Raw genomic sequence first — 52,803 nt, forward strand, 5'->3', positions numbered from 1 at the left:
CCTTGACGGGGCCAATCAGTTTTTCCAGATGCGGCTTGTCGCCGAGCTGGGTCGCGTGCGACACCACCTTGGCGCCGACGCGGTTGAGAAAGCCGAGGCCCTTGTTGCCGATGGCGACTGCCTTGGCATCATGGCCGGCGGCCTGCACTTCCTTGAGCTTGGCCGTCACGGCGCGCAGCACGTTGGTGTTCATGCCGCCGCACAGGCCCTTGTCGGTCGTCACCACGATGAACCCGGTGGCCTTGGCGTCGTTGGACTCCATGAACGCGTGGGTGTACTCGGGGTTGGCCTGACTCAGGTTGGCCGTGATGTTGCGGATCTTGTCGCTGTAAGGACGGGCCGCGCGCATCCGCTCCTGCGCCTTGCGCATCTTGGAGGCGGCCACCATTTCCATGGCCTTGGTGATCTTCTTGGTGTTTTCCACCGATTTGATCTTGCCGCGTATTTCCTTGCCTGCTGCCATATGGATTCCTAAGGGGTTCCTGAGGGTTGCTTAATTACTTGCTTGACGATGAGTCAGGCGAGATCAGGCAAACGACTTCTTGAACTCGGCCACGGCCGTGTTCAGTTCAGCCTCAGCGTCCTTGTCCATGGCCTTGTTGGCTTCGAGCTTGGCCATCAGGGCCGCGTTCTTGTCCTTGAGGTAGGCATGCAGGCCGTGCTCGAAAGCCAGGACCTTCTTGACTTCCACGTCATCCATGAAGCCCTTGTTCACGGCGAACAGCGTGGCCGCCATGTTGGAGATGGACAGAGGCGAGTACTGGGCCTGCTTGAGCAGTTCAGTCACGCGGGCGCCGCGGTCCAGCTGCTTGCGGGTGGCTTCGTCCAGGTCGGAAGCGAACTGCGCGAAGGCAGCCAGTTCACGGTACTGGGCCAGGTCGGTACGGATACCGCCGGACAGGTTCTTGATCAGCTTGGTCTGGGCTGCACCACCGACGCGCGACACCGAGATACCGGCGTTGATGGCGGGGCGGATACCGGCGTTGAACAGGCTGGTTTCCAGGAAGATCTGACCGTCAGTGATCGAGATCACGTTGGTCGGAACGAAAGCGGACACGTCGCCGGCCTGCGTTTCAATGATCGGCAGCGCGGTCAGCGAACCGGTCTTGCCTTTGACGGCACCCTTGGTGAAGTCTTCAACATACTTCTCGTTCACGCGGGCTGCGCGCTCGAGCAGGCGGCTGTGGAGATAGAACACGTCGCCGGGATAGGCTTCGCGGCCTGGCGGACGGCGCAGCAGCAGCGAAACCTGGCGGTAGGCCACGGCCTGCTTGGACAAATCGTCATACACGATCAGCGCGTCTTCACCGCGGTCGCGGAAGTATTCGCCCATGGTGCAACCGGAGTAGGCGCTGACGTACTGCATGGCGGCCGACTCGGAAGCGGAAGCCGCCACGACGATGGTGTATTCCATGGCACCGGCTTGTTCCAGCGAGCGCACCACGTTCTTGATCGAGGAAGCCTTCTGGCCGATCGCGACGTAGACGCAGGAAACGCCCTTGCCCTTCTGGTTGATGATGGCGTCGATGGCCACGGCGGTCTTGCCGGTCTGGCGGTCGCCGATGATCAGTTCGCGCTGGCCGCGGCCGACGGGCACCATGGAGTCGATGGACTTCAGGCCGGTCTGCAGGGGCTGGTCGACGGATTTACGGGCGATCACGCCGGGCGCGACCTTTTCGATCACGTCGGTGAGCTTGGCGTTGATCGGGCCCTTGCCGTCGATAGGCTGGCCCAGGGCGTTCACCACGCGGCCGAGCAGCTCGGGGCCGACAGGCACTTCCAGAATGCGGCCCGTGCACTTGACGGTGTCGCCTTCGGCGATGTGTTCGTATTCACCCAAAATCACGGAACCGACCGAGTCGCGCTCGAGGTTCAATGCCAGGCCGTAGGTGGGGGTGCCGTCGGCGGTTGCGGGGAATTCCAGCATTTCGCCCTGCATCACGTCGGACAGGCCGTGGATGCGGACGATACCGTCGGTGACGGACACCACGGTGCCCTGGTTGCGGATGTCGCTGCTGCCGGTCAGGCCTTCAATACGGCTCTTGATCAGTTCAGAAATTTCTGCGGGATTGAGTTGCATGACTCTTTCCTTCTTTCTATGTTTGTTGGCTTAAAACCTGCGGATGGCGCCTGGGCACCGGCTCAGGAGATCAGCGCCACTTTCATTTGCTCTAAACGGGCTTTGACCGAGGTGTCCAGCACCTCGTCACCCACCACGACTCGCACGCCCCCGATCAGGGCCGGCTCCAGCTCAACCTGGAGGTTGAGCTTCTTGCCAAAACGTTTTTCCAGCGTTGCCGACAGGCCGGCCAGCGCTGCGCCGTCGAGCGCGAAAGCGCTGTAGACGGTCGCATCGGACGAACCGCTCTGCGCATTTTTCAGGACACGGAACTGCGCGGCGATTTCCGGCAGGGCGCCGAGGCGGCCGTTCTCGATCACTGTGCGCAGGAAGTTTTTCGCGGCGTCCGGCAGCTTGGTTTTGGCAACGCCCGAAATCACGTCGAACGCCTGCGCCGAAGTGACGCCGGGGTTGCCGGCGAACTGCTGCAACTGCGCATTGGCAGCGATGGCGGCCAGCTCGTCGAGCCAGACGGCGGTGCCGCCCAGGTCGGAGCCGGAGGCCTTGAACAGCGCTTCAGCGTAGGGACGGGCAATGGTGGCTAGTTCTGCCATGTTGATGCTCGCTTAGAGTTCGGTCTTCAGGCGGCCCAGCAAGTCAGCATGCACACCGGCATTGACTTCCTTGCGCAGAATCTGCTCGGCGCCCTTGACGGCCAGCGCTGCCACCTGCTCGCGCAGGGCTTCGCGTGCCTTGACGGCTTGCTGCTCGGCTTCGACCTTGGCGGCGGCAATGATCTTGCTGCCTTCTTCGGTGGCCTTGGCCTTGGCCTCTTCGATCAGGGCCTGGCCCCGGCGCTCGGCTTCAGCCAGGCGCACGGCCGCTTCGTTGCGCGACTTGGCCAGCTCTTCTTCCACGCGCTTGTTGGCGACGGAGAGTTCGGATTTGGCTTTGTCGGCAGCAGCAAGGCCGTCAGCGATTTTTTGCGCGCGCGCGTCCAGGGCCGCCGCGATGGGTGGCCACACAAACTTCATCGTGAACCCGACCAAAATCAGGAACACGATCAGCTGGACAATTAGGGTACCGGTAATGCTCACTGCTCATCCTTTCCCTTGGGGCCCAGCCAAAAGCCGGCCCGAAGGAATGACATTCTTGGGACTTTGATCAATGCTTACTTGGGCAGGTTGGCGATTTGCGCCAGGAAGGGGTTGGCGGTGGCGAACCACAGCGCGATACCCGTGCCGATAATGAAAGCGGCGTCGATCAGACCGGCCAGCAGGAACATCTTGGTCTGCAGTTCGCCCATCAGCTCAGGCTGGCGTGCAGCTGCTTCGAGGTATTTGCTGCCCATGATGCCGATGCCGATACAAGCGCCGACTGCGCCCAGGCCAATGATGAGGCCGGCGGCCAGAGCGACAAAACTAATAACTTCCATGATGACTCCTTAGGACTTGGTTACGAGAGAAAAACAAAAACGAAAACGGGGGATAACTGAGTTGCTGCTTGACTAGTGGTGATCGTGCGCCTGGCCGATGTACACCAACGTCAACATCATGAACACGAAGGCTTGCAGCGTGATGATCAGGATGTGGAAAATCGCCCAGGCCGAGCCCGCGATGATGTGGCCGATGGCCAGGCCGATGCCGGTCGCCGAGAGCGACCAGGCACCGCCCATCAAGGCGATCAGCAGGAAAATCAGTTCGCCGGCATACATGTTGCCGAACAGTCGCATGCCATGGGAGACCGTCTTGGCGACGAACTCGATGACCTGCATCAGGAAGTTGAAGGGGTACAGCGCCCAGTGGTTGCCGAAGGGTGCGGTGAACAGTTCGTGAATCCAGCCGCCCACGCCCTTGATCTTGACGTTGTAGACCAGGCAGGTGATCAGCACGCCCATGGACAGGCCCATGGTGATGGAAAGGTCGGCGGTGGGCACCGAGCGCATGTAAGCGTGGTGCGCGTCATGGCCGGCAGCACCGTAGACCCAGGCCCACAGCACCGGCAGCAGGTCGACCGGCAGCAAGTCCATGGCGTTCAGCAGGAAAATCCAGACGAACACGGTCAGGGCCAGCGGCGCGACCAGCTTGCGGCTTTCGGCGTTGTGCACGATGCCCTTGGCTTGCGCGTCGACCATTTCAACGAGGATTTCAACCGCGGCCTGGAAACGGCCGGGAACGCCGGAGGTGGCCTTGCGGGCGGCTTTCCAGAGCAAGAAGCAGCCGATCACACCCAGCAAAATGGTGAAGATGGTGGAGTCGATATTGATGACGCTCAGATCGAACGGGCCAACAAGTTCCTTGTTGCGCCAGTGCGTCAGGTGGTGAACGATGTATTCACCAGCGGTTGGACCGCCATGTCCAGCAGCATTCTCAGCAGCCATTTATTGCTCGCCTCAAAGTTTATTTTTCCTGACCGCGAACAACAACGCGATCCAGGACGTTTTCATTGTCACCACCAAGCCGACCAGCATGGCCGGCCAACTCAGCATCGAAACCAGCCTTGGCGCGGCAAACAGCATTGCCACCGTCAAGGCGATCTTGACCATTTCCCACAAAAAGAATCCAGCCACCGCAGTGCCTGGATTCATAGACCACACTTTGCCGGTCAAACCGCGCGCAAAAAGCGCCGCCGGAATCACCACCGCCAGCGCCCCGTAGAGAGCCGACCAGCCGGCGGACCGCTGGCCTGTCAGGGCCCAGGCGGCACATGCCACCAGAACACCAACCGCCAACTGCCCCGCCAACACCGACCAGGGGGAAAGAAGCGGAACCGTTTCACGAAGCTTTTGGGCTTCTTCACGGGTCAGGGGCTTGAAAGCCTCCACATCCGCCTCAAACTCATTTGTAACTGCCCGGGAGACCGGGTTCGTTGCCGACTTCGCCGAATTTGTCATTTTCAAACCTACAAATTACGGGAAGGTTACAGGGGCCGTTATTAGCAAAGCCCTTGATTATACGTAGAAACCCCTGCACTCCCAGAAAAACCCCGGCTCGAGGTTGAATTAGGGGCCTTCCTCGCGTGCATCGGGGTAAACACCAAGCGGCTGGTTCACAATGGACCGACAACACGGCCCGACGGCCGGCGCCGCCCCACCCCACTGAAAGCCCCCTCATGCACGCCCTGATGAAATTCCTGCACCTCGCCGCCGCCATCGCCTGGCTGGGCGGGATTTCCTTCATGCTGTTCGCCCTGCGCCCCGCTGCCGCCGAGCAGCTCGCACCGCCGCAGCGCCTGCCCCTGATCGTGCAGGTCCTGCGGCGCTTTTTTGTGGGCGTGTGGGTTTCCATCGCGATCCTGCTGCTGACGGGCCTGGCCATGCTGCTGGCCGTCGGCATGAAAAGCGCGCCCACCGGCTGGCACCTGATGTTCGGCCTGGGCCTGTTGATGTTCGCGCTTTTCGGACACCTGTATTTCGGCCCTTTCCGCCGCCTCAAGCTGGCTGTCAGCGCCTCCGACTGGCCCGAGGGCGGACGCCGTGTCGGGCAGATCGCCACCCTGGCCATCGTCAACCTCGCACTGGGCGCGCTGGCCATCGCCGCCGTCATTTTTCTCGCGTGAAGAAGAAGCCGCGGCACAAACCCCGAAAACCCGCCGGCTGGCTGGAACGCCTGAAGGCGTCGGTGCCGACCCGCGAGGCGCTGGCCGCCCATCCCTGGCTCAGGCCGGTGGCGCACCGTGTGCTGGACCCACAGCTGTGGCGGCTGCAGCACGAAGCCGTGGCGCGCGGCGTGGCCATCGGCATCTTCTGGGCTTTTGCGCTTCCCTTCGCGCAAATCGTGGCGGCCGCGGCCCACAGCGTCTGGTGGCGCGCCAACATCCCGGTCGCGGCCGGCATCACCTTCATCACCAACCCTTTCACTGTGGGCTTCTGGCTCTGGCTGGCCTACCAGGTCGGCAGCCTGCTGCTCGATGCCCCGCCGCCGGTGCATATCTCCGAAGGCGTGGGCGTGGTCGCCTGGCTCGCCTCCTTCGGCGGGCCTGCCATACTGGGCATGGGCCTGTTCGCGGTGCTGGGTTCGACCGCCGGCTACCTGCTGGTCAAGCTGGCCTGGCGCCTGCGCGTCTGGTTCAAGCGCCGCCACCGCTAAACACCGGACAATCCGGCATTCACTTTTTCTCTTCTTCAACCTCACCATGACCACGCCTTCCCCCAGCCTTCCCGACACGCCCTGCTACCTCAACGGCGAATTCACTCCCCTGAAAGACGCCAAGATCAGCGTGATGGACCGCGGCTTCATCTTCGGCGATGGCGTGTACGAAGTGGTGCCGGCCTATGGCGGCCGGCTGTTCCGTTTCGAGCAGCACATGGCGCGCCTGGAGCGCAGCCTGGCCGAGTTGCGCATCCCCAACCCGATGACGCGCGGCGAATGGCAGGCCATGGCCCTGAAACTGATCGCGGCCCACGCGCAATCCACCGGTACGCCGGCCGAAAGCGGCAACCAGCTTGTCTACATCCAGCTCAGCCGCGGCGTCGCCATGCGCGACCACTCCATGCTGCCCGGCCTCACGCCCACCGTGTTCGCGGTGGCCAATGCCATGAAACTGCCCGGTGCGCAGCAGCGCGAGGCCGGTGTGGCCTGCGTGACGGCCAACGACTTCCGCTGGGAAAAAGCCCACATCAAAAGCACCAGCCTGCTGGGCGCGGTGTTCGCGCGCCAGATCAGCGTCGATGCCGGCGCGGTGGAAACCGTGATGTTCCGCGGCGAGCACCTGAGCGAAGCTTCTTCAAGCAACGTCTGGATCGTCAAGGACGGCAAGGTCATGGGCCCGCCCAAGGACAACCTGGTGCTTGAAGGCATACGTTTCGGCCTGATCGAGGAAATCTGCCGCGCCGCCGGCACCCCCTTCGAGCTGCGCCGCATCACGCGCGACGAAGTGCTGGCGGCCGATGAAATCCTGCTGTCTTCGGCCACCAAGGAAGTGCTGCCGGTCACCCTGCTTGATGGCCAGCCCGTGGGCCACGGCCTGGAAAAAGGCAGGCCCGGCCCCATCTATGCCAAGCTGTACGCCCAATACCAGCGTGCCAAACAGGCCTGAAAGGACCCCTTGCCATGACGACATCCCCCGATACGCCGAACAACCCGAAAATCATCGGAGTCCCCGGCTCCGAGCCTTCGCGCCAGGAGTCGCTGATTGAATACCCGTCGCAGTTCCCCATCAAGGTCATGGGCCACAAGATCGAAGGCCTGGTCGCCGCCATCACCTCGGTGGCGCACCAGTTCGACCCGGCCTTCGACGCCTCCACCATTGAATTGCGCGAAAGCAAGGGCGGCAACTACCTCGGCGTGACCATCACCGTCACGGCCACCAGCCGCGAGCAACTCGACGAGCTTTACCGCACGTTGTCGACGCATCCCATGGTCAAAGTGGTTCTCTAAACCCAACCAGCTGAACAAGACGGACAGCGCGGATGCAGGCCGAAACACGCCACCTGGGCCGGGTCGACTACCTGCCCACCTATGAAGCCATGCAAGCCTTCACGGCCGCCCGCCATCCGGTGGGCGCCGCTGAAGGGCTGCAGGACTCGTTGGCTGAACCCGACCAATTGTGGATCTGCGAGCACCCGCCGGTCTACACCCAGGGCCTGGCGGGCAAAAGCGACCACGTACTCGATCCCGGCGCCATCCCGGTGGTGCAGACCAACCGCGGCGGCCAGGTGACCTACCACGGCCCCGGCCAGGTCGTGGCCTACCCGCTCATCGACCTCAAGCGCGCCGGCTACTACGTCAAGGAATACGTCTACCGGATTGAAGAATCCGTCATCAAGACCCTGGCACATTTCGGTGTCACCGGGCACCGCGTGGCCGGCTCGCCCGGGATTTATGTGCGCCTGGACGACCCGGCCGCCCATGCCGCGCTGACCGGCCCGCTGAACCCGGCCGACCCTTTCCAGGGCCTGGGCAAGATCGCCGCGCTGGGCATCAAGGTCAGCCGGCATTGCACCTACCACGGCGTGGCGCTGAATGTCGCCATGGACCTGGAACCCTTCTCGCGCATCAACCCTTGCGGCTATGTGGGACTGCAAACCACAGACCTTTCTACAATCGGGGTATCGGCAAGCTGGCAGGAAGCCGCGGATGTGCTGGGCCGCAAGCTCGTCACCTACCTGGCGCCCTAAGGCGCAAAGCCACCTGCCGCCAACACGAAACACATTCATGAGCACACCCGACCCCCTCCAAACCACGGCCAACCCGGTGGTCCGTGAAGTCCAGGCCCTGGAAGGCTACAACCCGCTAGCCAAACAAAAGGCCGCGGCCAAGCTCTCGCGCATCCCCGTCAAGGTGGTGCAGGGCGAAATGCTCAAAAAGCCCGACTGGATACGCGTCAAGGCCGGCAGCCCGACCACGCGCTTTTACGAGATCAAGCAGATCCTGCGCGAGAACAAGCTCAACACCGTCTGCGAGGAGGCCAGCTGCCCCAACATCGGCGAATGCTTCGGCAAGGGCACGGCCACCTTCATGATCATGGGCGACAAGTGCACGCGCCGCTGCCCATTCTGCGACGTCGGCCACGGCCGCCCGGACCCGCTGGACGTTAACGAGCCGCTGAACCTGGCCAAAACCATCGCGGCCCTGAAATTGAAATACGTCGTGATCACCAGCGTGGACCGCGACGACCTGCGCGACGGCGGCAGCGGTCATTTTGTCGAATGCATCCAGAAGATCCGCGAACTCTCGCCCGCCACCACGATTGAAATCCTGGTGCCCGACTTCCGCGGCCGCGACGACCGCGCGCTCGAGATCCTGAAAGCCGCGCCGCCCGACGTGATGAACCACAACCTCGAAACCGCGCCGCGCCTCTATAAAGAAGCGCGCCCCGGCAGCGACTATGCCTTCAGCCTGAACCTGCTCAAGAAGTTCAAGGCCCTGCACCCCGATGTGCCGACCAAGAGCGGCATCATGGTGGGCCTGGGCGAGACCGACGAGGAAATCCTGCAGGTGATGCGCGATATGCGCGCTCACAACATTGACATGCTGACCATAGGCCAGTACCTCGCGCCCTCCACCAGCCATTTGCCGGTGCGCCGCTACGTGCACCCCGACACCTTCAAGATGTTCGAGGAAGAAGCCTACAAGATGGGCTTCACCCACGCCGCCGTCGGCGCCATGGTGCGCAGCAGCTACCACGCCGACCAGCAGGCCCATGCGGCCGGTGTCGCCGACAAGGCCGACGCGGCCATCGCCGCCCTCTGACCCACGGAACATGAACGCGCCGCAAGGCTCCCTGTCGCTGCGCCGCTACGGCGCCTCGCACGGCAGCCATGCGCATGGACACTTCCAGGTCCTGCTGGGCCTGGACGGTGTGCTCGAGCTGGAAGTGCAGGGGCGCGGGTGCCGCATCGCGGCCGGCCAAGGCTGCGTGATCGCGCCTGGCGAACACCATGATTTTGAATCGCGCGAAGGCAGCCGCTGCATCGTGCTGGATACCCCGCACGCCGTCTGGGCACGCTGCGCCAATGATCCGCTCAAAACGGCGCAAGCCCTGGCCCTTGGCAACTACCTTGCCTACGCCCTGGAGCAGCGCGGCAGCCTGGCGCAGCATTACGGCCCAGCCTTGCTGCTGGAGGCCTGGCAGCCGCAACCGGCATCGCCTTCACGCTACCAGCGCCCCATCAACTGGGAACGGCTCGCCGGCTGGACGCAACAGCGCCTGCATGAGCCGCTCAGCGTCGCGCAACTCGCCGCGCAGGTGTTCTTAAGCCCGACGCAATTCGCCGCGCGCTGCCGGCGCGAAACCGGCCTCAGCGTCATGCACTGGCTGCGCCGGCAACGCCTGGACCTGGCCCGGGAACTGCGCGGCCGCGGCATGAGCGTGGCCGACACCGCGCTGCACTGCGGCTACCACTCGCCCTCGGCGCTGACCGCCGCCCTCAGGCGGCAGTCACAGGCTCAATAGCGGTTGGGATTATTGGGCCGGCGGTCGTAGCGGTCGCTCACGCCGTCGCCGTCACGGTCATAGCGCGGGCCGCCGTAGCCAGGGCCGCCGCCGCGGTAATGCGGCCCATTGTCATAAGGCACGGGATAGGCCACGCAGCCCGACAAGGCCATAAAACCGATCACCGACAGCAAAAGAATGGAAAGCTTTTTCATGGGGTCTCCTCGAAGTGGGTCGAAGTGGAATGAGAGCCCTTATTTCAAGCCCGGCCCGTGCCCTCCAGGTGTCCGCCCCGCGCCTGGGAGGTGAAGCTGGTTACCGGATGTAGGCATTCGTGTAGGACACAAACCCCGTTAGGCCCCGTTTTTGCGACGGCAGACCGTGCTTGCGCGACGATGGCGGGCGCAGCGGCTTTTATGCTCACGCCATGCCTGCCAACCTCTATGCGCTGGGTGCCATCGCCCTCTGGGCCTTGCTGGCTTCGCTGGGCGTGTCACTCAAACATGTGCCGCCTTTTTTGCTCACCGGCGTCGCGCTGCTGATCGGCAGCGTGCTGGCCCTGCCCTTTGTCTTGCGAGACCGGACGCATTGGAAGATTCCCGCCACCACCCTGGCACTGGGCGTGTACGGCCTCTTCGGTTTTCACTTCCTGCTCTTCATCGCGCTGCGGCATGCGCCTGCGGTCGAGGCCAACCTCGTCAACTACCTGTGGCCGCTGTTCATGGTGGTGCTGGCGCCGCTGTTCCTGCGCGGCGTGCAGCTGCGCACGGTGCATGTGGCCGCGGCCCTGCTGGGTTTTGCCGGCGCGGTGATCGCCATCCTGGGAGCGTCCAACGGAGCGGCCACGGGCGGCTGGTCATGGGGTTACCTGCCGGCGCTGGGCTCGGCCTTGATCTGGGCCAGCTACTCGCTGCTGACAAAACGCGTCCCGGCTTTTCCCACCGCGGCCATTGGCCTGTTCGGCCTGGTGTCGGGCGGGCTCTCGCTGCTGTGCCACTGGACGCTGGAACCGGCGGCCGTGCTGTCCGCGCAGGACTGGCTGCTGCTGGCCGTGATGGGCCTGGGCCCGCTGGGCGCGGCATTTTTCCTCTGGGACAAGGCCCTCAAGCTCGGCGACGCACGGCAGATCGGCATCCTGAGCTACCTCACGCCGCTGGGCTCCACCGCGCTGCTGATGTTGGTCAGCGGCCGCGCGCTGAGCTGGAGCATAGGCTTGGCGGCCGTGATGATCATAGGCGCGGCGGTGCTGGGCACCCGCGCCCGTTAGGCCGCGCTCACACCTTCACGCGACGCGAACGCCCGGCTCCCCAGCGCCACAGCCAGCGCGACAGCAGCCAGAACCGCCGCGACCACGAAGGTGGTCCGCATGCCCGCGGCCACCGCCTCGGGGTTTGCCGCCGTGATGTCGCTGGCCGCCGAGGCGAATGCGAACACCGCGCCCATGACGGAAGCGCCGGTGACAAGCCCCAGGTTGCGCGACAAATTGAGCAGGCCGGACACAACGCCGCGCCGCTCCGGCGCGACGTCCACCATGACGGCCGTGTTGTTGGCGGCCTGGAACAGCTGGTAGCCGGGCGTCAGCACGGCGATGGCGGCAAGATAGCCCGCAAGGCCGAACAGCGCCGGCAGCACGGAAAGCGCGATGGCGCCCGCGACCACGGCAGCCAGCCCCACGACGACCATGGCGGGCGCGCCCAGGCGGTCGACCAGCCGGCCCGCCAGCACCCCGCTCAGCGCGGCGATCACCGGGCCCGCCGCCAGCACCAGCCCCACCAGCGCCGTGCCCAGCCCCAGCGCGCGCGACAGGTAGAAAGGCCCGACCACCAATGTCGCCATCATCACCGTCGAAACCAGCGCGTTCATCGCGAGGCTGGCGCTCAGCACCGGGTCGCGGAACATCGCCAAGCGGACCAGCGGCGATGCGACCCTGGCCTCGGCGAACACAAAGAGGCCGGCGCCCAGCGCGGCCGCTGACAGCAGCGCGATGTTGAGCGCCCCGAAATTGCCGCGCCCCAGGGTCACGGCCAGCGCATAAGCCGCCAGCGTCAGGGCCAGCAGCAGCGTGCCCACGGCGTCGAAACCGGCCCTGCCGAATTTATCGGCCTGGGCCGGGCGATCCGGCGGCAGGTGGCGGTAAGCGAGGAACAGCGCGAGCAGGCCCAGCGGCAGGTTGACCAAAAAGAGGGCCCGCCAGCCGAAGCCGGCGATCAGCACGCCGCCCATCGAGGGGCCCAGCGCGGTGCCCACCGCGGACATGGTGCCGAGCAGGCCCATGGCGCTGCCGGTTCTGGCTTTGGGCACCGTCTCGCCGACAAAAGCCATGGTCAGCGCCATCATGGCGGCGGCGCCCAGGCCCTGCGCCGCCCGTGCCGCGACCAGCAGCCAGAGCGTGGGCGCGACTGCGCACAGCACCGAAGCCGCCGTGAACAGGGCTATGCCGGCCAGCAGCAGGCGCCGCCGCCCGACGATGTCGCCCAGCCGCCCGGCGCCGACGATCAGGGTGGTGATGGCCAGCAGGTAGGCCAGCACGATCCACTGGACTTCCTGGAAAGAGGCGCTGAAGGCCTGCGCCAGGGTGGGCAGGCCGACATTGGCGATGCTGGTGCCCAGCGAGGACAGCAGCATGGACAGTGAAAGTCCGGACAGCGCCCAGCGTACTGAGGCTGGCATGGATGGCGGGGCGGCCTTATCGAATTTGGCAGGGATTGGCTTGGGCATGGACTGCGCTTTCTATTTCGTTGGCAACTCACGGAATGGAGTTACCCGAGGTCTCAAGCCTAAGTTTTTGCCTCACATAGCGGAAGACGCAGCATTTGCACTTTATTCGTGCATTAAACGCCATGTCACAGGCAAATGCGCTATGGTTCGGCCATGTCCACCCCCGATTTCAACCTGCTGGCCGTGCTCGACGTGCTGCTCGCCGAAGGCAGCGTGGCTGGCGCGGCCAGGCGCTTGCGGCTCAGCCCCTCGGCCATGAGCCGGGCGCTGGCCCGCCTGCGCGAGACCACCGGCGACCCGCTGCTGGTCCGGGCCGGGCGCGGCCTGGTGCCCACGCCCCGGGCGATCGAACTGCGTGAACAGGTCGGCCGGCTGGTTCAGGACGCGCAAGCGGTGCTGCGCCCCGCCGAAACACTGGATCTCACACGGCTGGTGCGCACCTTCACCCTGCGCACCCGCGAAGGGTTTGTCGAGAACTTCGGGCCGGCGCTGCTGGCCCGTGTCGGCCGCGACGCGCCCGGCGTGCGCCTGTGTTTTGTGCAGAAGCTCGACAAAGACAGCACGCCGCTGCGCGACGGCGCCGTCGACCTGGAAACCGGCGTGATCGGCAAGACCACGGCGCCGGAGCTGCGCGCGCAGGCCCTGTTCCGCGACCGTTTTATAGGCGCGGTGCGCCTGGGCCACCCGCTGGCTGAAGGCGACATCACGCCGGCCCGCTATGCGGCCGCCCGGCACATCGCCGTTTCGCGGCGCGGCCTGGGCGCGGAGCCGGTGGACGAAGCCCTGGCGCCGCTCGGGCTGCAAAGAGAGGTCGCCGCCATCGTCGGCGGTTTTTCGGCCGCGCTGGCCTTGGCCCGCGAATCCGACCTGGTCGCCAGCGTACCCGAGCGGCATACCGGCAAGCTGCGCGCCGGCATGCTGAGCTTTCCCCTGCCGGTCGCCACGCCGGAGATCACCGTGTCCCTGATGTGGCACCCGCGGCTGGATGCCGACCCGGCGCACCGTTGGCTGCGCGCCTGCGTGCGCGAGGTCTGCGCCGGGCAAGCGGCCTGAGCGCCGGGCGCTACGGCGAAGCGCCTCGCTTCAGCGCTCAGCCTTTCAACGCCACAGCACCTGCACGGCCAGCCCCGGCGCCGCGTTGCGCAGCTCCAGCTGCGTGCCGTGCGCCTGCGCCACCAGCCGGCACAGGTACATGCCCAGGCCCACACCGCCGGTGGCGCGCTGGCGCGCGCCGTCGGTGCGGAAAAAAGGCTCGGTCAGGTGCTCCAGTTGCGCCGGCTCCACGCCGGGGCCGAAGTCGCGCACTTCCAGCAGCACGCCGCCGCCCTCCGCCGCCCGCAGCGACACGCGCGGCGGGCTGGCCGCGCCGGCGCTGTAGCGCAGCGCGTTGTCCAGCAGGTTGCGCAGCAGCAGGCGCACGCGCATGCGGTCCAGCGCCAGCGGCGGCAGATCAGCCGCCAGGTCCAGTTCCACGGCCGCCGCCTGCGGCATGTCGGCCGCCACCTCGCGCGCCAGCGCGGCCAGGTCCACCGTCTCGCGCTGCAGGGCGGCGTGCGGGCTGGCCAGGCGCTCGCTTTCGAGCAGGTCGCTGATCAGGTCGCGCATCTCGCCGAGGTCGCGCAGCAGCGCCTCGCGCTCGCGCGGCGCGCTGCCCTCGCCCGCCATCGGCAGCAGCTCGGCATTGAGGCGCGCACGGGTCAGCGGCGAGCGCAGCTCGTGGCTCAGTGCCAGCAGCAGCCCGCGCTTGGCGTCCAGCATGGCCTTGATGTCGTGCGCCATGGTGTTGACGCGCGCGGCCAGGTCGCCGAGTTCGTCGCGCCGGCGCAGCGGGATGGGCGTGTCGAACACGCCGCGGCCGAAGCGCTCGGCCCCGGCGCGTATGTCGTCCAGCGGGCGCAGCAGGCGCCGCACATAGGCATAGGCGCCCACCAGCAGGCCCAGCAGCAGCGCCAGCGTGATCCAGCCGAACATCCCGTGCGAGGGAATGGTGCCGGGGCCGAAGATCACCTTGTGGCCGTCAGCCGTGCTGCGGCTGAGCCACTCGCCGGTACGGCCCTCGAAGCGATTGCGCTCGGGATGCGACTGCCAGTTCACCTGCGGCCCCTCGATGCGGATCGAGATCGGCAGCCGCGCCGCCAGCGCCTGCGCGCGGCCCAGGTCGGGCGGCGAACCCAGGTCGGCCACCAGCCTGTCCATGTAGTCGCTGACCAGCGGCCTGGCCGCGTCGCGCCAGCCGCTGGAAAACGCCCGCTGCATGCCGCTCATGAAGACCGCGCCCATGGCCAGCGCCAGCAGCAGGAACACCGTGATCAGCCGCAGCCGCAGCGAGTGCCCCCAGCGGTGGCGCCAGCGCTCGGGCCGGGATGGGCGGCAGCGCTTGGGCCGCCTCATGGCGCGCCCGCCTTGCCCACCGCCAGCGTGTAGCCGGCGTTGCGCAGCGTCTTGATGCAGTCCAGCGGCTCGAGTTTTTTGCGCAGCCGGCTCACCACGATGTCGACCGCGCGCGTGTAAAGCTCGGCCTCATGGCCGCGCAGGCGGTTCAGGATGTCGTCACGGTTGAACACCTTGCCCGGGTCGGCCGCCAACAGCGCCAGCAGTTCGAACTCGGTGCCGGTCAGCTCGACCTTCTCGCCCAGGCGCAGCACCTCGCGCGTTTCGGTATTGATCACCAGGCCCTCGAACACACGGCGCGGGCCGGCCGGCGCCACGGCGCGCTGGCGCCGCAGGATGGTCTGCACGCGCGCCACCAGCTCGCGCGGCTCAAAGGGCTTGGGCAGGTAGTCGTCGGCGCCCAGTTCCAGGCCGACCACGCGGTCCATCACGTCGCCGCGCGCCGTCAGCATGATGACCGGGATGTCGCTTTCCTTGCGAATCTCGCGGCACAACGCGAAGCCGTCCATCTCGGGCAGCATCACGTCCAGGATGGCCGCGTCGTACGTGCCGGCGCGCAGCTTGGCCAGGCCTTCGCCGGGGCGCAGCGCGCTGTCCAGCACGAAGTCGAAACGCGCGAAATAAGCGGCCAGCGGCGCGGCCAGGTGCTCGTCGTCGTCGATCAGGAGAATACGGGGCATGCGGCCATCATATGAAACTCGCGCGGCGCGCAAAGTACAGGCCCGCCAGCAGCAAGGTCACCAGGGCGAGGTGGAACACCAGGTCGGGCGCCGACTGCGGCCCTATGCCGATAAAGATGGTGAACAGGCCCACCAGCGTGCCGATCAGCGCAAAAGACTGCCCCAGCAGCGCCAGCTTGCGGGTGCGCCCAGGCATCACAAAACTGAGCCCCCAGGCCGCCAGCAGCACAGCGGCGATCACCGCCTCAGCGATGCGGGCCTGGCCGTGGGCATGGCCCCGCAGCAGCAGGCCGCTGTGCACCAGCGAGGCGGCCACCAGCAGGCCGGCCTCCAGCAACAGGAAGCCGCGCAGCATGCGCCAGGGGTGGGCCGTTTTCACCACGGGTCTTGTGGGCCCAGCCGGCCCAGATGGGTATGGCCAAAACCCGCGCTGTACTTGAGGCCGTAGCCGAGCAGGCGGTCAAAGCCGATGTGCGCGCACCAGACCAGCGCCGCCGCCAGCAACATCGGTGAAGCACCGAGCACGCCCACAGCCAGTAAACCGACGGCCCCTAAATAAGAATGCGCCGCGTTATAGGCCAACGCACCCCAGCGCGGCCCCGCGAGATAGGCCAGGAAGGACACATCGGGCAGCAGGAACAGCGCGGCGAACCAGCCCCATCCCGCGCCGAACTGGGCATAGGCCGCCACCGAAGCGGCCAGCACCACCAAGCCTTCGGCGCGCAGCAGCAGGCGCACGCCGCCGCTGGCGCTGCCGGTCCCGGCCACGGTGCTCACGCGCCGCACAGCCCGCGCCATGCGGGCGGGCGGGAAGAACAGCGCCTCAGCCATGGTGGCCCCAGCGGCGGCCGCGTTCCATGAAGTCGCGCACTTTCTGTTGCTGCTCGGGGCGCAGGTTGTCGAAGAAATCGGCTGCGGCGGCGATCACCTCGGGGCTGCCGGCCTGCAGGGCCGCGGTTTTTTCATCGATCAGTTTTTTCGCGCCCGCCTGGTCCAGCTTGTTGCCGGCGAACAGGCCGCGAACCGTGTCACGCGGCTCGGTGGCGCCGCGCAGGGCGGTGCGCTGGGCCTGCAGCTTGTCGGCCAGCACCGTGAGCTTCTGTTTTTGCGCGGCATCGAGGTCCAGCCGCGAGCCGATTTTTTCGACCATGCGGGCACGGGCTTCGGGCGAACCCATGTCGCCGTGCATGCCGCCGGGGCCGCGCTGCGCGCAGGCGCCCAGGCTGCCGATGATGAGCGCCCCGCCGAACAGGCCGAGCAGCGTTTTTTTGATGCGGTGTTTCATGAAGAGCCTTGCAGAGGTTGGAAGGTCTTCATGGTGCCCGCGCGGGACGCGAGGGTGTTTTCGCGCCGGTTGCGGGATGTTTCGCTTTGTTTCGACGGGGCGGACCCGTCTGCTCAGGATTGAAGCAAAGCGGCCGGGTCTTCGCTCGCCAAAACCTGTGCCGCCCAAGGCTGCAGCTTGGACGCATCGGCGCGCAGGATCTGCTGCTTGACCGCCAGGATCTGCGAGGGGTGCATGGAAAAGCTGCGCAGGCCCAGGCCCAGCAGCAGCCGCGTCATGCCCACGTCGCCGGCCATTTCGCCGCAGACGCTGACGCCCTTGCCCTGGGCATCGCATTCGGCGATGGTGTCGGCGATCAGGCGCAGCACCGCCGGGTGGCAGGGGTCGTAGAGGTGCGACACCGTCTCGTCGGCGCGGTCTATCGCCAGCGTGTACTGGATCAGGTCGTTGGTGCCTATCGACAGGAAGTCGAAGTACTTCAGGAAGAGCTTGAGCGTGAGCGCGGCCGCCGGGATCTCGATCATCGCGCCCAGCCGCACCGGGCCGTAGGGCGTGCCGCTGTTGTCGAGCATCGCGCGCGCATGGTCTATCAGCGACATGGTCTGGCGGATCTCGGTGGCATGCGCCAGCATGGGCACCAGCAGGTTGACCTGGCCGTGCGCCGCCGCGCGCAGGATGGCGCGCAGCTGCGTGAGGAACATCGGCGGGTCCGCCAGGCTCCAGCGTATGGCGCGCAGGCCCAGGGCCGGGTTCAGGTGGGTGTCCTGCGCCTTGGCGTGGCGGTCCAGCGGCTTGTCGGAGCCTATGTCCACCGTGCGTATGGTCACCGGCAGGCCGTGCATGCCTTCTATCGCCTTGCGGTAGGCCTGGTATTGCTCTTCCTCGTCGGGGAGCTTGCCGCTGCGCCCCATGAACAGGAACTCGCTGCGGAACAGCCCGACGCCGACCGCACCGGCCGTCACCGCGCCCACGGTGTCCTCGGGCATCTCGATGTTGGCCAGCAGCTCGATGCGCTGCCCGTCTATCGTCAGCGCGGGCGTGTTCTTCAGGCGGTTCAGGCGCTGGCGCTCGAGCTCGCCCTGGCGCTGCTTGAAGCCGTACTCGGCCAGGATGATGGGTGAAGGGTCGACGATCAGCACGCCGGCGTCGCCGTCGATGATGACCCAGTCGTCCTGCTTGATCAGCTGGCTGGCGCTGCGCGCGCCCACCACCGCCGGGATGTCCATGCTGCGCGCCACGATGGCCGTGTGCGAGGTCTTGCCGCCCACGTCGGTGGCGAAGCCGGCGAACAGGCTTTGCTTGAACTGCAGCATGTCGGCCGGCGAGATGTCGTGCGCCACCAGCACCAGCGGCACATCGGTGGTGTCGTCCAGCAGCAGGTCCTGCTGCGAAAGCTTGCGGCCCGCGCCCGCCTGGCCCGCCGGCTGCACCGGCGAGGCCACGCCCTTCATGTGGCGCAGGATGCGCTCGACCACCTGTTCGAGGTCGGCCTTGCGCTCGCGCAGGTACTCGTCCTCCATGTCATCGAACTGGCGCGCGATGATTTCGTACTGCGTGGTCAGCGCCCACTCGGCGTTGTAGTGGCGGTCGGTGATCCAGTGCTTGACGCCGCTGATCAGCTGCTCGTCCTGCAGCAGCATCAGGTGCACGTCCAGCAGCGCGGCGAGTTCGTGCGGTGCGTCCTTGGGCAGGTCCTGCTGCAGGCGCGTGATTTCCTCCATCACCGCATTGCGCGACACCCGCACCCGCGTGATCTCGTCGGCCGTCTTGGCATCGTCGACAAAATAGTGCGCCACGTCGGCGCGGCTGGACGCCACGAGCACGGCACGGCCTATCGCGATGCCGCGAGAAACAGCCAGGCCGTGGACGGAAAAGGTCACTCGCCTTCTCCAAATTTATCGGCGATGAGCGCAAGGATGGCATCCATCGCCGCCTGCTCGTCGTTGCCATGGGTCTCGACCTCCACCGTGCTGCCCAGGCCGGCGGCCAGCATCATCACGCCCATGATGCTCTTGGCATTGACGCGGCGCTCGCCCTTGCTCATGAAGACTTCGCAGCCGAAGCTACCGGCGAGTTTGGTGAGCTTGGCGGAGGCGCGGGCGTGCAGGCCCAGCTTATTGCTGATGGTCGTGCTGGTCTTGATCATGGTTTCGGCGTACCTGGTTCTGCGGTGCGGTGATGGCCACCTGCATCACGCCCTGTGTGGCCCCGATGAGGGCGCGCGCCACCAGGGCGTCGAGGGACTCGTGCCGGTAGGAGATGGTGCGCAGCAGCATGGGCAGGTTGATGCCGGTGATGAGTTTGGAATGAACGCCGTCGACGAGCTTTTGCGCCACGTTGCAGGGCGTGGCGCCGAACACGTCGGCCAGCACCAGCGCATGCGAGGTGCCCAGCTGCGCCAGCATGATGCGCGCCTGGGCCAGGGTTTCCTCGGGCGGCATGTTGGGCTGGACGTCCAGCGCGGCGACGCCGGGGGCGTTGTCGGGGAACACATGCAGCACGCACTGGCGCAGGGCGGAGGCCAGCGGGGCGTGGGCGATGATAAAAATGCCGTTCATGGGTTTGCGGGTTCCACTGAATTATCGGCGCGGACACTGAGGAAATACCCATATGAGGCGATACAACAACACAATAACACCGCCATGGCGGCCTGGAAACTCGCCACCTGCCCCAGGCCCAGGGCCGCGAACACGTCGATCAGCAGGCCTATGCCCCATTGCACCACGAACACGCCGGCAAAAATCATCAGGTTGTAGGCCGACAGCGCCCGGCCCGCCAGCGCGGGCTTGAATGCCATGCCCACCGCGGGCTGCGCAAGGCCCATCACGCTGCAGCCCATGCAGAACAAGGCCCAGCCCAGCCAGCCCGTGGACGTGCCGGCCGCGATATTGAAGGCCAGCACCGCGATGCTGACCGGCACGCCCCAGGTGATCAGCCGCGTCGCCGACCAGCCATGGCGCGACAGCCAGGGATTGACCATGCCCCAGCTCCAGAAGGTCACCAGCATGGTGGCATTGATAGAGAAGAGGCCGGTGGCGGCCTCAAGCGGCGTATAACCCGCGACCTTGACCATCCACGGGCCGGCCCACAAGGTCTGCACCGCGACCAGCCCGCCGTAGTTGAAAAAGGCCATGGGCGTCATCTTGCGGAAATAGCGGCTGCGCCAGATGGGCGCATACCCGGTCTCAGCCTCGGCTTCGGCCGGCGCCCCCGGCGCGCTGGAGCCGCTCAGCTTCCAGGTCGGCACCACCCAGGCAATGGCCACCATGCACAGCAAGATCATCGCCGCCAGGATCCAGAACAGCGGCCGCCAGCCCGTGACCGGCATCAGCCACTGCACCGGCAAGGTCGAGGCCAGCATGCCCAGCGAGCCCGTCATCAGCATCCAGGAATTGGCGCGCAGCACCGTGCCCGGCTCGAACCAGCGGCGGTAGCCCGTGAGCGGCGCCATCAGGCAGGCGCTCACGCCCATGCCCACCAGCACCCGCGCGGCCAGCAGCCAGGCAAAGCTGGTCGCCACTGAGAACGCCAGGCAGCCCAGCACCGCCAGGCTCAAAAAACTGAGGATCACGCGCTTGGGGCCGTGGCGGTCCAGCCAGGTGCCCAGCGGCAACTGCGTGGCGGCAAAGCCCAAGAAGTAGCCGCCCGCCAGCAGCCCCAGGTCGCGCGCATGCAGCGAAAAATCCTGTGTCAGCACCGGCGACAAGGTAGCCGTGATGGCCCGCACCAGCGCCGAGCAGAAGTAGGCCGCGGCAAAGGCCAGGAAGACGATGGCGCCGGTCCAGGCATCCAGCCGGCCGGGCTCGGACGCGGCGGATGATGCCTTGTGCGCGGCGGACATGGAGGTTTCGGCGGTCGTCATTCGACTCATTCGAATTTAAGGCTGGAGAAAAAGGTCTCGGCGACCTCGGGCGTGATGCGGTCGGCATACAGCACCACCTGGAAGGCCTGCGCGCCCTGGGCGAAGTAAGCCGCCTGCCCGCTCACCGCCGTGCCGTCGGCGCGTTGGCCCTGGGCCTTGACCAGGATGGCATCAGCCGCCCCGGGCAGCTTGAGCGGCGAGACCTGTGCCGGCCCGGCCTTCATATTCGCCAGCGTGAGGTTTTGCCACTGCGCGAGCACAGGCGCGGCCTGGGTCGCATCGCCCAACTGCGCCACTGCCACGGCAAAGGTGGCGCCGCCCGCATCACAGCCCAGCATGGACAGCGGCGTCGCCGGCCCGCCCAGGGGCACGGTTTTTTGCGCCTTGTCGGGCTTGCAAGGCAGCAGCAGCGCCAGGCGCGTGCCCTCGGGCCGCACTTCGCGCCAGTTCAGGGTGGGGCTGCAGGCCGTGAGCAGGGCCACGGCCGTCAAAAGGGCGACGGCCGGCCGCGGCAAGGGGCGCATAGCGGCCCCGGAAATCATAAGCATGCCTTGGACTTTACAGGGATTCCCGCCTGGAGGCGGCGTTTTGCACCGCTTTGGCGCGCAAAAAGCATCCGGCCTCGCACCAAGCTGGGCACCTTGCTTGCTCATGCCTGGCATATGCCCAGAACCCCTATCGAAGAAGTTCAGGACTTCGCGTGCCATGATGCGGGCCCGCCATCACGGCCGTCCGGACAGAGCCCTGGCTTGGTAAGCTTGGTCATGGTCAATTTCAAAACACACGCATTCATGGCGGCCATGCTGCTATGCGCTGCAAGCCCTGTCTGGGCGTTGGAGCTGCAGAACCAGAACTTTAGCGACGATGAAATTTTCTCGGCTGTCGTCAACCGGTTCAAGAAGCCGCTTCAACATCGGTTCAACCCTGCCGCTACGGGCGATCGAAAACCTTTGCTGGTGCTGGGCCCGGCACTGAAGTTCGGTAAAAAAATCCAATCCCAGACATTTACCCACCTGACGCAGCAGGAGCTGGTTGAGCAGCAACAGGCGGTTTTTATCCTGATAGAAAATTCAGGGCGGGATGCCGAGCGAAACACACTCTATGTGGACTACGACATTCCGAGCAATGCGTCTTATGGCGTGCTGAAGGTTTACCCCAAAAATGGCGTGCTGGTGGCGGAATCCCATGACAGCTACCGGTCATCCTCAGGTGCCAGAGCCACGTATGGCAAGTTGTACAAAGGTGTGGCTTGCCGGGACAACACCGAAATGGCCTATCGCTGGAATTACTACGGACGCAATGGCGCCGGCGGGCGTTGCCCTGAAGCGATGTTCACTGAATTCACGGACTAGCCAGGTCCTCCATCAACCGAGCCGCTTCGTGCCCGCACTTACACACCTTCCCGGCGCCAACCAGCCGGTCTGGCGCGACCGGCTGTCGCAACTGCTGGAATCCACCGGCGAAGGCATTTTCGGCATCGACATGGACGGCTGCTGCACCTTCATCAACCGGGCCGGCGCCGAGCAATTGGGCTATGAAGCGGAGCAGGTGCTGGGCCGCAACATGCACGAACTCGCGCACCACTCGCACGCCGGCGGCGCGCATTACCCCGAGCAGCTGTGCCCTATCTTCAATGCCTTCCGCAAGGCCCTGCCCTGCCGCATCGACAGCGAACTGTTCTGGCGCAAAAACGGCAGCGCCTTCGCGGTCGAGTATTCCTCCTACCCCATTGTCGAAGGCGGCGTGGTGCAGGGCGCGGTGGTCACCTTTGTCGACATTTCGGCGCGCCGCCAGGCTGAAGATGCCTTGCGCCAGGCCCATGCGGTGCTGGAGCAGCGCGTCAGCGAACGCACCCACGCGCTCTCCGAAGCGCTGCAGCACCTGCGCGAGCTCACGGCCTACACCCACAGCGTGCGCGAGGAGGAGCGCACCCGCATCGCGCGCGAGGTGCACGACGAGCTCGGCAGCCTGCTGGTGGCCCTCAAGATGGACGTGGGCTGGCTGGACAAACGCCTGGGTGAGCAGCAGCAGCGCGAACCCGAAGCGGCCCAGGCCATGCGCGACACCATGCGCCACAAATGCCAGAACATGGGCCGGCTGATCGAAAGCGCCGTCGACAACGTGGGCCGCATCATCACCGACCTGCGCCCCAGCATCCTGGACCACCAGGGACTCTGGGCCGCGCTCGACTGGCAGGCGCACGAGTTCGTGCAGTCGGCCGAACTGGCGCTGGACTGGCAGATGGACGTGGCCGGCGCCGCGCCCCTGCCCGAGCCGGGGTCCATCGCCATCTTCCGCATCTTCCAGGAAATGCTCAGCAACGTGGGCCGGCATGCCGCCGCCAGCGAAGTCACCATACACATCCACGCCGATGCGGCCGGCATCAGCATCGCGGTGCAGGACAACGGCCGCGGCGCCGAAGCTGCCGCCTTTGAAGCGGCCGATGCCTATGGCGTGATGGGCATGCGCGAGCGTGCGCGCCACCTGGGTGGCAGCCTGGAGATCAGCAGCGAGCCCGGCCGCGGCTCGCTGTTCCACCTGCGCATCGCACTGCCGGCCGAACCCGTGAGCACCCCATGAACACCCTCAAAATCCTGATCGGCGACGACCACCGCATCGTGCGCGAGGGCTTGAAGCAGGTGCTGGCTGACGCCCCTGAAATCGAGGTTGTGGCCGAGGCCGAAACCGGGCCCGACATCCTGCAGCGCGTGCAAGCCCTGGGCGGCGACAAGGGCCTGGACGCGGTGCTGCTGGACATCGCCCTGCCCGACCGCGACGGCCTGGACGTGCTGCAGGCCCTCAGGAAACAATGGCCGCGCCTGCCGGTGCTGATGCTCAGCACCTATCCCGAAAAACAATACGCCGTGCGCTGCATCAAGCTGGGCGCGGCCGGCTACCTGAACAAAAGCGCCAACCCCGACGACATGATCGCGGCGGTGCGCAAGGTGGCCGGCGGCGGTATTTATGTGTCGGCGATTGCCGCCGAGGCCCTGGCCAGCGCCATGGGCGGCAGCGCGGCCGGCAGCGGCAGCGGCAGCGGCGGCACCGAATCCCTGTCGCACCGCGAGCACCAGGTGTTCCGCCTGCTCACGGCCGGCAAGTCCGTGGGCGAAATTGGTGCGCAGCTGGGCCTGGCAACCAACACCGTGAGCACCTACCGCGCGCGCATCCTCGAAAAAACCGGCACTCGCAACGACGTGGAACTCGCGCTGTATGCCGAGCGCCACGCCAAAACGCCGAATTTGTAGGGCTGGCCCTACAGCGCTTAGGGCGGGGCCCGGCGATTTGCAGCGGCGATGCCGCAAACCGCGCCCACAGGCCCGCGCCTTGCATGGAAACCTGCATCTTTGCCAAAGGGGTTTGCCATGTCCAACCGTTTCGATGCCTATGATGCCGACCGTCCGCTGATGCTGCGCTGCGCCTGCGGCGAAAACCACGCGCCCGGTGAACACGGCAGCGCCGCCGACAACCCGCAGGAACTCTCGCACGGCTTTATGGAAGCCAGCCTGGTGAAAGCGCTGTTCCCGGTCGACAGCGTGCGCCGCGGCTTTCTGCGCGCGGTGGGCGCCAACACGGCGCGCGCCGCCATTGCTTCGGTGCTGCCGCTGGGCGCGCTGCAAGCCATGGCGCAGGAGCGCAAGTCGCTGGAGAAGAAGGACCTCAAGATAGGCTTCATCGCCATCACCTGTGCGAGCCCGCTCATCATGGCCGACCCGCTGGGCTTCTACAAAAAAGAAGGCCTCAACGTGCAGCTCAACAAGACCGCCGGCTGGGCGCTGATACGCGACAAGATGATCAACAAGGAGCATGACGCTTCGCACTTCCTGTCGCCCATGCCGCTGGCCATGAGCATGGGCCTGGGCTCCAACCAGGTCAACATGAACGTCGCCAGCATCCAGAACACCAACGGCCAGGCCATCACGCTGCACGTCAAGCACAAGAACAACCGCGACCCGAAAAACTGGAAGGGCTTCAAGTTCGCGATCCCGTTTGAGTACAGCATGCACAACTTCCTGCTGCGCTATTACCTCGCCGAGAACGGCCTGAACCCCGACACCGACGTGCAGCTGCGTGTGGTGCCGCCGCCCGAGATGGTGGCCAACCTGCGCGCCGGCAACATCGACGGCTTCCTGGGCCCCGACCCCTTCAACCAGCGCGCGGTGTATGACGAGGTCGGCTTCATCCACATCCTGTCGAAAGAAATCTGGGACGGCCACCCCTGCTGCGCCTTCGGTGTCAGCGACGAGTTCATCAAGCAGAACCCCAACACCTTTGCCGCGCTGTACCGCGCGGTGCTGGGCGCCTCCTTCATGGCCAGCCAGCCCAAGGACCGCGACCTGATCGCCAAGGTCATCGCGCCCACGCAATACCTGAACCAGCCCGAGGCCGTGCTGCAGCAGGTGCTGACCGGCAAGTTCGCCGACGGCCTGGGCAATATCCGCAACGTGCCCGACCGCGCCAACTTCGACCCCGTGCCCTGGCAGAGCATGGCGGTGTGGATGCTCACGCAGATGAAGCGCTGGGGTTATGTGAAGGGCGAGGTCAACTACAAACAGATCGCCGAAAAAGTCTTCATGCTGACCGACGCCAAGAAACAGATGGCGCTGGCCGGCTTCAAGCCGCCCGAAGGCGCGTACAAAAAGTTCAAGGTCATGGGCAAGGAATTCGACCCGGCCAAGCCCGAGGACTACGTGAAAAGTTTTCCGATCAACAAGCTCTCATGAAATCCCTGAACCTCAAAGCGGGCCTGGTCTCGCTGCTGATCTTCCTGGCCTTTCTCGCCATCTGGTATACGGCCACCTTGCCCGCACCCGGCACGGTGGCGGCCAGCATCGCGGGCCTGAGCGCCGAGCAGATCGAATACCAGAAGATGATGGGCAAGGACCCGAGCAGCACCAAGACCACCGGCTTCCCCACGCTGGGCCAGATGGGCACGGCCATCTGGAAGCAGGTCTCCAACCCGCTCTACGACAACGGCCCCAACGACAAAGGCATCCTGATCCAGCTGGGCCATTCGCTGGCGCGCGTCGGCCTGGGCTTTCTGCTGGCCTGCGCGGTCGCCRTACCCCTGGGTTTTGTGATCGGCATGTCGCCGCTGCTGCGCCGCGCGTTTGACCCTTTCATCCAGGTGCTCAAACCGATCTCGCCGCTGGCCTGGATGCCGCTGGCGCTCTACACCATCAAGGACTCGTCGATCTCCGGCATCTTTGTGATCTTTATCTGCTCGGTCTGGCCCATGCTGATCAACACGGCCTTCGGCGTGGCCTCGGTCAAGCGCGAATGGCTCAACGTGGCCAGCACGCTGGAAGTCAGCCCCCTGCGCAAGGCCTTCCAGGTCATCCTGCCTGCAGCGGCACCCACCATATTGACCGGCATGCGCATCTCCATGGGCATCGCCTGGCTGGTCATCGTCGCCGCCGAGATGCTGGTGGGCGGCACCGGCATCGGCTACTTCGTCTGGAACGAATGGAACAACCTCTCGCTCACCAACGTGATCTTCGCCATCCTGGTCATAGGCATCGTCGGCATGCTGCTGGACCTGGCGTTTGCGCAACTGCAGAAGGTCGTCACTTATGTGGAGTGAAACCGCCACGCGCGTCCAGGCAAGCAGCCCGCCAAAGAAAGAACATATGCAGGGATTTCTCAAGATCGAGGGCCTCAGCAAAAGCTTCACGCCGGGCCGCCCGGTGTTTGCCGATGTGTCCTTCACCATCAGCAAGGGCGAGTTTGTCTGCATCATCGGCCACTCGGGCTGCGGCAAGACCACCATCCTCAATGTGCTGGCCGGGCTGGACAGCGCCAGCTCGGGCCACGTGTTCATGGACAACCGCGAGATAGGCGGCCCCAGCCTGGAGCGCGGCGTGGTCTTCCAGAGCCACGCCCTCATGCCCTGGCTCACGGTGCGCAAGAACATCGCCTTTGCCGTGGTCTCGCGCTGGCCCGACTGGACGGCCGCGCAGGTCAACACCCATGTCGAAAAATTCGTCGCCATGGTCGGCCTCTCGGCCGCCATCGACAAAAAGCCCTCGCAGCTGTCGGGCGGCATGAAACAGCGCGTGGGCATTGCCCGCGCCTTCGCGATACAGCCCAAGATGCTGCTGTTAGACGAACCCTTTGGCGCACTCGATGCGCTGACACGCGGCACCATCCAGGACGAACTCATGGCCATCGTGCGCGAGACCCAGCAGACGGTTTTCATGATTACGCATGACGTGGACGAGGCCATCCTGCTGGCCGACCGCATCCTGCTGATGAGCAACGGCACAGACAACGAAGGTGTTTACGCGCCCGGGCGCATCGCCGAGGAAGTCGTGAATCCGCTGCCCAGGGAACGCACCCGCGCCGGCCTGCACCACCTGCCCGGTTATTACGAGCTGCGCAACCACATCGTCGATTTCCTGGTCACGCGCGCCAAGGCGCATTGACCGCCCTTTTCATTTCACTTTTCAAAACCCCCTCAAACACAGGAGCCAAAACCATGAACCGCAACGACATCACCGAAAAAATCATCACCGTCAAAGTCAGCAAAGGCATTACCTGGGAATCCGTCGCCAAGAAGGTCGGCCTCAGCAAGGAATGGGTCACCGCCGGTTGCCTGGGCCAGATGACCTTTGACGCCAAACAGGCGAAAGTGATCGGCAAGATTTTCGGCCTGACGGCCGAAGAACAGAAATGGCTGCAGGTTGTGCCCTACAAAGGCTCGCTGCCCACGCCCGTGCCCACCGACCCCCTGATCTACCGCTGGTATGAAATCGTGAGCGTCTACGGCACGACCATCAAGGAACTGATCCACGAAGAATTCGGCGACGGCATCATGAGCGCGATCGACTTTTCAATGGACATCGTGAGGCAGCCGGACCCCAAGGGCGACCGGGTCAATGTGGTGTTGTCGGGGAAGTTCTTGCCGTATAAGACTTATTAAGACGGCTTTAACCTACAGGTATCCTAAGGCCCACTAAGCTTAGCGTGGCGCCCACTGTCCGGTGGCGTTGTAGTTCTGAGAGCCAACAAAGCCGGCAGCTTGCCACATTAAGTCAAAAGCTGGCTTCATCGCTTGTTCAGGTACCACGTCTGCGGGAGCAACAATGTCCGGTAGAACGACAGTCTTACGATCAAACAATGTCTGATGGGGATCGTCGAAGCCCCAGTCAGATCGAACACCAAGCCTTACTTCATCTGCACGCAGCAGTGAAAGCATCACAGCACATTCGTAATTGATGTTGAGGCGATCAAGCTCGCCCCTGAAGGTACCAAGCAGCTCGATCAGTTGTCGTTCATAAAGAAGGCTTGGCAGAACCGCCCGCCCCTCTTCATTTCGGCGAGTGAGAACCAACGTGGATTCAAAGAAGCCATTGCGAAAAAATTGTGAGTAGCCATGGGCTTCTCCTTGAACCGTCTCATTTCGTACGACTAAAGCGCCGTCTAGATTTATCCGCGCCCGCCCCCCTGTTGTTCCGATAACTGGTAGCCCTCGTTGGTTGGTATATGGAATCGGATCAACTTGGACCAGCCCAAGCGCGGCCTGTGTGGGCACAAGGTGTGCCACTAGAACCGGGCCATCGACAAGCCGGTGTGGAGCCTCTCCGCTTAGTATTTTTCCGAGTCGCTCAGTACGAAAATCATTGACTCGCCGTGCTTGGCCTTCGGTGCGCAGAAACAGTGATCGAAGTTCCGGAACATCAAGTTGACGCTTTCGCAATCCGTCACGAATAAAGAAATGCTGATTCGTCCTAACTCGATGCGGCCCCACCCAACTTTGCGGGATGCGCACCACAATCACATGACCATCAACCCCCGCGACCGAAACTGGTATTGCATGAAGCGTCACTCCAGGCAAGCGAGGGTCAGCTAGATTAAGTAAGAAGTCCTGTAAACGGCGAATTTCCTGGTCCACATTTGCAATAGCTTGAGGTACAACGGCCAAGGCTTGAGCTTGTCCGTCCTCTTCTATTCCATAAATCAGGTCGCCACCACCCGAGTTTGCAAACGCTGTCGCATCCGCCAAGAACTCATGTTTAGCGGCGTCATTCCATGCAGTCGGAAAGTCTCGCTTGAAATCGAGGTGCGGCCCCTCGCGTGTCTGATCAACAACAAGTTGCTGTATGTGCGCTTGTGTAGTCGCTAGCAAATTCTCAGGGAGAGTCATGTGTGAGCGCTCTCAGTCAGTGTGAAGTGGTCAGACCTTGAACTCTTTGAAGAACAGGTGATCGAGCTCGTATGTTTTGACAGGATTGAGGCCCAGCTCAAACCTTTCAAGCATGTCAATCAATTTTTCGCCGTCGATCAATTCAATGGGTGGGGCACCATCGCGTGTGGCTTCACGTTTTGCTTCTGCGGTGAACGTACCGGTAGTAATGATGATGCCTTTGTCGGCTCTCCCTGACATGGCTCCCCGAAAGTCGCGCACTTGAGAGGGGGCCACTGATTTTGCGTACCGTTTGCACTGGAATAGCACTTTGAAAGAGACCAGAGGGTTGACCTGCAGGATTCCGAATCCATCGATTCCACCATCACCGCTTTGACCCGTGACCACCACCTGGGTGAAGCCGGCCTCACGTAGCAAGCGCTGGGAGAGCCGTTCAAAACCTGCCGGTGCAAGCGACAAAAGGACTTCCAGTGCTTCGTCTCGATAGTCCGTAGAGACACCCCCGGTTCCTTCGGCGACCTTCTCGGCGACTGGCTCTGACGCCTCTTTCTGTTTTCGTAGCTCCTGAAATATCTTGACCCACTTCAAGAAGATGCTGCGGGCTTGCTCCTGAGTCAGGCTCGTCTTGAAGCCGAGTTCAGTGAGACTCCAAACGCCATGCTTGGAGGAACTGATAAGGCCTTCTCGAACCAAGTAGAACCGAGCCCACGCAACCTGGTTTCGAAATCTGGAACCGCCAGACGGCAGTGTTTCGTTGAGCACATCATCCGAGATTTTCAGGTCAGTTGATACACGATCAACTGCTTCGTCAGGCTTTGCCGAACCGCCAAGACCACGCAGTGCATCCAGGAGCGGCCCGAAGTATCGAACAAACTGAGCTCCTTCGTCTTTCTTCTTTTTCGTAGCCAAGGTGTGGTCTCCATTGAGGTTTAGCGTTTGAATTCAGGAGCGTCCGAAAGCGGTGTGCTACTAGCTACCGACAAATTCTAGGCTGGCAGCGAATTAAGCCCATCCTCCAATCGGAGGATCACTAGAATTTGGTGGGATCGCCAAGCGTCTTGTTGAGGCGTATCGCTTCCTTGACGAGGCGGCGCGATAGTGCGGCATTAACCTCATCGCCCTCGTGGAACTCTCTCATCGCCATCTCGTACTTGCCACCGGGTTTTAACAGCGGGTCTATCTCGCGAAGGCGCTGCCCTCGCCAAAAGCCGAACAGCACGCGGCTTTCTTCGGCGCGAATGAGCAGGGTCGGCCCGTTCGACAAATAAACCAAATGGCCCCACTTGATGATTTCGTCCAGTGCACCGCTACCCAAGACTGCGGCCCGCAACCGCTCGACCGTAGCACGCCGCCAGTCGGACAATGCGGTTACATAGACATCTGGGCTTGAAGCGGGAATGGTCTTCTTCATCATGGCAATGTTGGGGCTGTGCCGCACACCACTCTATTCCCAAAACGAGTGAGAATCTCTACACAGGTGATGTTAGGTTCAGACTTTCACAAAGTCGGTTCTACTTCGATGACGAAGCGAGAAGGCCGAATGTATGTGAGAGCTGCGCGATGCCACGTAACCGATAGGTTACGGTTCGCCCCTCTTGCTTACGCGTGAGGAGATTCTGCCTATGTAGTTTTGTTAAGTAATTGCTAGAAAAGTCCTGCATGGATCGAACGGGGAAATTCTTAAAATCGCTGGCCCGGGCTTGTCCCGCCTTACCAATTGCCTCTAGGACTGCCATTTCCTTCGCATTCAGGTAAAGCCCCTTCAGTTCGCTTTCAACAATTTTGCGTAAAAAACTCGCCGCTTGAGGGTGTGCTAGCTGCTGGTTGATTAGCATCCGGCCGATCGAGGCATTTATGGCCGACTCAAATGTCTTTTTGAACCCCGACGTATTTTGAGCAACTTTAATAGCGGGGCTATTGAGAACTTGATCTCTGACAACTTCAACGAATTTGGCGCATATGCTGTTGCTGTATTTGAGAACAAAGCGCATCTCCCCGAACGAGGCTTCATACAGACGCTTGTGTGTTTCTTCTGTAAGAGGAGATTTACCTCCTTTTGAGTTATGAAATCTAGAAACTCGAATGGCGATAGCCTCATGAAGCTCCCCAATTTCTATTGGACGAATTTCAATTCCAGAGCCGGTAGTACGCTCAAAAACTCGTGGGTCTAACGACTGAATCAAGCTACCCAAACCACTCTGCCCGATAAGCACCCACCAAACATTAGCAATGGAGAAGAGAGTGTCGCGAAATGAAATCAACATTGATCCGAGTTGCTCATCGGACAGATTCTCAAGATTATCCAGAGCGATGACTGCAGATTTAAATCCGAGCGTTGTGACAACCTCAGAGGACATCGCCGCAAGGGCGTCAGCTATCGCTTCAAAAGATGCATCAGAAGCCTTGGGAAGCTGTGCGGTCCGCCCCATGGATCCACCACACCCAAGAATGGAGACGCCAAGACTGAAAGCGGACGTGCCTGTACCTGCCAGCCATTCACCAATTTCCTTTACCTGTTGGGGAACGGGCTGGGAATTCAGCGCACACCACGCATGAATTGAACGGTATAGCGAATCAACTGCACGAAGTGCAAGTCTCTTTAAATCATCTGTCGGCTGTACGGGACAAAGAGTTCTCGCGGCAAGCAGCTTAGGGCCAAAGGGCGCTAAATCATTCTCCAAGCGATATTGCTGCACGTTGAAGAAGCTAGTTTTTCCGACACCTGGGGTACCTGAGAGCACCAAGACGCCACCAGACGATGTTCCCAGTTGAGTGCAGAGCTCCGTAGCCTCGCTGTCACGACCCACCAGGAGGTCAATATCTTCTGCCCGAGGTAGCAAAGGGTTGGTGTTGTATGGACTTTCGCGAAAGCCAAGAGATTCCCACATCTTTATGTCTCCTCCAAATGAATAGTTTTTCTTGCCAGGCGCTCAAGGCTTAACTCCATGTGCGACCTAACCTGCGATTGTCACAGGCAAATTCTAGGCCTCCCTCGAGTTCGGCCCATCCTCCAATCGAAGGAGTGCAGTGCTTTCTTTCAACCCCGCAAGCTACTCGCTCACCTTCTTGCTCGGATGGATTCAGGCGGTGGTGCGACACCGACCAACAGCCCTCATCCCAACCCTCTCCCAGAGGGAGAAGGACTGCGGTTTAACTTGGAGACGCTGTTGTGGGCCCGTACCGATTGACCTGTCAGGTTTCACGGGCTGCACGTCTGGCTTTGTTATCGATGGACTGAAGAAGTAGCGCCCATCCGCCCAGGATCAACGCAAAAATGTGCCAGAACCGAAACACCAGGAGAACGTCGTACAGCGACCCTTCGTGACGATTGGCAATTGCGGAATGCAGGGAGACCGACACACGCTCGTTTGCAATTGGCGCGCCAACTTCCAGGACCGTCACAGAAAATGTTGTGAAGCCCCATCCGAGTATTGGCATGGACTTTTCATCGGGCGGCCACGGGACTTTTTTCGGATCACCGTCATCGACAAAAGGCACGATCTGTCGGCGCCAATGATGCATATCAGCAGGTTGCGCCGGCAAAGCTTCGTACACAGTTCGAACACCACCACCTTCAATCAAGAGCCTGACAGACTCTCCCGGCTCCGGGAAGGACCAGTTGCCCTTCTCCGTGGAGTGCGAGGGAAACTTTCCGAGCTCGTTCCTGAGCTCACCGAACACCCTGTGAAAGTACATCGACATTGTTGCGCTCTGAGGGGTCAAGCGAAACGCGGTGAATGTGATCTTCGCGCCCGGCGCTAATTGGAGATGAGAAGTCGAGTAAGACGCGAAATACCACATTCCGAGCGTGCCAACGGCCACGGTAACAATAGCAAGGTACAAGACCAACCATCGGAAGTGAAATTTGTAGATCATCGGCGGGGAATCCAATGTAATTTAGACCGCAAGAACCTGAGGGATAGCTTTGCACAGCTCATGTGCGCAGAAAGCGAGACTGCCCACGGAGAGGCAAACCGCCCGCTACTTCAACGGCGGGCATTGCAGGTACCCCACGACGGCCTTTTTCCAGGCGATTTCGGGATTGAAAGAAGGGACCAGCGCTGCCTCGCCGTTCTTTGCTCCCGTCACAGCCCCAAGGCCGTGCTGCACCATGTAGGAAGGAAAGTAAGCCGGGGGGCCGATACGTTCAACTTCCGAGCAATAGCCCGCGCGCTTTGCGTCGTTGCCGAGAATCTGACCCACTTGGGCCTTGAAGGCCGCGACCTTGTCCTTGCTCCCCGACTCGAAGGCAAGCATGGGCAAAATTTTGGCGGCTTGATGTGCTGACTCGTCAGCGACCCTGAGTGTGTCGAATCGCCCATACGCACCGGCCATGGCGTACATGAAGACACCCGGTTCAAATTTCTCCTGCTCAATACAACTGGAAATGCCCCTGTAAAGGTCGACGGGAGTCAGTTTGTTGGTAAGTTTTTCTTTTCCGACACAACCGGGTCCTGGGGTATCAAGGGCATTTGATGCGGGTGCGGGTGCGGGTGCGGATTTCGCGATGCCGGGTTCCTGGGCGTTGACCTGCGATGCCAGCATTGGCGCGAAAAGCATGACGCCTGAAACAGCGAGCCTAAGCAATGTCGTAGTCAAGATGATTTCCTTGTATGTGACTGACTCTGGAAGAGAGTTTCCGGTCACGGCAACGGAGAAAAATATTCGCGAAACTCCCACCTGCTTACGTGCGTGTAGATCCGGCCGCTTTCGCAGAACCATTGCTGATGCTGCTCGACTTCCCATATATAGCTCCGCAAAGTGACCCAGTCCGTTCCGCGCTCCACGACGTCGAACTTCTCGAAGGAGATATCCGCGCGTGTCTGCTCTCCTTCAAGGTACCAACCGCCATAGCGAGGCCCAAAGACCAGAACCAAGCTCCCAAAGAACTTGTTCTCGAAGATTGCCCTGGCCTTCTCGGTGACCTCGGGATGCTTTCGCATGTCTTCCAGCGTCAACGCTTCGTCGGACTTCCATCGTCCAACAAAACACTCTGGAATACCGGCCGAAAAAGCGTGGATGGGTATCGAAACCAATGCGGCGATGACAAAGAGATTCTTCACGATGCTGCTTGTACCCGCCTCGCCGGCCAAAACCCGCCGGTCGTCAAGATTGACGATCGACCATAGCCATGACAAGCGCCGCAACAAAAACGACCACAAACATGGCTATCACGGCCCCGACCGCCGCCAGCAAAGGCTTGGACCAGCCACGTCGCGGATAGGCCTTCCCGAATTTCCCCAGGACAAATGCCTGCTGCGACTTGCCGATGGCGTAATACCAGGTGATCAGCAGCGCAAAGCCGAACGCTCGTCCAAGTGCGTCCACGCCTTTCGATTCCGGCAAGAAGAATGGAATGATGACAAGAAGCAAGGCACAGACAATGCTTCCAATCATCCAGTTCTTCGATCTTGCGGCTTTTTCCGGCTGCCCGAGCGCCTCCCAGTTGCGCATGTGAAGGTAGGCCCCAAAAATCGGGGTAAAGAGCAGGCTCCAGCTGGCGGCGGCATTGGGGTTCCAGAGTGCGGGCGCATTCTCGCCAGTCACCAGCTGGTCGATATCGGCGACTTGCGCCTGGGGTGGGGCATAGGGGTTTTGTTCAGGCATAGGGATGGTTGTTGTGAAGCCAAGCCTGGGATATTAGGCTATGGTCCCGGGCATCGCCTCCTTCAATCAGAGGAAGCTTACCCAGCGCTAGAGGCAAAATGTCCCCATGAACTCCTTAGACGGCATCCGCATCCTCGACCTCTCCCGCGTGCTTGCGGGCCCCTGGTGCACCCAGACTTTGGCCGACCTGGGGGCCGACGTGATCAAGATCGAGCGGCCGGGCAGCGGCGACGACACGCGGACCTGGGGCCCGCCATTTTTGAAAGACGCGCAGGGCGCGGACACCGAGGCGGCTTATTACCTGGGCACGAATCGCAACAAGCGCTCGGTGACCTGCGACATTGCCCAGCCGGCGGGCCAGGCGCTGGTGCGGGAGCTGGCGGCGCACTGCGATGTGTTTGTGGAGAACTTCAAGGTCGGCGACATGGCGCGTTATGGGCTGGACTATGCCTCGCTCAAAGCCATCAACCCGCGCCTGGTGTACTGCTCGGTCACCGGCTTTGGCCAGAACGGGCCTTATGCGGACCGCGCAGGCTATGACTACGCGATCCAGGGCATGGGCGGGCTGATGAGTGTGACGGGCGAACGCGACGACCTGGGCGGCGGGCCGCAGAAGGTCGGCGTGGCGGTGGCGGATTTGATGACGGGCATGTATGCGACGGTGGCGATTTTGGCTGCGCTGCGCCATGCCGAAAAAACCGGCGAGGGCCAGCAGGTGGACATGGCGCTGCTGGACACCCAGGTGGCGATGCTGGCCAACCTGGGCGCCAACTACCTGGTCAGCGGCAAGGCGCCGGGCCGGGCCGGCAATGCGCACCAGAACATCGTGCCCTACCAGGTGTTTGAAGTCGCACCGGCCGGTGACGGCAGCAAGGACCATTTGATATTGGCCGTGGGCAATGACTCGCAGTATGCGAAGTTCTGCGCGGTGGCGAACATCCCCGAGCTGGCGACCAACCCGCTGTTCGCGAAGAACCGCGACCGCGTGCTGAACCGCGGCCAGCTGGTGCCGATCCTGGAAGCGGTGATGAAGACGCGCGGCAAGGCCGACTGGCTGGCGGCGCTGGAGGCGGCGAAAGTGCCTTGCGGCGCGATCAACAGCCTGGCCGAGGTGTTTGCCGACCCGCAGATAGCAGCGCGCGGCATGGTGACCGAGTGGCATCACCCGGTGAAGGACGACTTGAAGCTGGTCTCCAGCCCGATGCGCCTGAGTGCGACGCCGGTGCGCACCGACCTGCCGCCGCCGCTGCTGGGCCAGCACACCGATGAGGTGCTGCGCGAGTTGCTGAACTATTCCGACGCGAAGCTGTCTGAACTCAAGGGCGGCAAGGCGATTTGACGCGGCAAGCCCATACAAAGACCTGATTCAAAGAGGTGGCGCGATGAAACACAATTTTGTTCTGGTGCACGGTGCCTGGCATGGCGGCTGGTGCTGGCGGCGTGTGGCGCAGGTGCTGCAGCTGGACCACCACAAGGCTTTTGCGGTGACGCTGACGGGCCTGGGCGAGCGGGCCCATTTGCTGTCGCCGGCCGTCAACCTCGACACCCACATCAACGACGTGATCAACCTGATCGAGGCCGAGGAACTGCACGAGGTGACGCTGGCCGTACATTCCTACGCCGGCATGATAGGCACGGCCGTGGCCGACCGCATGGGCGGGCGCCTCAAGCACCTGGTGTATGTCGATGCCGTGGTGCCGCAGCCGGGCGAAAGCTGGAGCAGCACGCACGACGCGGCCACGCAGCAAAAGCGCATGGCGAGCGCGCAGGCCACGGCCTGTTTCAGCTTTGCGCCGCCCGACCCGGAGGTGTTCGGCCTGCAGGGCGCCGACCACGACTGGGTGCAGCGCCGGCAGACGCCGCACCCGGGCAACACCTACCAGGCGCCGCTGGATTTTGACGTAAAGCGCGTGGCGGCCGTGCCGCGCACCTTTGTGAGCTGCACCGAGCCGGCGCTGGCGACCATCACGCCCAGCCGGCTACGCGTGCGCGACCCTGCCTTCTGGGGTGGCGCCTGGCTGCCGAATTCACGGGTAGTAGACCTCGCCACCGGCCACGACCCGATGGTGACCGAGCCGGCGGCGCTGGCGCACATCCTGCTGGAGTGCGCCGAATGAAGGCGGTGGGCCGACGCGGTTTCACGGCCGCATTGGCGGGCAGCCTGGCCTGGCCGCTGCAGGCCCAGGCCAAGGACAGCGCGCTGCCGGTGCCGGCCTCGCTGCCGGAGGCGGCCGGGCTGGCCGCCGCGCGCGGCGAGCCGCTGGTGCTGCTGGTCACCCTGCCCGGCTGCCCTTATTGCGAACTGGTGCGGCGCAATTACCTGCTGCCCGCGCGCCAGGAAACCGGGCTGGAGGCCTGGCAGCTCAATTTCAGCGACAGCCGCACGCCGTTGACGGGTTTTGACGGCAAGGCCACGACCGCGGCTGCGCAGACCCGGGCCTGGAAGGCGACTTTCACGCCCACGGTGCTGTTCCTGGGCCCGCAAGGACAGAAGCTGGCCGAGCCGCTGGTGGGCGCGGCGATCCCGGATTTTTACGGAGCCTACCTGGACGAGCGCCTGGTGCTGGCGCGCCGGGCGGTGGTGGCGCTGCGTTAGGGCCTGATAACGCCATGACGGACGCCGGGTCGCTGCAGGCCGCCATTCACGAGGAGGTGGCACTGCGGGCCTACGACCCGCGCTGGCCCGGCCTGTTCGAGGCCGAGCGCGAGCGGCTGCTGTCGCTGTTTCCCGATGATTTGATCGCCATTGAGCACATAGGCAGCACGGCCGTGCCGGAGCTGGTCGCCAAGCCGGTGATCGACATCCTGGCCGGCGTGGCTTCGATGGCGGCGGCCAGGGCGCTGGTGGGGCCGCTGTGCGCCGAGGGCTACACGGCCTCGGCCGAATTTAATGCCACGCTGGCCGACCGCCAGTGGTTGATGCGCTGGGCCGGCGGGCATCGCACGCACCACCTGCATCTGGTGGTGCATGGCGGCCCGGTGTGGGCGCAGCGCCTGCGTTTTCGCGATGCGCTGAGGGCGGATGCCGCGCTGGCGGCGCGTTATGCGGCGCTCAAGGCGGAGCTGGCGGCCCGGCACCCGGGTGACCGCGAGGCCTATACCGAAGGCAAGGCCGCGTTTGTGCGCTCGGTGTGTGAAGGCTGAACGCCCACCACCCTATTGCCTACTATTAAGCTGCTGAATCAACCCGCTGGACCTGTACTGGATGCCGGATTTGCGTTTGGCAAATGCGGCTTCGGTGGTAAATTCAGACCGTTCAAGCAGGAGAGCGCTGCCCCCAGGGGCGGCCACCGAAGGCGCAAACTTCCATAATCGCTCAGGTCCCGTACTGCCCGGAAACACACAGCCGTCTGGAGAGACGCCGCATGCAAGGTGCGGCGCACCGAAGGAGCAAGGCCGTTGCGAAAGTAGCGGCTGAATCTCTCAGGTACCAAGGACAGTGGAAGCGGCCGCAAGCCTGTGATGGCCTGGCGGTTGCCATGATTCTTTTTGGACTCAAGCACCCCTCAAGGCATTGCACTTGCGCAACTGTAATTTCTGCTTGAAAAAGGAATCGCCATGAAAGTCATGGTTTTGGGTGCGGGTGTCACGGGGGTCACGACGGCCTGGTATCTGGCGCAGCGCGGGCATGAGGTCACGGTGATCGAGCGGCGCGGCGCGGCCGCGATGGAAACCAGCTTTGCCAACGGCGGGCAGATTTCCGTAAGCCACGCGGAGCCCTGGGCCAACCCGGGTGCGCCGCTCAAGGTGCTGCAGTGGCTGGCGCGGGAAGACGCGCCGCTGCTGTTCCGGCTGCGGGCCGATGTGAACCAATGGCTGTGGGGCCTGGAGTTTTTGCGCAACTGCACGCCGGCGCGCACCGCGCAGAACATCCGGCAGATCGTCAACCTGGGCATGTACAGCCGCGGCGCGCTGCAGAAACTGCGCGCCGAACTGGGCCTGCAATACGACGCGCGGACCCAAGGCATCCTGCATTTCTATACGAGCCAGGCCGAGTACGACGCGGCGCAGGAGCCGGCGCGCATCATGCGCGAGCACGGCTGCGAACTCGACATGAAAACCGCCGACGAGTGTGTGGCGATTGAGCCCGCGCTGGCGCAATGCCGCAGCAGCATTGTGGGTGGCAGCATGACGCCCAGCGACGAGTCGGGCGACGCGCAGGCTTTCACCGCCGCGCTGGCCGCGCGCTGCGAGCAGGCCGGCGTGAAGTTTCTCTACAACACCAACATCCTGGACGTGCTGGCCGGCGGCGGGCAGCTGGAGGGCGTGCTGGTCGCCGGGGGCCTCGGCGAGGCGGGCGGGCGCGTCGAGATGCTGAAGGCCGATGCCTATGTGATGTGCCTGGGCGCTTTCAGCGCGCCGTGGGCGAAACGCCTGGGGCAGAACCTGCGCATCTACCCGGCCAAGGGCTATTCGGTGACGCTGCCGGTGATCAACGAAGCTGCGTCTTACCAGGTGAGCCTGACGGACGACGAGTACAAGCTGGTGTTCTCGCGCTTCGGCAATCGCCTGCGCATCGCGGGCACGGCGGAGCTCAACGGCTACAACACCGAACTGAACCTGGTGCGCTGCCAGGCCATCGTGCGTCGCGTGAAGCAGCTCTTCCCGGAGATGACGGACGGCGAAGGCGCGCAGTTCTGGACCGGCCTGCGGCCGGCGACGCCGAGCAACGTGCCTTACATCGGCAAAAGCAAAACCTCCAATCTGTTCCTCAACACGGGCCACGGCACGCTGGGCTGGACGCATGCCTGCGGCTCGGGCGCGGCGATTGCCGACATCGTGAGCGGGCGCGTGCCTGAGGTGGACTTTGCTTTTACCGGCATGCCGGCGCCGGGGCGGGTGATGGCATTGCCGGGGATGGTGAAGGCCTGATCAGGCGGGCGCCGACCTCAAGACCATCGTGGCCCGCGTCATCAACGAAGCCGGCCTGAGGACCTCTCCCCCTCTTACTCCCTCCCCCTCTGGGGGAGGGCAGGGGTGGGGGCCAGCAGCGATTGGGCAAGCGCTTTTCGCATTTGCCAAGACCGCCAGCCCCCATCCCCACCTTCCCCCAGCGGGGGAAGGAGCAAAACCATTAGCCGCCATCCGACGTCCCGCCCACCAACCCGCCGACCGACCTCACCCTGCAGCAGATGAGCGGAGGCGGTAATATCGCCCTCCGTTCATTCGCCGCCCGCCGCCATGACCTCACCCGCCACCACGCCTCCCGACGGTCTTCCCACCTACCGCCTCCTCACGGGCCCGGATGACGCGAGTTTTTGCCACCGGGTCAGCGAGATGCTGGCGCTGGGCTACGAGCTTCACGGCTCACCAGCGGCGACCTTCAATGGCGAGCGGGTGATCGTGGCGCAGGCGCTGCTGTGGCCTTCGGTTCGGAGCGACAAGCCATGAGCGCTCCCTTGAATACCGCCACCCTGCAGGCGATGGCGGACTTCCCGCGCCAGCTCGAGCAGTTTTACGCGGCCATTCCCGAAAGCCACAGCGACTGGAGGCCTTCGTCGTGGGACGGCATCCCGAGCGAGACCTTTTCGGCGCTGGGCCAGGTCTGCCATGTCAGGGACATCGAGATCGACGGCTACCACGTGCGGCTTCAACGCACGCTCACCGAGACCAACCCGGTACTCGTGTCGCTGGATGGCTACGAGCTCGAGAAAGAGCGCAACTACGCAACAGCCGACGCGCGGGAAGCCCTGGCGGCGTTCCGGGCGGCCCGCCTCAAAACCATGGCCATGCTGTCGGCTGTCACACCGCAGCAGCTGGACCGCAGGGCGGAATTCGAAGGCTACGGCGCGCTGACCTTGCGCAGCCTGGTGCACTACCTGTGCAGCCACGACCAGCAGCACCTGGCCGGCCTGCAGTGGCTGCTCGGCAAGATTGACGCGTCGCGCGCCGTGAGCGCCGGGTGGAATTTGTAACATCGGCCTATCAGGAAATGGGCTTTGCGCGCTACCTTGGTGCGCCCTTTTTCGGCGAAAAAACCACGGATCGCCCGGGGTATTCCCGCTTTATGTCCCTTCAGCGTCAGTCGATCTGTAAGTAAAAGTTAACTTGGGAGCACACTGCATGAACGGCCTCGCTGCCGTGTTTTCCGCAGTTGCGGCTAATTCATTGACTTTTGGGGGTGATCAACATGATGGTTTATTTGCGCAATGTGGCTGTGCTGTCGGGTGCCGTCCTGGCACTGGGTTCCACCGTGGCACAAACCGAGGACCCGAATCCGCCGGCCAAGACCAAGAAGGCCAAAGCCGCCGCAGCGCCGGCGGCCGAAAAATTTTCAGGCCCGCGCGAAAAAATGGTGGTGGCCATGCCCAAAACCTACGGCAAGACCGAAACCATGGCCTTGTGGGGCGACTACTTCAGCCACCTGTCGCGCTGCGCCAATGTGGAGCTGCAGAACGCCCAGGGCGACTCGCTGGAGCGCACCAGCAACGTGGACATCCTGGGCGAGAAGGAGCTGATCGAGGCGCTTTCGACCGGCAAGGCCCAGATCGGGCAAGTGAACCCCGGCCTGGCCGCGCAGATGGTGACCGCCGGGCAGGCCGCGCCTTTCGCGGTGCCAGGCAACAAGGCGACGGGCCAGCGCAATTCCTACAAGCTGATCCTGATCACGCGTATCGACAGCCCGTACCGGGAACCCAAGGACCTGGTGGGCAAGAAGATCGCGCACACCACGCCGACCTCCAACTCGGGCAACCTGGCGCCGCGCGCGCTGTTCCCGGCCCTGGGCCTGACGCCGGACAAGGACTACGAGGTGGTTTTCTCGAACGGCCATGAGCGCTCGGTGACGGGCGTGATGCACGGCTTTTACCCCGCCGCGGCGGTGGCCAGCGATTTGTACCAGCGCATGGTCGTGAAGGGCGACGTCAAGGGATCGAGCATACGCACGATCTGGGAAAGCCCGCCTTTCATGACGGAAACCTGGACAATGAACAAAGAGGTGTCGCCGGAGCTGCAGGCCAGGGTCAAGAAGTGCTCGTTCAGCTACAGCTTCTCGCCCACGCTGAAGAAGCAGCTGCCCGGCAACGACACCTTCCTGCCGATCAATTTCGACCGGGATTTCGCTACGGTGATGCAGGTCTACCGCTCCACTCAAAAAAAGTAGAGCCAAAAGTAGGCCCCCACGCTTTTCACTTCGTGTAATGCGCTGCCCCCCGAGGGGGCCGCCCGCCTGCGGTCTGGCAAAGCCAGTCCCGCGGCTCATGCTGGTTTGAAGAGCCCACTTCAACCGGCTGCAATCGGTCACGCCAACAGGGGCCGCGGAACCGGCTTTGCCGGGCCGCTAGCGCCGTCCCCTTGAGGGGAGAACAGGCTATACGCAGTGAGCCTGGACAGGGGTGTGCCAGCTAGCCTCCAGTGAGCCTGGACGGGGGTAATTCGCTGAGCAGCGGGTGCACCGTGCCCCACAGGCTTTCGTCGAGCACGCGCTGCAAGGTGCGCAGCAGCTGGTTGTTGGAGGTGTAGGCCTTCACCAACACGGCTTCGACGCGCTGGGTTTCCGTGGCGACCTCGTCGCTCGCGGAAAACACCACCACCGGCGGCGCGGGGTTCAGCGCCTCTATCGTGTCCAGCAGCTCCCATCCTGAACCGTCTTTCAAGGTCAGGTCGAGCAGCACCAGGTCGTAGTGGTGCTTGCCGAGCTGTTCGCGCGCCTCCTGCAGGCTGCCGGCAAATTCAAAGGTCGCGAAGTCCTGGGCGATGGTCGCAGCGATGCGCTGGATGTCCAGGTCGTCCTCGACATGCAGGATGCGCGGCCGGCCTTCGGCCATGTTGGCGATGGCGCGCTGCAGGCTCAGGATCAGCTTGTTTTCGTCGATGGGCTTTTCAAGCCAGGTCGACACCGCGAGCGGCTGGTTGTTGAATTCGAGTTCGCCGGCTTCGGCGTTGGCCGACACCACCACGATGGGCAGGTCCCGCGTGCGCTCTTCGAGGCGCAGCGCGCGAATCAGGCTGATGCCGTCCAGGTCCGGCAGGCCCAGGTCGACCGTCATGGCGGCATAAGGCCGTTTCACCACCTGCTCCATGGCCTGCGCGGCGCGGTAGACCATGTCCGAATCGAATCCGCCCTTGTCGAGCATCAGGTTGATCAAGTGGGCGATGTCGGGGTCGTCCTCGCAGACCAGGATCAAGGGCCTGGGCGGCCCGCTGGCCTTGCTTCTGTTTGCATCGATGCTGGCTTCTTCCACCCGCGGCGCAAGCGCTTCGGGCAGCTCAAAATAGAAAACGGTTCCCACGCCGGTTTGCGAGGTGAAGCCCACGCTGCCGTTCATGCGCTCGACAATGGCGCGCGAGATGTTCAGGCCAAGGCCGGTGCCGCCCTTTTGCCGGGTGTCCGAGGTGTCGGCCTGCGAGAACTTCTGGAAGATGCGTTTGCGGAACTCTTCGGGAATGCCGGGGCCGCTGTCGGCGACCTCGACCCGGATCCGCCCGCCGCTGCGCACCAGCCTGACATACACATAGGACTCCGCCGGTGAGAACTTCACGGCATTGGAAATCAGGTTGGTGAGAGCCTGGGTCAGGCGATCGCTGTCGACGCTGACCATGACCCCTTGGGCCTGGACATCCAGCGCCAGTTTGACCTTGTGCTGGCCCGCAAAGCCTTCATTGGCCGTCAGGATCTGGGCCAGCAGGGGCTGCAGTTCCACGATCTGCAAGTCGAAGCGCATCTTGCCGGACTCGATTTTCTCGCTGTCCAGGATGTCGTTGATCAGCCGGATGAGCCGCTCGCAGTTGCTGGTGGCGATGCCGACGAGGTTCTTGGCCATGGGCGGCAGCTCCCCGGCCACACCGCCGACGATCAGGCCCAGCGAGCCGCGTATGGAGGTGAGCGGCGTGCGCAGCTCATGGCTGACGGTGGAGACGAACTCGCTTTTCATGCGGTCTATGCGCTTGAGTTCGGTCACATCGGTGCCCAGCGAATAAAAACCGAGCACCTTGCCCTCGTCCTCGCCTTCGCCGTAGCGCGGAAAGTACTGCATGACGTAGTCGCGTTGCTTGCCGTCGGCGCTTTCCTGGGTGCGGTCATACTGCGCCGCGTAGCCGTCCAGGGCTTCCTCGATCTTGCCGCGCTCCTTTTCGTAGAGCTCGCGGCCCATCATCTCGCGCATGGTCTTGCCATGGATCTGCTCTCGCTTCAGGCCGAAGCGTTCCTCATAAGCGAGGTTGTAGAACTGGAAGCGCTGCTCCGCATCGATGTAGGCGATCAGGGCTGGTACGGTGTCGGTGATCTGGTGCAGCTGCGTTTCACTGGCGTTCAGCGCGATGGTGCGCTCCTGCACACGCTGCTCCAGGGTCTCATTGGCGCCCTGGAGTTCCTGGTTGACGCGCTGGATGGTGGAGTGGCTGCTGAGGAGGTCGACCGCCGCGTAGAGGAGCAGCGCCACCAGCACCGCCGAAAAAATCAGCAGGTAGCGCCCGTAACGCTCGCCTTCCGCCCCGGCCTGTTGCTGCTCGGCCGTCAAAACATCGCTGGCCTCATCGAGCAGTTTTCCGGTCGGCGCCGCGGCAATGCCCACGAGGAGTTCATTGACGGTTTTCTGCTCGCGCAAAATGGTCTGGATGTGCGCGCTGAAGATGCCCAGCCTGTCCCTGATGCCCGGCGGAAAAAGATGCAGGCCGCCTTCCAGGCGGTTTAGCTCCTCCCGTATCTCCGCGCCCCTGTCGCCGGTCGGGCTTTGGCTGTACAGCATGCTCGCGAGCAAAAGCCTGTTCACGCCCGCCGAGATCTGCAGAAACGCCGGCTGTGCGGCGCCGCGGCCCGGCACTAGCGACTGCTTGACGTCTTCCGCCGCTGTGGGAAGAAAGGCCAGCGAGTTGCGCAGCACCGAGTTGTTGGATTTGAATTGCTCGATCAGGACGGCCTTGTCCTGGACGGCGCGTTGCAGCGCCGCCAGCTTGGCGGCCTGCGCGGGGGCATCGTGCTTGTGGGTTTCCGCTTCCGACCGGAGCTGTTCCATGAGCCGGGCCATCTCGCCCTGGTTGTCGGCCAGCGCATCGTAGTGCGTGTTGATGCCTATCCTGGACTTCAGCACGTCCAGTTCCCATTGCGCGTCGAGCTGCTTCAGGTGGCGCAGCACGGCGATATCCTCAAAGTAATGCGACTCGTCGAAGCTCTGGGTTTTGGCGTACAGAAACACCAGGATGGACAGCAGCACGGCAGTGACCGCCGCCATCGGCAGCCAGGCCAGTCGATTCGGTTTTTTCACGGTTTGACGTCCAGTTCACCGGTGAGGGTGTTGAGGAAACGGATGATGGCCTCCTTGTCTTCTTTGGAGGCGACGCGGCCGAGCTGGTAGCGAAACATGATGTCGACGGCCTCGTCCAGGGTTTTCGCCGAGGCATCGTGGAAGTAAGGCGCGGTGAGCGCGATGTTGCGCAGGCTGGGCACCTTGAAGACGTATTTGTCGCTTTCAACCTTGGTGACCAGGTAGCGGCCGAGATCGGCTTCTGTGGGGTTGCCGCGCTTGGCGAAGTAGTCGCCCATGACGCCGAATTTCTGGAACATATTGCCGCCCACGTTGACGCCTTGGTGGCAGGCGACGCAGCCGTACTGCTTGAACTTCGCATAGCCGGCTTTCTCGGGCGCGGAGATCGCATTGGGGTCGCCGCGCAGGTATTTATCAAAGCGCGAGTTGGGGGTGATCAGGGTGCGCTCGAAAGTGGCGATGGCGTTCTGGATGTTCACCTTGGTGACGCCGTCTTTGTACGCGGCGGCGAATGCGCTCTTGTACTTGGGGTCCTGCGACACCTTCTGGACCACCTCTTCCCACTTCGAGCCCATCTCGACCGGGTTCTGCATGACATGGTCGGCTTGCGCTTCCAGCGACTCGGCGCGACCGTTCCAGAACTGCTTGAAATTGAGCGCGGCGTTGAGCACCGTGGGGGCGTTGACGCTGGTCAACCCGCCGTTGAGCCCCACAGAACGATCACGCCCGTCACCGCCGCCCTTGCTGATGTCGTGGCAACTGGCGCAGGACACGCGGCCGTTGCCGGAAAGGCGCGTATCGCGAAACAGCTGCCGACCGATTTCGGCGCGGGCCGGGTCCTGCTTCAGCGTCAGCGGGACCGGCTGTATGGGCTCATCGAGCAAAGGCGCCGCGATGGCGGCGTGGGATACGCAGAGCACTACGGCCGCCAGCAGTAATCCCGGCAGGCCGGAAGTCCTTGCGGCCCCGTGCGACGCCGCCTGCGCTGCCGCGTGTGCGCTTGCCTTCTGAAGCGGCGCCCATGGCCCGCCGCGATAGCCGCGCGCCAACATCCCGGTTGTTGTTTTCACGGCTGCTGTCCTCCTGATCGTTGCTGCAACCAGCCACCATCAGATCACGTTTATCAGCCGCGCCCCTTAAGGCATTTCCCGTGTGGGCATATTTACCAACACTATGTAAGTAAATGCTTCGTTTTCACTTCAAAGAAAACTGCAGGCCCAGCGGTGCCTCACACCCAACTTAGAACTTTTTATTTCATCGATCCGAAGACTTTTTTGAGAATCGCGCTGCCGGTGCCCACAGGGTCCTGGCGGATCTTCTTTTCTTCCTCGCCGATGATGAGGTAGAGGCCATCCAGCGACTTGCCGGTGACGTATTGCTGGATGTTGGCGTCTTCTTTTTTGACCAGGCCGAAACCGGCGGCCTTGCCGGCGAATTCGTTGTATTTGTTGGCCAGCCCGACTTTTTCGGTGGCCTTGGTCACCACGGGCAGGAATTTCACGCCCAGCGGCGCGCGGGTTTTTTCAGCGAAGAAAGTGGTGACCGAGGTCTCGCCGCCGGTCAGGATGTTCTTGGCGTCGTTCACGTTCATGGTGCGCACCGCGTTGACGAGCAGGTCCTTGCCCATGGGCACGGCCGCCTCGGCGGCGCGGTTGATGGAGGTGACCAGCTCGTCGATGCGTTTGCCCTGGCCGAAGTTTTTTAGCAGTTTCGACGCGTCTTCGAGGTAACCGGGCAAAGGAATGCGAACTTTTGGGTTTCCGAGGAATCCATCCGTCTTGCCCAGCAGGGCGACGGCCGCGATGGCGCCCTTTTCGAGGGCGGTTTTCAGGCCGGCGCTGGCATCGGCGTTGCTGATGCCGGACAGGTCTCCGAGCGACAACGCGTAGGCCTGGTGGTAGGTGGCCAATATCAGTGCGCCCAACGCGCTGACGCCGGCCTGGTTAAAATTGCGACGTTGCATGATGAGGTCTCCCATGAAATTGACATCCAGCCGGACAGTATGCCGCATGGCGCTGGCCGGCGTTTTGGCGCTGGCGGCGCTCGCCAGCCTGCCCGGGTGCACTGGTACGCAGCCCGCGCCTGAATCGACCTTCGTGCTGCTGGACGGCAGCAAAAAAACCACGGCCGACCTGAAAGGCAAGGTCACCCTTGTCAATTTCTGGGCCACCAGCTGCGTGACCTGCGTGGCGGAGATGCCCAAGGTCATTTCCACCTACAACAAATACAAGAGCCAGGGCTACGACACCCTGGCCGTGGCCATGAGCTACGACCCGCCCAGCTACGTCGTCAACTACACCGAAACCCGCAAGCTGCCCTTCAAGGTGGCCATCGACAACACCGGCGCAGTGGCCAAGGCCTGGGGCGATGTGCAGCTCACGCCCACGACCTACCTGGTCAACAAGCGCGGCGAGATCGTCAAGCAGTATGTGGGGGAGCCGGATTTTGCGGCCTTGCATCAGCTGATCGAAAAGCTGCTGGCTGAGACCTGAAGCGTTTTGCCTCCCCAAAACAAAAAGCCGGTTCAGACGAACCGGCTTTTTTATTGATCGCCCCCCGAATGGGGATCTCTCGGCTGTGCGAGCTTACTGGGCTCTGAAGCTGTCGTGGCAAGCCTTGCAGGTACCAGCGGTTGCTGCAAAGGCCGTCTTCAGCGTGTCCAGGTTGCCGGTTTTGGCGGCGGCGGCCAGCTTGGCGGTTTCGGCGACCAGCTTTTCATGGCCTTCCTTGAACTTGGCCTGCTCGGTCCAGATCTCTGGCTTGGCCTTGGTGTTGCCGCCCTTGTCGGTTCCAGGCGCGAAGCCGGCCCACGGGAGCTTGGCCATGTCGGCCACGATGTCGGCATTTTCGGCGGCGACTTTGGCGTCAAATGGGACACGGCCGTTGGCCATGGCACCGACCCGGCCGAAATGCTGGCTCATGACAAACAGCGCGCTCTGGCGGTATTTGATGGCGTCTTCGGGTTTGGCAAACTGCGCGGAGGCCGGAGCGGCGATAGCCACCAGGGTGGCGGCCGCTGCGATGCAGGCGAAAAGTTTCATGGTTTTCCTCGTGGGGTTTTTTTAGGATATGGTCGGTGACACGCATGGCAACGCGCTGGGCTTGTTGCCATGTGGCTGAGTTTAGCCAGACCTGATAAGTTCCGCAGGAACTTATGCACTACGGGAAAGCACCAAGAGTCGAGCGAGGCGGCCGGAGGCAAGCCCGGCATAAAGCAACCCACATGAACGAGGAGTGAGCGTGTACACCAACAAGAATCTGCACAAGGTGCGTGTGTGGGACCTGCCCACGCGGTTTTTCCATTGGGCGCTGGTGGCCTGCGTGATCGGCCTGGCCGTCACCGGCACCGTGGGCGGCAATGCCATGGTCTGGCACTTCCGTTTTGGCTACACGGTGCTGGCCTTGCTGCTGTTTCGCATCGTCTGGGGCTTGGTGGGCGGGCGTTGGTCGCGTTTTGGCGCGTTCATTTATGCGCCGCAGAGTGTCATCAACTACCTCAAGGGCCAGGGCAAGCCGGAGCACGGCGTGGGCCACAGCCCGATAGGCGCCGGCTCTGTGTTCGCCATGCTGGGTTTCCTGGTGGCACAGGTCGGCACGGGGCTGCTCAGCGACGACGAGATCGCATTCGCCGGCCCGCTGACGCGCTTTGTCTCCAATGCCACCGTCAGCCTGACGACCAACTATCACAAGAACATCGGCAAATGGGTACTGCTGGCGCTGGTGCTGCTGCACATCGCGGCCATCGTCTATTACCTGAGCCGCAAGCACAACCTCGTGGGCGCCATGCTTCACGGCGACAAGGAACTGGTGGTGCAAGCGCCACCCTCGCGGGACGACACGGTGTCGCGCGTGGCCGCGGCGCTGATCCTGGCGATTTGCGGCGGCGTGGCCTACTGGGTTTCCACCCTCGCGGCGCCGGCGTTCTGACGCCCTGCGCCCCTTGAGGCTGGCCGGATGCGCGGCCGATGGCGCCGGCAAACCACGTTAAACTGGTTGCCGACTTTTCATCGCCGATCCGTGCAACGCCCCTCCATCCAGTTCATCACGCCCGACACGCCAGAGCAACTGGCCGCGACGCGGCTGGTCTTTCGCGAGTATGCGGAGCAGCTGGGCGTGGACCTGTGCTTCCAGAATTTCGAGGCGGAGCTGGCCGAGTTGCCCGGTGAATACGATGAACCCGAGGGCGCGCTGCTGCTGGCGCTGGTGGACGGCGAAGTCGCCGGCTGCTGCGCATTGCGCGCGCTGGACTCGGTCGACTATCCGAATGCCGGCGAGATGAAGCGCCTCTATGTGCGCAAGCCCTTTCGCCGCTTCGGCCTGGGCCGCCAGCTCGCGGAAGCCATCCTGGACGCGGCGCGCGTGGCAGGTTACCACTCGGTGCTGCTGGACACGCTGGACGACATGGAATCGGCGCGCGCGCTGTACGCCGAGCTAGGCTTTGCCGAGATCCCGCCCTACTATCACAACCCCATCGCGGGAGCGCACTACCTCAAGGTGGATCTGTAGGCTCCCCCAAAGCGGAAACGAAAAAGCCACCGGGCTCGCGCGCGGTGGCTTTTTTTCTGGCGAAGAATCCGCCCTCAGCCCTTGGCTTGCGCCAGCAGCGTGGCCGCGTCGCTGACTTCAAACTTGCCGGGGCCTTCCACATTGAGGCTGGCGACCTTGCCGTCCTTGACCAGCATGGAGTAACGGTTGCTGCGCAGGCCCATGCCGCGCGCCGTCAGGTCCAATGTCAGGCCGGCGGCTTTCGCGAAATCCGCGCTGCCGTCGGCCAGCATGCGCACCTTGTCGCCGGTCTTCTGGTCGCGCGCCCAGGCGCCCATGACAAAAGCGTCGTTGACGCTGAGGCACCAGATCTCGTCGACACCCGCGGCCTTGAACTCGGCGAATTTTTCGACATAGCCTGGCACATGCTTGGCCGAGCAGGTGGGCGTGAACGCACCGGGCAAGGCAAACAGGGCAATGGTCTTGCCGGCAGCGGCCTTGGCCACGTCGACCGGGTTCGGGCCGATGCTGCAGCCATTGCCTTCGACTTCGGAAAATTCCATCAGGGTGGTGGCCGGAAGGGTGTCGCCTACTTTGATCATGGTGTGCTCCTCAAAAATAATGGGTGGGTTGAAAATCAACCCCCGCAGTGTAGTGCGGAGGCGGCTAGCGTGCGCTCACTGTGCAAAAACCGCGGAAGGCTTGAAGGTCATGCCCAGCCGGTACACAGTTGGGCAAACGCCGACACAAACAAAAACGGCCCACCGAGGTGAGCCGTTTTTAAAGAGTGACTTGACGCCAGCCCCCAGGTAACCTGGGACTTAAACGATCACAGCCTTTTCAACCAGACGGGTCACAACCCAGTTCTTGGTCTTGGAGATCGGGCGGCTCTCGGTGATCTCGATCACGTCACCCGTGTGGTACTCGCCCTTTTCGTCATGGGCGTGGTACTTGCTGGACAGGGACACGATCTTGCCGTAGAGCTCGTGCTTCACACGGCGCTCGACCAGGACCGTCACGGTCTTGGCGCGCTTGTCGCTCACCACCTTGCCGATCAAGGTGCGCTTGAGGGATTTTTTAGCTTCCGTCATTTTTTGGCTCCTTGCTTGACGATGGTTTCGGCCAGGATAGTCTTGGCACGAGCGATGCTGCGACGCGTGGAACGCAGCGTGGAAGTGTTGGTCAGTTGCTGCGTGGCTTTTTGCATGCGCAGGCCAAAGTGGGCTTTTTGCAGCTCTTTGACTTCGGTTTTCAGGCCGGCAACGTCTTTTTGGCGCAGTTCAGTAGATTTGGTCATTGTCATTTCCCCTTACTGGCCGATCATGCGGCTGACGAAGGTGGTGCGCAGCGGCAGCTTGGCGGACGCCAGGCGGAACGCTTCGCGGGCCAGCTCTTCAGGCACACCGACGATTTCAAAGACGATCTTGCCGGGCTGGATTTCAGCCACGTAGTACTCTGGATTACCTTTACCGTTACCCATACGCACTTCAGCAGGCTTTTGGGAGATCGGCTTGTCCGGGAAGACACGGATCCAGATACGGCCGCCACGTTTGACGTGACGGGAAATCGCACGGCGTGCGGCTTCAATTTGACGAGCAGTCAGGCGACCACGGTCGGTGCATTTGAGACCGAAGTCACCGAACGCAACCGAGGAACCCCGGGTTGCGACGCCGGTGTTACGGCCTTTTTGCTCTTTGCGGTATTTTCTGCGAGCGGGTTGCAGCATTTTGATTCTCCGTTAATAGACCGATTACTCGGTCTTGGCACCGTCAGCTGCTGCAGCTGGCGCGGCTTTACGGACGCGCTTAACGGTGGTTTTCGGGGCTTCGCTACCAGGGGTAGCTTCAGCCGGCTTGTCGCTTCCATCCGCAGGTGCGGTATTGGTCGCGCCGCGCGGTGCGCGAGCACCACGTGGAGCGGGACGGTCGCTGCCTGGACGATCACCAGGACGGGCATCACGGCGTGGGCCGCGCGGCTTGCGTTCTTCGTCGGGCACTTCCACCATCTTGGCGCCAGGCGCATCGTTGCGGCCCAGCGTGTCGCCCTTGTAGACCCAGACCTTGACGCCGATCACACCATAGGTGGTCTTGGCTTCGGAGGTGCCGTAGTCGATGTCGGCGCGCAGGGTGTGGAGGGGCACACGGCCTTCGCGGTACCACTCGCAGCGAGCGATTTCAATGCCGTTGAGGCGGCCGGACGACATGATCTTGATGCCCAGGGCACCCAGACGCATGGCGTTTTGCATGGCGCGCTTCATCGCACGGCGGAACATGATGCGTTTTTCAAGCTGCTGCGTGATGCTGTCGGCGATAAGCTTGGCATCAATTTCAGGCTTGCGAACTTCTTCGATGTTCACGGCGACCGGCACGCCCAGCTGGCGGCTCAGTTCTTTCTTGAGGTTCTCGATGTCCTCGCCTTTTTTGCCGATCACGACGCCCGGACGTGCCGAGAAAATCGTGATGCGGGCGTTCTTGGCGGGGCGCTCGATCAGAACGCGCGAAACCGCGGCGTTCTTGAGCTTGGCCTTGAGGTACTCGCGAACCTTGATGTCTTCGGCCAGCATGCCGGCGAAATCACGGTTGCTTGCGTACCAGCGGCTGGCCCAGTTGCGGCTAACTGCAAGGCGAAACCCGGTTGGGTTGATTTTTTGTCCCATATCCTGCTGCCTTTAGTTGCCAACCACCACGTACACATGGCACGTGGGTTTGCTGATGCTGTTGCCGCGGCCTTTTGCGCGCGCGGAGAAACGCTTGAGCGTGGCGCCTTGTTCGACGTAGATGGTTTTCACCTTCAGTTCGTCGATGTCGGCGCCATCGTTGTGTTCAGCGTTGGCGATGGCGGACTCCACAACCTTCTTGATGATTCCAGCAGCTTTTTTCTGCGTGAAATTCAGGATGTTGAGGGCTTGATCCACTTTCTTGCCGCGGATCAGGTCAGCGACCAGACGGCCCTTGTCGACCGACAGACGAACGCCCCGGAGGGTTGCACGTGTTTCCATGGTCTTTCCTTACTTTCTCACAACTTTTTTGTCAGCCGGATGACCTTTGAAAGTCCGGGTGAGTGCGAACTCGCCCAGCTTGTGGCCAACCATTTGATCGGTGATGTAGACAGGTACGTGCTGCTTGCCGTTGTGGACGGCGATGGTCAGGCCGATGAACTCGGGCAGGATCATGGAGCGACGCGACCAGGTCTTGATCGGCTTTTTGTCCTTGTTGGTAACGGCCTTGTCGGCTTTTGCTACCAAATGATGGTCGACAAACGGACCTTTTTTGAGTGAACGTGTCATGGGTTAGCCTTACTTCTTGCGACGCGAAACAATCATCACTTGCGTGCGCTTGTTGTTGCGGGTGCGGTAGCCCTTGGTAAGGTTACCCCATGGGTCGACAGGATGGCGGCCTTCGCCGGTCTTGCCTTCACCACCGCCGTGCGGGTGGTCAACCGGGTTCATCACCACACCGCGAACGGTCGGGCGAATACCCATCCAGCGCTTCAC

General features: G+C 63.1%; 66 protein-coding genes and 1 riboswitch (2 of these 67 cut by a window edge). Of the genes, 27 read left to right on the forward strand and 39 right to left on the reverse strand.

Annotated elements, in window-relative coordinates; all coding sequences use genetic code 11:
• From atpG to AC1D0O_RS22760, 7 genes are all read right to left on the reverse strand, one after another.
• Positions 1 to 463, reverse strand: the 5' portion of a protein-coding gene (gene atpG, locus AC1D0O_RS22730; RefSeq protein WP_477655760.1) for a F0F1 ATP synthase subunit gamma. The gene continues 404 nt to the left of window position 1, outside the view; only the first 463 of its 867 coding nucleotides appear in the window; it begins with the start codon at positions 461 to 463; its stop codon lies off the left edge, out of view.
• Positions 464 to 526: 63 nt separating this feature from the next.
• Positions 527 to 2,080, reverse strand: a complete 1,554-nt coding sequence (gene atpA / locus AC1D0O_RS22735) for a F0F1 ATP synthase subunit alpha (RefSeq protein ID WP_411884717.1) — start codon at positions 2,078 to 2,080, stop codon at positions 527 to 529.
• Positions 2,081 to 2,142: 62 nt separating this feature from the next.
• Positions 2,143 to 2,673: a F0F1 ATP synthase subunit delta gene (locus AC1D0O_RS22740; RefSeq protein WP_477655761.1), complete on the reverse strand. Its 531-nt coding sequence runs from the start codon at positions 2,671 to 2,673 to the stop codon at positions 2,143 to 2,145.
• Between the two features lie 12 nt (positions 2,674 to 2,685).
• Entirely contained in the window at positions 2,686 to 3,156 is a 471-nt protein-coding gene (locus AC1D0O_RS22745) for a F0F1 ATP synthase subunit B (protein WP_477655762.1), read from the reverse strand.
• A gap of 74 nt (positions 3,157 to 3,230) precedes the next feature.
• Complete coding sequence (gene atpE / locus AC1D0O_RS22750; RefSeq protein WP_007868969.1) at positions 3,231 to 3,494, reverse strand: F0F1 ATP synthase subunit C; 264 nt, start codon at positions 3,492 to 3,494, stop codon at positions 3,231 to 3,233.
• A 72-nt stretch (positions 3,495 to 3,566) separates the two neighbouring features.
• Complete coding sequence (atpB, locus tag AC1D0O_RS22755) at positions 3,567 to 4,439, reverse strand: F0F1 ATP synthase subunit A (protein WP_477655763.1); 873 nt, start codon at positions 4,437 to 4,439, stop codon at positions 3,567 to 3,569.
• 12 nt (positions 4,440 to 4,451) lie between these two features.
• Positions 4,452 to 4,952 (reverse strand): ATP synthase subunit I, encoded by a 501-nt coding sequence (locus AC1D0O_RS22760; RefSeq protein ID WP_477655764.1) that lies wholly within the window; start codon positions 4,950 to 4,952, stop codon positions 4,452 to 4,454.
• 218 nt (positions 4,953 to 5,170) lie between these two features.
• Between AC1D0O_RS22760 and AC1D0O_RS22765 the strand changes: the two genes are divergently transcribed.
• Genes AC1D0O_RS22765 through AC1D0O_RS22795 form a run of 7 tightly spaced genes read left to right on the forward strand, consistent with a single transcriptional unit; the run spans position 5,171 to position 9,955 of the window.
• Positions 5,171 to 5,617 (forward strand): DUF4149 domain-containing protein, encoded by a 447-nt coding sequence (locus AC1D0O_RS22765; protein WP_477655765.1) that lies wholly within the window; start codon positions 5,171 to 5,173, stop codon positions 5,615 to 5,617.
• The gene (locus AC1D0O_RS22770; RefSeq protein ID WP_477655766.1) at positions 5,614 to 6,147 is read left to right on the forward strand and encodes a DUF2062 domain-containing protein; all 534 of its coding nucleotides are present in this window, start codon (positions 5,614 to 5,616) and stop codon (positions 6,145 to 6,147) included. The genes AC1D0O_RS22765 and AC1D0O_RS22770 overlap by 4 nt, the downstream gene beginning before the upstream one ends.
• Before the next feature lie 46 nt (positions 6,148 to 6,193).
• Positions 6,194 to 7,096, forward strand: a complete 903-nt coding sequence (locus AC1D0O_RS22775; RefSeq protein ID WP_477655767.1) for a D-amino acid aminotransferase — start codon at positions 6,194 to 6,196, stop codon at positions 7,094 to 7,096.
• Between the two features lie 14 nt (positions 7,097 to 7,110).
• Positions 7,111 to 7,437: a YbeD family protein gene (locus AC1D0O_RS22780; RefSeq protein WP_477655768.1), complete on the forward strand. Its 327-nt coding sequence runs from the start codon at positions 7,111 to 7,113 to the stop codon at positions 7,435 to 7,437.
• A gap of 32 nt (positions 7,438 to 7,469) precedes the next feature.
• Positions 7,470 to 8,177 carry a lipoyl(octanoyl) transferase LipB gene (lipB, locus tag AC1D0O_RS22785; RefSeq protein WP_477655769.1) on the forward strand — a complete coding sequence of 236 codons (708 nt, stop codon included), beginning with the start codon at positions 7,470 to 7,472 and terminating at the stop codon, positions 8,175 to 8,177.
• A gap of 37 nt (positions 8,178 to 8,214) precedes the next feature.
• Positions 8,215 to 9,252, forward strand: a complete 1,038-nt coding sequence (gene lipA, locus AC1D0O_RS22790) for a lipoyl synthase (RefSeq protein WP_477655770.1) — start codon at positions 8,215 to 8,217, stop codon at positions 9,250 to 9,252.
• Positions 9,253 to 9,262: 10 nt separating this feature from the next.
• Positions 9,263 to 9,955 carry a helix-turn-helix domain-containing protein gene (locus tag AC1D0O_RS22795; RefSeq protein WP_477655771.1) on the forward strand — a complete coding sequence of 231 codons (693 nt, stop codon included), beginning with the start codon at positions 9,263 to 9,265 and terminating at the stop codon, positions 9,953 to 9,955.
• Here AC1D0O_RS22795 and AC1D0O_RS22800 read toward each other — a convergent pair.
• Positions 9,949 to 10,149, reverse strand: a complete 201-nt coding sequence (locus tag AC1D0O_RS22800; protein ID WP_477655772.1) for a hypothetical protein — start codon at positions 10,147 to 10,149, stop codon at positions 9,949 to 9,951. The two genes, AC1D0O_RS22795 and AC1D0O_RS22800, sit on opposite strands and share 7 nt — an antisense overlap.
• Before the next feature lie 212 nt (positions 10,150 to 10,361).
• On the opposite strand from AC1D0O_RS22800, the gene AC1D0O_RS22805 reads away from it, so the two are divergent.
• Positions 10,362 to 11,201 (forward strand): DMT family transporter, encoded by an 840-nt coding sequence (locus AC1D0O_RS22805; RefSeq protein ID WP_477655773.1) that lies wholly within the window; start codon positions 10,362 to 10,364, stop codon positions 11,199 to 11,201.
• Here the strand turns inward: AC1D0O_RS22805 and AC1D0O_RS22810 are convergent.
• On the reverse strand, positions 11,198 to 12,604 hold the full coding sequence (locus tag AC1D0O_RS22810; RefSeq protein WP_477655774.1) for an MFS transporter: 1,407 nt from the start codon (positions 12,602 to 12,604) through the stop codon (positions 11,198 to 11,200). The two genes, AC1D0O_RS22805 and AC1D0O_RS22810, sit on opposite strands and share 4 nt — an antisense overlap.
• A gap of 201 nt (positions 12,605 to 12,805) precedes the next feature.
• On the opposite strand from AC1D0O_RS22810, the gene AC1D0O_RS22815 reads away from it, so the two are divergent.
• Complete coding sequence (locus AC1D0O_RS22815) at positions 12,806 to 13,705, forward strand: LysR family transcriptional regulator (RefSeq protein ID WP_477655775.1); 900 nt, start codon at positions 12,806 to 12,808, stop codon at positions 13,703 to 13,705.
• A gap of 45 nt (positions 13,706 to 13,750) precedes the next feature.
• Here AC1D0O_RS22815 and AC1D0O_RS22820 read toward each other — a convergent pair whose 3' ends face one another.
• The 10 genes from AC1D0O_RS22820 to AC1D0O_RS22865 all read right to left on the reverse strand — a co-directional run bounded on the left by AC1D0O_RS22820 (position 13,751) and on the right by AC1D0O_RS22865 (position 21,418).
• Complete coding sequence (locus AC1D0O_RS22820; RefSeq protein WP_477655776.1) at positions 13,751 to 15,043, reverse strand: sensor histidine kinase; 1,293 nt, start codon at positions 15,041 to 15,043, stop codon at positions 13,751 to 13,753.
• Positions 15,040 to 15,723 (reverse strand): response regulator transcription factor, encoded by a 684-nt coding sequence (locus AC1D0O_RS22825; RefSeq protein WP_477655777.1) that lies wholly within the window; start codon positions 15,721 to 15,723, stop codon positions 15,040 to 15,042. Before AC1D0O_RS22825 ends, AC1D0O_RS22820 begins: the two co-directional genes overlap by 4 nt.
• Positions 15,724 to 15,730: 7 nt before the next feature.
• Positions 15,731 to 16,102, reverse strand: coding sequence for a hypothetical protein (locus tag AC1D0O_RS22830; RefSeq protein ID WP_477655778.1), 372 nt, complete (start codon positions 16,100 to 16,102; stop codon positions 15,731 to 15,733).
• A complete protein-coding gene (locus AC1D0O_RS22835; protein ID WP_477655779.1) occupies positions 16,099 to 16,554 on the reverse strand; it encodes a DUF4260 domain-containing protein in 456 nt (151 codons plus the stop codon). The genes AC1D0O_RS22830 and AC1D0O_RS22835 overlap by 4 nt, the downstream gene beginning before the upstream one ends.
• Positions 16,547 to 17,008 carry a Spy/CpxP family protein refolding chaperone gene (locus AC1D0O_RS22840; RefSeq protein WP_477655780.1) on the reverse strand — a complete coding sequence of 154 codons (462 nt, stop codon included), beginning with the start codon at positions 17,006 to 17,008 and terminating at the stop codon, positions 16,547 to 16,549. The genes AC1D0O_RS22835 and AC1D0O_RS22840 overlap by 8 nt, the downstream gene beginning before the upstream one ends.
• 113 nt (positions 17,009 to 17,121) lie before the next feature.
• Positions 17,122 to 18,888, reverse strand: coding sequence for a phosphoenolpyruvate--protein phosphotransferase (gene ptsP / locus AC1D0O_RS22845; RefSeq protein WP_477655781.1), 1,767 nt, complete (start codon positions 18,886 to 18,888; stop codon positions 17,122 to 17,124).
• Positions 18,885 to 19,154 (reverse strand): HPr family phosphocarrier protein, encoded by a 270-nt coding sequence (locus AC1D0O_RS22850; protein ID WP_436155840.1) that lies wholly within the window; start codon positions 19,152 to 19,154, stop codon positions 18,885 to 18,887. The genes ptsP and AC1D0O_RS22850 overlap by 4 nt, the downstream gene beginning before the upstream one ends.
• A complete protein-coding gene (locus AC1D0O_RS22855; protein ID WP_436155839.1) occupies positions 19,123 to 19,566 on the reverse strand; it encodes a PTS sugar transporter subunit IIA in 444 nt (147 codons plus the stop codon). The genes AC1D0O_RS22850 and AC1D0O_RS22855 overlap by 32 nt, the downstream gene beginning before the upstream one ends.
• Complete coding sequence (locus AC1D0O_RS22860; RefSeq protein ID WP_477655782.1) at positions 19,563 to 20,870, reverse strand: MFS transporter; 1,308 nt, start codon at positions 20,868 to 20,870, stop codon at positions 19,563 to 19,565. The genes AC1D0O_RS22855 and AC1D0O_RS22860 overlap by 4 nt, the downstream gene beginning before the upstream one ends.
• A gap of 5 nt (positions 20,871 to 20,875) precedes the next feature.
• Complete coding sequence (locus AC1D0O_RS22865) at positions 20,876 to 21,418, reverse strand: hypothetical protein (protein ID WP_477655783.1); 543 nt, start codon at positions 21,416 to 21,418, stop codon at positions 20,876 to 20,878.
• 243 nt (positions 21,419 to 21,661) lie between these two features.
• Between AC1D0O_RS22865 and AC1D0O_RS22870 the strand changes: the two genes are divergently transcribed.
• The 7 genes from AC1D0O_RS22870 to cynS all read left to right on the forward strand — a co-directional run bounded on the left by AC1D0O_RS22870 (position 21,662) and on the right by cynS (position 27,792).
• Positions 21,662 to 22,222, forward strand: coding sequence for a hypothetical protein (locus AC1D0O_RS22870; protein WP_477655784.1), 561 nt, complete (start codon positions 21,662 to 21,664; stop codon positions 22,220 to 22,222).
• Between the two features lie 28 nt (positions 22,223 to 22,250).
• Positions 22,251 to 23,450, forward strand: a complete 1,200-nt coding sequence (locus AC1D0O_RS22875) for a sensor histidine kinase (RefSeq protein ID WP_477655785.1) — start codon at positions 22,251 to 22,253, stop codon at positions 23,448 to 23,450.
• Positions 23,447 to 24,118 carry a response regulator gene (locus AC1D0O_RS22880; protein ID WP_477655786.1) on the forward strand — a complete coding sequence of 224 codons (672 nt, stop codon included), beginning with the start codon at positions 23,447 to 23,449 and terminating at the stop codon, positions 24,116 to 24,118. Before AC1D0O_RS22875 ends, AC1D0O_RS22880 begins: the two co-directional genes overlap by 4 nt.
• Positions 24,119 to 24,235: 117 nt before the next feature.
• Positions 24,236 to 25,594 carry a CmpA/NrtA family ABC transporter substrate-binding protein gene (locus AC1D0O_RS22885; RefSeq protein ID WP_477655787.1) on the forward strand — a complete coding sequence of 453 codons (1,359 nt, stop codon included), beginning with the start codon at positions 24,236 to 24,238 and terminating at the stop codon, positions 25,592 to 25,594.
• Positions 25,591 to 26,454 (forward strand): nitrate ABC transporter permease, encoded by an 864-nt coding sequence (gene ntrB / locus AC1D0O_RS22890; RefSeq protein WP_477655788.1) that lies wholly within the window; start codon positions 25,591 to 25,593, stop codon positions 26,452 to 26,454. The genes AC1D0O_RS22885 and ntrB overlap by 4 nt, the downstream gene beginning before the upstream one ends.
• A gap of 46 nt (positions 26,455 to 26,500) precedes the next feature.
• Positions 26,501 to 27,295 carry an ABC transporter ATP-binding protein gene (locus tag AC1D0O_RS22895; protein ID WP_477655789.1) on the forward strand — a complete coding sequence of 265 codons (795 nt, stop codon included), beginning with the start codon at positions 26,501 to 26,503 and terminating at the stop codon, positions 27,293 to 27,295.
• Between the two features lie 53 nt (positions 27,296 to 27,348).
• Positions 27,349 to 27,792: a cyanase gene (cynS, locus tag AC1D0O_RS22900; protein ID WP_477648254.1), complete on the forward strand. Its 444-nt coding sequence runs from the start codon at positions 27,349 to 27,351 to the stop codon at positions 27,790 to 27,792.
• A 39-nt stretch (positions 27,793 to 27,831) separates the two neighbouring features.
• Here cynS and AC1D0O_RS22905 read toward each other — a convergent pair whose 3' ends face one another.
• From AC1D0O_RS22905 to AC1D0O_RS22940, 8 genes are all read right to left on the reverse strand, one after another.
• The gene (locus AC1D0O_RS22905) at positions 27,832 to 29,016 is read right to left on the reverse strand and encodes an AlbA family DNA-binding domain-containing protein (RefSeq protein ID WP_477655790.1); all 1,185 of its coding nucleotides are present in this window, start codon (positions 29,014 to 29,016) and stop codon (positions 27,832 to 27,834) included.
• A 30-nt stretch (positions 29,017 to 29,046) separates the two neighbouring features.
• Positions 29,047 to 29,925 (reverse strand): restriction endonuclease, encoded by an 879-nt coding sequence (locus tag AC1D0O_RS22910; protein ID WP_477655791.1) that lies wholly within the window; start codon positions 29,923 to 29,925, stop codon positions 29,047 to 29,049.
• A 121-nt stretch (positions 29,926 to 30,046) separates the two neighbouring features.
• Positions 30,047 to 30,430 (reverse strand): DUF1801 domain-containing protein, encoded by a 384-nt coding sequence (locus AC1D0O_RS22915; RefSeq protein WP_477655792.1) that lies wholly within the window; start codon positions 30,428 to 30,430, stop codon positions 30,047 to 30,049.
• Between the two features lie 97 nt (positions 30,431 to 30,527).
• Positions 30,528 to 31,904 carry a hypothetical protein gene (locus AC1D0O_RS22920; RefSeq protein WP_477655793.1) on the reverse strand — a complete coding sequence of 459 codons (1,377 nt, stop codon included), beginning with the start codon at positions 31,902 to 31,904 and terminating at the stop codon, positions 30,528 to 30,530.
• A 304-nt stretch (positions 31,905 to 32,208) separates the two neighbouring features.
• Entirely contained in the window at positions 32,209 to 32,892 is a 684-nt protein-coding gene (locus AC1D0O_RS22925; RefSeq protein ID WP_477655794.1) for a hypothetical protein, read from the reverse strand.
• A gap of 105 nt (positions 32,893 to 32,997) precedes the next feature.
• Positions 32,998 to 33,615 carry a hypothetical protein gene (locus AC1D0O_RS22930; RefSeq protein WP_477655795.1) on the reverse strand — a complete coding sequence of 206 codons (618 nt, stop codon included), beginning with the start codon at positions 33,613 to 33,615 and terminating at the stop codon, positions 32,998 to 33,000.
• Between the two features lie 44 nt (positions 33,616 to 33,659).
• Positions 33,660 to 34,079, reverse strand: coding sequence for a hypothetical protein (locus AC1D0O_RS22935; protein WP_477655796.1), 420 nt, complete (start codon positions 34,077 to 34,079; stop codon positions 33,660 to 33,662).
• Positions 34,080 to 34,122: 43 nt separating this feature from the next.
• Complete coding sequence (locus AC1D0O_RS22940) at positions 34,123 to 34,623, reverse strand: hypothetical protein (RefSeq protein ID WP_477655797.1); 501 nt, start codon at positions 34,621 to 34,623, stop codon at positions 34,123 to 34,125.
• Between the two features lie 106 nt (positions 34,624 to 34,729).
• Between AC1D0O_RS22940 and AC1D0O_RS22945 the strand changes: the two genes are divergently transcribed.
• The 8 genes from AC1D0O_RS22945 to phnD all read left to right on the forward strand — a co-directional run bounded on the left by AC1D0O_RS22945 (position 34,730) and on the right by phnD (position 41,725).
• Complete coding sequence (locus tag AC1D0O_RS22945) at positions 34,730 to 35,962, forward strand: CaiB/BaiF CoA transferase family protein (RefSeq protein ID WP_477655798.1); 1,233 nt, start codon at positions 34,730 to 34,732, stop codon at positions 35,960 to 35,962.
• Between the two features lie 43 nt (positions 35,963 to 36,005).
• A complete protein-coding gene (locus tag AC1D0O_RS22950) occupies positions 36,006 to 36,740 on the forward strand; it encodes an alpha/beta fold hydrolase (protein ID WP_477655799.1) in 735 nt (244 codons plus the stop codon).
• Entirely contained in the window at positions 36,737 to 37,219 is a 483-nt protein-coding gene (locus tag AC1D0O_RS22955) for a thioredoxin domain-containing protein (RefSeq protein ID WP_477655800.1), read from the forward strand. The genes AC1D0O_RS22950 and AC1D0O_RS22955 overlap by 4 nt, the downstream gene beginning before the upstream one ends.
• 14 nt (positions 37,220 to 37,233) lie before the next feature.
• On the forward strand, positions 37,234 to 37,767 hold the full coding sequence (locus tag AC1D0O_RS22960) for a GrpB family protein (RefSeq protein WP_477655801.1): 534 nt from the start codon (positions 37,234 to 37,236) through the stop codon (positions 37,765 to 37,767).
• Between the two features lie 196 nt (positions 37,768 to 37,963).
• Positions 37,964 to 38,072, forward strand: a riboswitch (glycine riboswitch).
• Between the two features lie 109 nt (positions 38,073 to 38,181).
• Positions 38,182 to 39,495, forward strand: a complete 1,314-nt coding sequence (locus AC1D0O_RS22965; RefSeq protein ID WP_477655802.1) for a D-amino acid dehydrogenase — start codon at positions 38,182 to 38,184, stop codon at positions 39,493 to 39,495.
• Between the two features lie 309 nt (positions 39,496 to 39,804).
• Positions 39,805 to 40,014, forward strand: a complete 210-nt coding sequence (locus AC1D0O_RS22970; RefSeq protein WP_477655803.1) for a DUF1737 domain-containing protein — start codon at positions 39,805 to 39,807, stop codon at positions 40,012 to 40,014.
• 8 nt (positions 40,015 to 40,022) lie between these two features.
• A complete protein-coding gene (locus AC1D0O_RS22975) occupies positions 40,023 to 40,538 on the forward strand; it encodes a DinB family protein (RefSeq protein ID WP_477655815.1) in 516 nt (171 codons plus the stop codon).
• A gap of 215 nt (positions 40,539 to 40,753) precedes the next feature.
• Entirely contained in the window at positions 40,754 to 41,725 is a 972-nt protein-coding gene (gene phnD, locus AC1D0O_RS22980; protein ID WP_477655804.1) for a phosphate/phosphite/phosphonate ABC transporter substrate-binding protein, read from the forward strand.
• A gap of 241 nt (positions 41,726 to 41,966) precedes the next feature.
• On the opposite strand, the gene AC1D0O_RS22985 is transcribed toward phnD, so the two are convergent.
• From AC1D0O_RS22985 to AC1D0O_RS22995, 3 genes are all read right to left on the reverse strand, one after another.
• Entirely contained in the window at positions 41,967 to 44,825 is a 2,859-nt protein-coding gene (locus AC1D0O_RS22985) for a DAHL domain-containing protein (RefSeq protein ID WP_477655805.1), read from the reverse strand.
• A complete protein-coding gene (locus AC1D0O_RS22990; protein ID WP_477655806.1) occupies positions 44,822 to 45,745 on the reverse strand; it encodes a cytochrome-c peroxidase in 924 nt (307 codons plus the stop codon). The genes AC1D0O_RS22985 and AC1D0O_RS22990 overlap by 4 nt, the downstream gene beginning before the upstream one ends.
• A gap of 329 nt (positions 45,746 to 46,074) precedes the next feature.
• Positions 46,075 to 46,788 (reverse strand): DUF4197 domain-containing protein, encoded by a 714-nt coding sequence (locus tag AC1D0O_RS22995; protein ID WP_477655807.1) that lies wholly within the window; start codon positions 46,786 to 46,788, stop codon positions 46,075 to 46,077.
• Positions 46,789 to 46,834: 46 nt separating this feature from the next.
• Here AC1D0O_RS22995 and AC1D0O_RS23000 point away from each other — a divergent pair, with 46 nt between their 5' ends.
• On the forward strand, positions 46,835 to 47,317 hold the full coding sequence (locus AC1D0O_RS23000; protein ID WP_477655816.1) for a TlpA family protein disulfide reductase: 483 nt from the start codon (positions 46,835 to 46,837) through the stop codon (positions 47,315 to 47,317).
• A gap of 93 nt (positions 47,318 to 47,410) precedes the next feature.
• Here AC1D0O_RS23000 and AC1D0O_RS23005 read toward each other — a convergent pair whose 3' ends face one another.
• On the reverse strand, positions 47,411 to 47,866 hold the full coding sequence (locus AC1D0O_RS23005) for a c-type cytochrome (protein WP_477655808.1): 456 nt from the start codon (positions 47,864 to 47,866) through the stop codon (positions 47,411 to 47,413).
• Positions 47,867 to 48,065: 199 nt separating this feature from the next.
• Here AC1D0O_RS23005 and AC1D0O_RS23010 point away from each other — a divergent pair, with 199 nt between their 5' ends.
• Together AC1D0O_RS23010 and AC1D0O_RS23015 are read left to right on the forward strand one after the other, a co-directional pair.
• On the forward strand, positions 48,066 to 48,752 hold the full coding sequence (locus AC1D0O_RS23010) for a cytochrome b/b6 domain-containing protein (RefSeq protein WP_477655809.1): 687 nt from the start codon (positions 48,066 to 48,068) through the stop codon (positions 48,750 to 48,752).
• A 90-nt stretch (positions 48,753 to 48,842) separates the two neighbouring features.
• The gene (locus AC1D0O_RS23015) at positions 48,843 to 49,331 is read left to right on the forward strand and encodes a GNAT family N-acetyltransferase (RefSeq protein ID WP_477655810.1); all 489 of its coding nucleotides are present in this window, start codon (positions 48,843 to 48,845) and stop codon (positions 49,329 to 49,331) included.
• A gap of 74 nt (positions 49,332 to 49,405) precedes the next feature.
• Here AC1D0O_RS23015 and AC1D0O_RS23020 read toward each other — a convergent pair whose 3' ends face one another.
• The 8 genes from AC1D0O_RS23020 to rplB form a co-directional block, all read right to left on the reverse strand.
• Entirely contained in the window at positions 49,406 to 49,912 is a 507-nt protein-coding gene (locus AC1D0O_RS23020) for a redoxin family protein (RefSeq protein WP_477655811.1), read from the reverse strand.
• 219 nt (positions 49,913 to 50,131) lie between these two features.
• Entirely contained in the window at positions 50,132 to 50,401 is a 270-nt protein-coding gene (gene rpsQ, locus AC1D0O_RS23025; protein WP_092130381.1) for a 30S ribosomal protein S17, read from the reverse strand.
• On the reverse strand, positions 50,398 to 50,607 hold the full coding sequence (rpmC, locus tag AC1D0O_RS23030) for a 50S ribosomal protein L29 (RefSeq protein ID WP_011481236.1): 210 nt from the start codon (positions 50,605 to 50,607) through the stop codon (positions 50,398 to 50,400). Before rpmC ends, rpsQ begins: the two co-directional genes overlap by 4 nt.
• A gap of 12 nt (positions 50,608 to 50,619) precedes the next feature.
• On the reverse strand, positions 50,620 to 51,036 hold the full coding sequence (gene rplP, locus AC1D0O_RS23035) for a 50S ribosomal protein L16 (RefSeq protein ID WP_007866520.1): 417 nt from the start codon (positions 51,034 to 51,036) through the stop codon (positions 50,620 to 50,622).
• Between the two features lie 24 nt (positions 51,037 to 51,060).
• Complete coding sequence (rpsC, locus tag AC1D0O_RS23040; RefSeq protein ID WP_007866518.1) at positions 51,061 to 51,966, reverse strand: 30S ribosomal protein S3; 906 nt, start codon at positions 51,964 to 51,966, stop codon at positions 51,061 to 51,063.
• Positions 51,967 to 51,978: 12 nt separating this feature from the next.
• Positions 51,979 to 52,308 (reverse strand): 50S ribosomal protein L22, encoded by a 330-nt coding sequence (gene rplV / locus AC1D0O_RS23045; RefSeq protein WP_007866508.1) that lies wholly within the window; start codon positions 52,306 to 52,308, stop codon positions 51,979 to 51,981.
• 9 nt (positions 52,309 to 52,317) lie between these two features.
• Complete coding sequence (gene rpsS / locus AC1D0O_RS23050) at positions 52,318 to 52,596, reverse strand: 30S ribosomal protein S19 (RefSeq protein WP_007866503.1); 279 nt, start codon at positions 52,594 to 52,596, stop codon at positions 52,318 to 52,320.
• A 9-nt stretch (positions 52,597 to 52,605) separates the two neighbouring features.
• Positions 52,606 to 52,803, reverse strand: partial view of a 50S ribosomal protein L2 gene (rplB, locus tag AC1D0O_RS23055; protein ID WP_092130383.1) — the end only. The gene runs 627 nt beyond the window's last position; the window shows 198 of its 825 coding nt (coding positions 628–825); its start codon lies off the right edge, out of view — the gene reads right to left on this strand; its stop codon occupies positions 52,606 to 52,608.

It is taken from the genome of Polaromonas sp. P1_F2, from assembly GCF_056405735.1.

What these genes read in the sequence shown, in the direction of transcription:
- AC1D0O_RS22850 (WP_436155840.1), bottom strand. Translation starts at nt 19,154, where the DNA reads ATGATCAAGACCAGCACGACCATCAGCAATAAGCTGGGCCTGCACGCC.
- AC1D0O_RS22825 (WP_477655777.1), bottom strand. Translation starts at nt 15,723, where the DNA reads ATGCCCCGTATTCTCCTGATCGACGACGACGAGCACCTGGCCGCGCCG.
- AC1D0O_RS22760 (WP_477655764.1), bottom strand. Translation starts at nt 4,952, where the DNA reads ATGACAAATTCGGCGAAGTCGGCAACGAACCCGGTCTCCCGGGCAGTT.
- AC1D0O_RS22765 (WP_477655765.1), top strand. Translation starts at nt 5,171, where the DNA reads ATGCACGCCCTGATGAAATTCCTGCACCTCGCCGCCGCCATCGCCTGG.
- AC1D0O_RS22855 (WP_436155839.1), bottom strand. Translation starts at nt 19,566, where the DNA reads ATGAACGGCATTTTTATCATCGCCCACGCCCCGCTGGCCTCCGCCCTG.
- rpsS (WP_007866503.1), bottom strand. Translation starts at nt 52,596, where the DNA reads ATGACACGTTCACTCAAAAAAGGTCCGTTTGTCGACCATCATTTGGTA.
- AC1D0O_RS22795 (WP_477655771.1), top strand. Translation starts at nt 9,263, where the DNA reads ATGAACGCGCCGCAAGGCTCCCTGTCGCTGCGCCGCTACGGCGCCTCG.
- AC1D0O_RS22915 (WP_477655792.1), bottom strand. Translation starts at nt 30,430, where the DNA reads ATGATGAAGAAGACCATTCCCGCTTCAAGCCCAGATGTCTATGTAACC.
- AC1D0O_RS22860 (WP_477655782.1), bottom strand. Translation starts at nt 20,870, where the DNA reads ATGACGACCGCCGAAACCTCCATGTCCGCCGCGCACAAGGCATCATCC.
- AC1D0O_RS22970 (WP_477655803.1), top strand. Translation starts at nt 39,805, where the DNA reads ATGACCTCACCCGCCACCACGCCTCCCGACGGTCTTCCCACCTACCGC.
- AC1D0O_RS23005 (WP_477655808.1), bottom strand. Translation starts at nt 47,866, where the DNA reads ATGAAACTTTTCGCCTGCATCGCAGCGGCCGCCACCCTGGTGGCTATC.
- AC1D0O_RS22885 (WP_477655787.1), top strand. Translation starts at nt 24,236, where the DNA reads ATGTCCAACCGTTTCGATGCCTATGATGCCGACCGTCCGCTGATGCTG.
- AC1D0O_RS23000 (WP_477655816.1), top strand. Translation starts at nt 46,835, where the DNA reads ATGGCGCTGGCCGGCGTTTTGGCGCTGGCGGCGCTCGCCAGCCTGCCC.
- rplV (WP_007866508.1), bottom strand. Translation starts at nt 52,308, where the DNA reads ATGGAAACACGTGCAACCCTCCGGGGCGTTCGTCTGTCGGTCGACAAG.
- AC1D0O_RS22810 (WP_477655774.1), bottom strand. Translation starts at nt 12,604, where the DNA reads ATGCCAGCCTCAGTACGCTGGGCGCTGTCCGGACTTTCACTGTCCATG.
- AC1D0O_RS22870 (WP_477655784.1), top strand. Translation starts at nt 21,662, where the DNA reads ATGGCGGCCATGCTGCTATGCGCTGCAAGCCCTGTCTGGGCGTTGGAG.
- AC1D0O_RS22965 (WP_477655802.1), top strand. Translation starts at nt 38,182, where the DNA reads ATGAAAGTCATGGTTTTGGGTGCGGGTGTCACGGGGGTCACGACGGCC.
- AC1D0O_RS22840 (WP_477655780.1), bottom strand. Translation starts at nt 17,008, where the DNA reads ATGAAACACCGCATCAAAAAAACGCTGCTCGGCCTGTTCGGCGGGGCG.
- atpA (WP_411884717.1), bottom strand. Translation starts at nt 2,080, where the DNA reads ATGCAACTCAATCCCGCAGAAATTTCTGAACTGATCAAGAGCCGTATT.
- AC1D0O_RS22865 (WP_477655783.1), bottom strand. Translation starts at nt 21,418, where the DNA reads ATGCTTATGATTTCCGGGGCCGCTATGCGCCCCTTGCCGCGGCCGGCC.
- cynS (WP_477648254.1), top strand. Translation starts at nt 27,349, where the DNA reads ATGAACCGCAACGACATCACCGAAAAAATCATCACCGTCAAAGTCAGC.
- AC1D0O_RS23020 (WP_477655811.1), bottom strand. Translation starts at nt 49,912, where the DNA reads ATGATCAAAGTAGGCGACACCCTTCCGGCCACCACCCTGATGGAATTT.
- AC1D0O_RS22940 (WP_477655797.1), bottom strand. Translation starts at nt 34,623, where the DNA reads ATGCCTGAACAAAACCCCTATGCCCCACCCCAGGCGCAAGTCGCCGAT.
- rpsC (WP_007866518.1), bottom strand. Translation starts at nt 51,966, where the DNA reads ATGGGACAAAAAATCAACCCAACCGGGTTTCGCCTTGCAGTTAGCCGC.
- atpE (WP_007868969.1), bottom strand. Translation starts at nt 3,494, where the DNA reads ATGGAAGTTATTAGTTTTGTCGCTCTGGCCGCCGGCCTCATCATTGGC.
- AC1D0O_RS22880 (WP_477655786.1), top strand. Translation starts at nt 23,447, where the DNA reads ATGAACACCCTCAAAATCCTGATCGGCGACGACCACCGCATCGTGCGC.
- AC1D0O_RS22960 (WP_477655801.1), top strand. Translation starts at nt 37,234, where the DNA reads ATGACGGACGCCGGGTCGCTGCAGGCCGCCATTCACGAGGAGGTGGCA.
- AC1D0O_RS22895 (WP_477655789.1), top strand. Translation starts at nt 26,501, where the DNA reads ATGCAGGGATTTCTCAAGATCGAGGGCCTCAGCAAAAGCTTCACGCCG.
- AC1D0O_RS22905 (WP_477655790.1), bottom strand. Translation starts at nt 29,016, where the DNA reads ATGACTCTCCCTGAGAATTTGCTAGCGACTACACAAGCGCACATACAG.
- AC1D0O_RS22995 (WP_477655807.1), bottom strand. Translation starts at nt 46,788, where the DNA reads ATGCAACGTCGCAATTTTAACCAGGCCGGCGTCAGCGCGTTGGGCGCA.
- lipB (WP_477655769.1), top strand. Translation starts at nt 7,470, where the DNA reads ATGCAGGCCGAAACACGCCACCTGGGCCGGGTCGACTACCTGCCCACC.
- AC1D0O_RS22805 (WP_477655773.1), top strand. Translation starts at nt 10,362, where the DNA reads ATGCCTGCCAACCTCTATGCGCTGGGTGCCATCGCCCTCTGGGCCTTG.
- AC1D0O_RS22775 (WP_477655767.1), top strand. Translation starts at nt 6,194, where the DNA reads ATGACCACGCCTTCCCCCAGCCTTCCCGACACGCCCTGCTACCTCAAC.
- rplP (WP_007866520.1), bottom strand. Translation starts at nt 51,036, where the DNA reads ATGCTGCAACCCGCTCGCAGAAAATACCGCAAAGAGCAAAAAGGCCGT.
- lipA (WP_477655770.1), top strand. Translation starts at nt 8,215, where the DNA reads ATGAGCACACCCGACCCCCTCCAAACCACGGCCAACCCGGTGGTCCGT.
- rpsQ (WP_092130381.1), bottom strand. Translation starts at nt 50,401, where the DNA reads ATGACGGAAGCTAAAAAATCCCTCAAGCGCACCTTGATCGGCAAGGTG.
- AC1D0O_RS22815 (WP_477655775.1), top strand. Translation starts at nt 12,806, where the DNA reads ATGTCCACCCCCGATTTCAACCTGCTGGCCGTGCTCGACGTGCTGCTC.
- AC1D0O_RS22920 (WP_477655793.1), bottom strand. Translation starts at nt 31,904, where the DNA reads ATGTGGGAATCTCTTGGCTTTCGCGAAAGTCCATACAACACCAACCCT.
- phnD (WP_477655804.1), top strand. Translation starts at nt 40,754, where the DNA reads ATGATGGTTTATTTGCGCAATGTGGCTGTGCTGTCGGGTGCCGTCCTG.
- rpmC (WP_011481236.1), bottom strand. Translation starts at nt 50,607, where the DNA reads ATGACCAAATCTACTGAACTGCGCCAAAAAGACGTTGCCGGCCTGAAA.
- AC1D0O_RS22740 (WP_477655761.1), bottom strand. Translation starts at nt 2,673, where the DNA reads ATGGCAGAACTAGCCACCATTGCCCGTCCCTACGCTGAAGCGCTGTTC.
- AC1D0O_RS22835 (WP_477655779.1), bottom strand. Translation starts at nt 16,554, where the DNA reads ATGGCTGAGGCGCTGTTCTTCCCGCCCGCCCGCATGGCGCGGGCTGTG.
- AC1D0O_RS22955 (WP_477655800.1), top strand. Translation starts at nt 36,737, where the DNA reads ATGAAGGCGGTGGGCCGACGCGGTTTCACGGCCGCATTGGCGGGCAGC.
- AC1D0O_RS22800 (WP_477655772.1), bottom strand. Translation starts at nt 10,149, where the DNA reads ATGAAAAAGCTTTCCATTCTTTTGCTGTCGGTGATCGGTTTTATGGCC.
- AC1D0O_RS22820 (WP_477655776.1), bottom strand. Translation starts at nt 15,043, where the DNA reads ATGAGGCGGCCCAAGCGCTGCCGCCCATCCCGGCCCGAGCGCTGGCGC.
- AC1D0O_RS22945 (WP_477655798.1), top strand. Translation starts at nt 34,730, where the DNA reads ATGAACTCCTTAGACGGCATCCGCATCCTCGACCTCTCCCGCGTGCTT.
- AC1D0O_RS22950 (WP_477655799.1), top strand. Translation starts at nt 36,006, where the DNA reads ATGAAACACAATTTTGTTCTGGTGCACGGTGCCTGGCATGGCGGCTGG.
- AC1D0O_RS22780 (WP_477655768.1), top strand. Translation starts at nt 7,111, where the DNA reads ATGACGACATCCCCCGATACGCCGAACAACCCGAAAATCATCGGAGTC.
- AC1D0O_RS22925 (WP_477655794.1), bottom strand. Translation starts at nt 32,892, where the DNA reads ATGATCTACAAATTTCACTTCCGATGGTTGGTCTTGTACCTTGCTATT.
- atpB (WP_477655763.1), bottom strand. Translation starts at nt 4,439, where the DNA reads ATGGCTGCTGAGAATGCTGCTGGACATGGCGGTCCAACCGCTGGTGAA.